Origin of the sequence: Flavobacterium muglaense (assembly GCF_014305155.1) — a bacterium.
GTDB lineage: Bacteria > Bacteroidota > Bacteroidia > Flavobacteriales > Flavobacteriaceae > Flavobacterium > Flavobacterium muglaense.
Map to the genome: position 1 here is coordinate 149,015 of NZ_JACRUK010000002.1, position 57,671 is coordinate 206,685.

Annotated in this window: 49 protein-coding genes and 1 CRISPR repeat array (1 of these 50 cut by a window edge); of the genes, 21 read left to right on the forward strand and 28 right to left on the reverse strand. The window is 34.9% G+C overall.

Going from position 1 to position 57,671, the window contains the following annotated elements; all coding sequences use genetic code 11:
* Nucleotides 1–327: 327 nt before the first annotated feature.
* On the forward strand, nucleotides 328–1,773 hold the full coding sequence (locus tag H8R24_RS01785; protein ID WP_187016795.1) for an APC family permease: 1,446 nt from the start codon (nucleotides 328–330) through the stop codon (nucleotides 1,771–1,773).
* 5 nt (nucleotides 1,774–1,778) lie between these two features.
* Here the strand turns inward: H8R24_RS01785 and H8R24_RS01790 are convergent, their stop codons facing one another.
* Entirely contained in the window at nucleotides 1,779–2,459 is a 681-nt protein-coding gene (locus H8R24_RS01790; RefSeq protein ID WP_187016794.1) for a Crp/Fnr family transcriptional regulator, read from the reverse strand.
* 112 nt (nucleotides 2,460–2,571) lie between these two features.
* Here H8R24_RS01790 and H8R24_RS01795 point away from each other — a divergent pair, with 112 nt between their 5' ends.
* From H8R24_RS01795 to H8R24_RS01835, 9 genes are all read left to right on the forward strand, one after another.
* On the forward strand, nucleotides 2,572–4,956 hold the full coding sequence (locus tag H8R24_RS01795) for a heavy metal translocating P-type ATPase metal-binding domain-containing protein (protein ID WP_187016793.1): 2,385 nt from the start codon (nucleotides 2,572–2,574) through the stop codon (nucleotides 4,954–4,956).
* 216 nt (nucleotides 4,957–5,172) lie between these two features.
* Nucleotides 5,173–5,364, forward strand: a complete 192-nt coding sequence (gene ccoS, locus H8R24_RS01800; protein WP_187016792.1) for a cbb3-type cytochrome oxidase assembly protein CcoS — start codon at nucleotides 5,173–5,175, stop codon at nucleotides 5,362–5,364.
* Nucleotides 5,365–5,366: 2 nt separating this feature from the next.
* Nucleotides 5,367–7,556 (forward strand): cytochrome-c oxidase, cbb3-type subunit I, encoded by a 2,190-nt coding sequence (gene ccoN, locus H8R24_RS01805; protein ID WP_187016791.1) that lies wholly within the window; start codon nucleotides 5,367–5,369, stop codon nucleotides 7,554–7,556.
* A gap of 102 nt (nucleotides 7,557–7,658) precedes the next feature.
* Nucleotides 7,659–7,829, forward strand: coding sequence for a cbb3-type cytochrome c oxidase subunit 3 (locus H8R24_RS01810; protein ID WP_187016790.1), 171 nt, complete (start codon nucleotides 7,659–7,661; stop codon nucleotides 7,827–7,829).
* A 143-nt stretch (nucleotides 7,830–7,972) separates the two neighbouring features.
* The gene (locus tag H8R24_RS01815; RefSeq protein WP_187016789.1) at nucleotides 7,973–8,872 is read left to right on the forward strand and encodes a cbb3-type cytochrome c oxidase N-terminal domain-containing protein; all 900 of its coding nucleotides are present in this window, start codon (nucleotides 7,973–7,975) and stop codon (nucleotides 8,870–8,872) included.
* Nucleotides 8,873–8,942: 70 nt separating this feature from the next.
* Nucleotides 8,943–10,361 (forward strand): cytochrome c oxidase accessory protein CcoG, encoded by a 1,419-nt coding sequence (ccoG, locus tag H8R24_RS01820; protein ID WP_187016788.1) that lies wholly within the window; start codon nucleotides 8,943–8,945, stop codon nucleotides 10,359–10,361.
* A gap of 129 nt (nucleotides 10,362–10,490) precedes the next feature.
* Nucleotides 10,491–10,940 (forward strand): FixH family protein, encoded by a 450-nt coding sequence (locus H8R24_RS01825; protein WP_187016911.1) that lies wholly within the window; start codon nucleotides 10,491–10,493, stop codon nucleotides 10,938–10,940.
* 89 nt (nucleotides 10,941–11,029) lie between these two features.
* Entirely contained in the window at nucleotides 11,030–11,731 is a 702-nt protein-coding gene (locus tag H8R24_RS01830; protein ID WP_187016787.1) for a sulfite exporter TauE/SafE family protein, read from the forward strand.
* A 33-nt stretch (nucleotides 11,732–11,764) separates the two neighbouring features.
* Nucleotides 11,765–11,998: a YdcH family protein gene (locus H8R24_RS01835; RefSeq protein ID WP_187016786.1), complete on the forward strand. Its 234-nt coding sequence runs from the start codon at nucleotides 11,765–11,767 to the stop codon at nucleotides 11,996–11,998.
* 510 nt (nucleotides 11,999–12,508) lie between these two features.
* Here the strand turns inward: H8R24_RS01835 and hemN are convergent.
* Both hemN and H8R24_RS01845 read right to left on the reverse strand, forming a co-directional pair.
* Nucleotides 12,509–13,873, reverse strand: coding sequence for an oxygen-independent coproporphyrinogen III oxidase (gene hemN, locus H8R24_RS01840; RefSeq protein ID WP_187016785.1), 1,365 nt, complete (start codon nucleotides 13,871–13,873; stop codon nucleotides 12,509–12,511).
* 141 nt (nucleotides 13,874–14,014) lie between these two features.
* Nucleotides 14,015–15,976: a DUF349 domain-containing protein gene (locus H8R24_RS01845; RefSeq protein ID WP_187016784.1), complete on the reverse strand. Its 1,962-nt coding sequence runs from the start codon at nucleotides 15,974–15,976 to the stop codon at nucleotides 14,015–14,017.
* A 458-nt stretch (nucleotides 15,977–16,434) separates the two neighbouring features.
* Between H8R24_RS01845 and cas9 the strand changes: the two genes are divergently transcribed.
* The 3 genes from cas9 (at nucleotide 16,435) to H8R24_RS01860 (ending at nucleotide 22,293) form a co-directional block, all read left to right on the forward strand.
* Entirely contained in the window at nucleotides 16,435–20,763 is a 4,329-nt protein-coding gene (cas9, locus tag H8R24_RS01850) for a type II CRISPR RNA-guided endonuclease Cas9 (RefSeq protein ID WP_187016783.1), read from the forward strand.
* Nucleotides 20,764–20,863: 100 nt separating this feature from the next.
* A CRISPR array of direct repeats spans nucleotides 20,864–21,624; the repeat unit is 36 nt; unit sequence GTTGTGGTTTGATTAAAGATTAGAAAACACGATATT.
* Nucleotides 21,625–21,781: 157 nt separating this feature from the next.
* Nucleotides 21,782–22,006, forward strand: a complete 225-nt coding sequence (locus H8R24_RS01855; RefSeq protein ID WP_187016782.1) for a hypothetical protein — start codon at nucleotides 21,782–21,784, stop codon at nucleotides 22,004–22,006.
* A 2-nt stretch (nucleotides 22,007–22,008) separates the two neighbouring features.
* Nucleotides 22,009–22,293 (forward strand): type II toxin-antitoxin system RelE/ParE family toxin, encoded by a 285-nt coding sequence (locus H8R24_RS01860; protein ID WP_187016781.1) that lies wholly within the window; start codon nucleotides 22,009–22,011, stop codon nucleotides 22,291–22,293.
* Here H8R24_RS01860 and cas2 read toward each other — a convergent pair.
* The 6 genes from cas2 to H8R24_RS01890 form a co-directional block, all read right to left on the reverse strand.
* Complete coding sequence (gene cas2, locus H8R24_RS01865) at nucleotides 22,290–22,619, reverse strand: CRISPR-associated endonuclease Cas2 (RefSeq protein ID WP_187016780.1); 330 nt, start codon at nucleotides 22,617–22,619, stop codon at nucleotides 22,290–22,292. The genes H8R24_RS01860 and cas2 overlap by 4 nt on opposite strands.
* The gene (gene cas1 / locus H8R24_RS01870) at nucleotides 22,595–23,509 is read right to left on the reverse strand and encodes a type II CRISPR-associated endonuclease Cas1 (protein WP_187016779.1); all 915 of its coding nucleotides are present in this window, start codon (nucleotides 23,507–23,509) and stop codon (nucleotides 22,595–22,597) included. The genes cas2 and cas1 overlap by 25 nt, the downstream gene beginning before the upstream one ends.
* Nucleotides 23,510–23,662: 153 nt before the next feature.
* A complete protein-coding gene (locus H8R24_RS01875) occupies nucleotides 23,663–24,415 on the reverse strand; it encodes a shikimate dehydrogenase family protein (protein WP_187016778.1) in 753 nt (250 codons plus the stop codon).
* Nucleotides 24,408–25,811, reverse strand: a complete 1,404-nt coding sequence (locus H8R24_RS01880) for a tetratricopeptide repeat protein (protein ID WP_187016777.1) — start codon at nucleotides 25,809–25,811, stop codon at nucleotides 24,408–24,410. The genes H8R24_RS01875 and H8R24_RS01880 overlap by 8 nt, the downstream gene beginning before the upstream one ends.
* Nucleotides 25,812–25,936: 125 nt before the next feature.
* Nucleotides 25,937–27,118, reverse strand: coding sequence for an aspartate aminotransferase family protein (locus tag H8R24_RS01885; RefSeq protein WP_187016776.1), 1,182 nt, complete (start codon nucleotides 27,116–27,118; stop codon nucleotides 25,937–25,939).
* Between the two features lie 103 nt (nucleotides 27,119–27,221).
* Nucleotides 27,222–28,856: an OstA-like protein gene (locus H8R24_RS01890; protein WP_187016775.1), complete on the reverse strand. Its 1,635-nt coding sequence runs from the start codon at nucleotides 28,854–28,856 to the stop codon at nucleotides 27,222–27,224.
* Between the two features lie 257 nt (nucleotides 28,857–29,113).
* Between H8R24_RS01890 and H8R24_RS01895 the strand changes: the two genes are divergently transcribed.
* Entirely contained in the window at nucleotides 29,114–30,979 is a 1,866-nt protein-coding gene (locus H8R24_RS01895) for an alpha-amylase family protein (RefSeq protein WP_394354169.1), read from the forward strand.
* Nucleotides 30,980–31,040: 61 nt separating this feature from the next.
* On the opposite strand, the gene H8R24_RS01900 is transcribed toward H8R24_RS01895, so the two are convergent.
* The 7 genes from H8R24_RS01900 to rsfS form a co-directional block, all read right to left on the reverse strand.
* Entirely contained in the window at nucleotides 31,041–31,817 is a 777-nt protein-coding gene (locus tag H8R24_RS01900) for a superoxide dismutase (protein ID WP_187016773.1), read from the reverse strand.
* Nucleotides 31,818–31,824: 7 nt separating this feature from the next.
* The gene (locus tag H8R24_RS01905) at nucleotides 31,825–32,094 is read right to left on the reverse strand and encodes an acyl-CoA-binding protein (RefSeq protein WP_187016772.1); all 270 of its coding nucleotides are present in this window, start codon (nucleotides 32,092–32,094) and stop codon (nucleotides 31,825–31,827) included.
* Entirely contained in the window at nucleotides 32,094–32,747 is a 654-nt protein-coding gene (locus tag H8R24_RS01910; RefSeq protein ID WP_187016771.1) for a phosphatidylserine decarboxylase family protein, read from the reverse strand. Before H8R24_RS01910 ends, H8R24_RS01905 begins: the two co-directional genes overlap by 1 nt.
* On the reverse strand, nucleotides 32,737–33,582 hold the full coding sequence (locus tag H8R24_RS01915; RefSeq protein ID WP_187016770.1) for a phosphatidate cytidylyltransferase: 846 nt from the start codon (nucleotides 33,580–33,582) through the stop codon (nucleotides 32,737–32,739). Before H8R24_RS01915 ends, H8R24_RS01910 begins: the two co-directional genes overlap by 11 nt.
* A 1-nt stretch (nucleotide 33,583) precedes the next feature.
* Nucleotides 33,584–34,186: a lactate utilization protein B/C gene (locus tag H8R24_RS01920; RefSeq protein ID WP_187016769.1), complete on the reverse strand. Its 603-nt coding sequence runs from the start codon at nucleotides 34,184–34,186 to the stop codon at nucleotides 33,584–33,586.
* 116 nt (nucleotides 34,187–34,302) lie between these two features.
* A complete protein-coding gene (ftsH, locus tag H8R24_RS01925; protein ID WP_187016768.1) occupies nucleotides 34,303–36,228 on the reverse strand; it encodes an ATP-dependent zinc metalloprotease FtsH in 1,926 nt (641 codons plus the stop codon).
* Nucleotides 36,229–36,244: 16 nt separating this feature from the next.
* Nucleotides 36,245–36,616 carry a ribosome silencing factor gene (gene rsfS / locus H8R24_RS01930; RefSeq protein ID WP_187016767.1) on the reverse strand — a complete coding sequence of 124 codons (372 nt, stop codon included), beginning with the start codon at nucleotides 36,614–36,616 and terminating at the stop codon, nucleotides 36,245–36,247.
* Nucleotides 36,617–36,711: 95 nt separating this feature from the next.
* Between rsfS and H8R24_RS01935 the strand changes: the two genes are divergently transcribed.
* A complete protein-coding gene (locus tag H8R24_RS01935; RefSeq protein ID WP_187016766.1) occupies nucleotides 36,712–37,440 on the forward strand; it encodes a biotin--[acetyl-CoA-carboxylase] ligase in 729 nt (242 codons plus the stop codon).
* Between the two features lie 103 nt (nucleotides 37,441–37,543).
* On the opposite strand, the gene H8R24_RS01940 is transcribed toward H8R24_RS01935, so the two are convergent.
* Both H8R24_RS01940 and pyrE read right to left on the reverse strand, forming a co-directional pair.
* Nucleotides 37,544–37,936, reverse strand: coding sequence for an SRPBCC family protein (locus H8R24_RS01940; RefSeq protein ID WP_187016765.1), 393 nt, complete (start codon nucleotides 37,934–37,936; stop codon nucleotides 37,544–37,546).
* Between the two features lie 10 nt (nucleotides 37,937–37,946).
* Nucleotides 37,947–38,597 (reverse strand): orotate phosphoribosyltransferase, encoded by a 651-nt coding sequence (pyrE, locus tag H8R24_RS01945; protein ID WP_187016764.1) that lies wholly within the window; start codon nucleotides 38,595–38,597, stop codon nucleotides 37,947–37,949.
* 7 nt (nucleotides 38,598–38,604) lie between these two features.
* Here pyrE and H8R24_RS01950 point away from each other — a divergent pair, with 7 nt between their 5' ends.
* Entirely contained in the window at nucleotides 38,605–39,219 is a 615-nt protein-coding gene (locus tag H8R24_RS01950) for an NUDIX hydrolase (protein ID WP_187016763.1), read from the forward strand.
* A 139-nt stretch (nucleotides 39,220–39,358) separates the two neighbouring features.
* Here the strand turns inward: H8R24_RS01950 and H8R24_RS01955 are convergent, their stop codons facing one another.
* A complete protein-coding gene (locus H8R24_RS01955) occupies nucleotides 39,359–41,092 on the reverse strand; it encodes a M14 family metallopeptidase (protein ID WP_187016762.1) in 1,734 nt (577 codons plus the stop codon).
* Nucleotides 41,093–41,238: 146 nt separating this feature from the next.
* Here H8R24_RS01955 and H8R24_RS01960 point away from each other — a divergent pair, with 146 nt between their 5' ends.
* The gene (locus tag H8R24_RS01960; protein WP_187016761.1) at nucleotides 41,239–42,585 is read left to right on the forward strand and encodes a DEAD/DEAH box helicase; all 1,347 of its coding nucleotides are present in this window, start codon (nucleotides 41,239–41,241) and stop codon (nucleotides 42,583–42,585) included.
* Nucleotides 42,586–42,818: 233 nt separating this feature from the next.
* Here H8R24_RS01960 and H8R24_RS01965 read toward each other — a convergent pair whose 3' ends face one another.
* The 3 genes from H8R24_RS01965 to H8R24_RS01975 all read right to left on the reverse strand — a co-directional run bounded on the left by H8R24_RS01965 (nucleotide 42,819) and on the right by H8R24_RS01975 (nucleotide 44,980).
* Entirely contained in the window at nucleotides 42,819–43,397 is a 579-nt protein-coding gene (locus tag H8R24_RS01965) for a PhnA domain-containing protein (protein ID WP_187016760.1), read from the reverse strand.
* 87 nt (nucleotides 43,398–43,484) lie between these two features.
* Nucleotides 43,485–43,943 carry a pantetheine-phosphate adenylyltransferase gene (gene coaD / locus H8R24_RS01970; protein WP_187016759.1) on the reverse strand — a complete coding sequence of 153 codons (459 nt, stop codon included), beginning with the start codon at nucleotides 43,941–43,943 and terminating at the stop codon, nucleotides 43,485–43,487.
* Nucleotides 43,944–44,011: 68 nt separating this feature from the next.
* Nucleotides 44,012–44,980 carry a D-alanine--D-alanine ligase gene (locus H8R24_RS01975; RefSeq protein ID WP_187016758.1) on the reverse strand — a complete coding sequence of 323 codons (969 nt, stop codon included), beginning with the start codon at nucleotides 44,978–44,980 and terminating at the stop codon, nucleotides 44,012–44,014.
* Nucleotides 44,981–45,206: 226 nt separating this feature from the next.
* Between H8R24_RS01975 and H8R24_RS01980 the strand changes: the two genes are divergently transcribed.
* Together H8R24_RS01980 and H8R24_RS01985 are read left to right on the forward strand one after the other, a co-directional pair.
* Complete coding sequence (locus tag H8R24_RS01980) at nucleotides 45,207–45,824, forward strand: PASTA domain-containing protein (RefSeq protein WP_187016757.1); 618 nt, start codon at nucleotides 45,207–45,209, stop codon at nucleotides 45,822–45,824.
* A complete protein-coding gene (locus H8R24_RS01985; protein ID WP_187016756.1) occupies nucleotides 45,814–46,851 on the forward strand; it encodes an RluA family pseudouridine synthase in 1,038 nt (345 codons plus the stop codon). The genes H8R24_RS01980 and H8R24_RS01985 overlap by 11 nt, the downstream gene beginning before the upstream one ends.
* A 111-nt stretch (nucleotides 46,852–46,962) precedes the next feature.
* On the opposite strand, the gene H8R24_RS01990 is transcribed toward H8R24_RS01985, so the two are convergent.
* Complete coding sequence (locus tag H8R24_RS01990) at nucleotides 46,963–48,864, reverse strand: SPFH domain-containing protein (protein WP_187016755.1); 1,902 nt, start codon at nucleotides 48,862–48,864, stop codon at nucleotides 46,963–46,965.
* Between the two features lie 403 nt (nucleotides 48,865–49,267).
* Here H8R24_RS01990 and H8R24_RS01995 point away from each other — a divergent pair, with 403 nt between their 5' ends.
* A complete protein-coding gene (locus H8R24_RS01995; RefSeq protein ID WP_187016754.1) occupies nucleotides 49,268–50,110 on the forward strand; it encodes an alpha/beta hydrolase family protein in 843 nt (280 codons plus the stop codon).
* 91 nt (nucleotides 50,111–50,201) lie between these two features.
* Here the strand turns inward: H8R24_RS01995 and H8R24_RS02000 are convergent, their stop codons facing one another.
* The 4 genes from H8R24_RS02000 to truA all read right to left on the reverse strand — a co-directional run bounded on the left by H8R24_RS02000 (nucleotide 50,202) and on the right by truA (nucleotide 56,336).
* The gene (locus H8R24_RS02000) at nucleotides 50,202–51,830 is read right to left on the reverse strand and encodes a long-chain fatty acid--CoA ligase (RefSeq protein WP_187016753.1); all 1,629 of its coding nucleotides are present in this window, start codon (nucleotides 51,828–51,830) and stop codon (nucleotides 50,202–50,204) included.
* Nucleotides 51,831–52,193: 363 nt separating this feature from the next.
* Nucleotides 52,194–53,582 carry a dihydrolipoyl dehydrogenase gene (gene lpdA / locus H8R24_RS02005; RefSeq protein WP_187016752.1) on the reverse strand — a complete coding sequence of 463 codons (1,389 nt, stop codon included), beginning with the start codon at nucleotides 53,580–53,582 and terminating at the stop codon, nucleotides 52,194–52,196.
* 143 nt (nucleotides 53,583–53,725) lie between these two features.
* On the reverse strand, nucleotides 53,726–55,486 hold the full coding sequence (locus H8R24_RS02010; RefSeq protein ID WP_187016751.1) for an ABC transporter ATP-binding protein: 1,761 nt from the start codon (nucleotides 55,484–55,486) through the stop codon (nucleotides 53,726–53,728).
* A 109-nt stretch (nucleotides 55,487–55,595) separates the two neighbouring features.
* The gene (gene truA / locus H8R24_RS02015; protein WP_187016750.1) at nucleotides 55,596–56,336 is read right to left on the reverse strand and encodes a tRNA pseudouridine(38-40) synthase TruA; all 741 of its coding nucleotides are present in this window, start codon (nucleotides 56,334–56,336) and stop codon (nucleotides 55,596–55,598) included.
* A gap of 153 nt (nucleotides 56,337–56,489) precedes the next feature.
* Between truA and H8R24_RS02020 the strand changes: the two genes are divergently transcribed.
* Complete coding sequence (locus H8R24_RS02020; protein WP_187016749.1) at nucleotides 56,490–56,987, forward strand: metallophosphoesterase family protein; 498 nt, start codon at nucleotides 56,490–56,492, stop codon at nucleotides 56,985–56,987.
* Here H8R24_RS02020 and H8R24_RS02025 read toward each other — a convergent pair whose 3' ends face one another.
* Nucleotides 56,988–57,671, reverse strand: the final stretch of a protein-coding gene (locus H8R24_RS02025) for a tetratricopeptide repeat-containing sensor histidine kinase (protein ID WP_225876750.1). It continues 966 nt past the right edge of the window; 684 of the gene's 1,650 nt are visible here — the last part of the coding sequence; its start codon lies beyond the right edge, outside the window — the gene reads right to left on this strand; the stop codon is at nucleotides 56,988–56,990.

Below are 57,671 nucleotides of genomic sequence, written 5' to 3' on the forward strand. Positions count from 1 at the left end.
AAATAGGAATTGGAAAATCGGTGATTTTCACATATTTCAAATTGGGAAGAAGCGAAGCGGCTTCCTAAAAAATAGGAATTAGAAAATCGATGATTTTCAAATATTTCAAATTGGGAAGAAGCGAAGCGGCTTCCTAAAAAATAGGAATTAGAAAATCGGTGATTTTCAAATATTTCAAATTGGGAAGAAGCGAAGCGGCTTCCTAAAAAATAGGAATTGGAAAATCGGTGATTTTCAAATATTTCAAATTGAGAAGAAGCGAAAAAAATATACATCTATTTTTTGCGAAAGCATAAAAACAAAAATACAAGTCAATAGCACACAACTATGTCGGAAAATAAAACGGAGTTAAAACGCTCTTTAGGATTGATAGATGCTACTAGCTTAGTAGCGGGTTCTATGATAGGTTCGGGGATTTTTATTGTAACATCAGCAATGGCTCGTGATATAGGTTCGGCAGCTTGGTTGTTAGTAATCTGGTTGGTTACTGGTTTAATTACAGTTGCTGCGGCCTTAAGTTATGGCGAGCTTGCAGGAATGATGCCCAATGCCGGTGGACAATTTGTATACATTCAGCGTGCTTATGGTAGGTTGATTTCTTTTCTTTACGGATGGACGGTTTTTACAGTGATTCAAACGGGGGTAATTGCTGCAATTGCGGTAACATTTGCCAGTTATGCTGCAATTTTCTTTCCGGCCTTAGATGATACTCTTTTTCAAGTAGGTGATGGATTTGTTTTTACAAATAGCAAACTATTGGCTATTTTAAGTATTATTCTACTCACATATATCAATACGCAAGGGGTGAAAAGCGGTAAAATAGTACAGCTGATATTGACATCGGCTAAATTGATTGCTCTGTTTGCCTTAATTGTTTTAGGGATATATGTGGGATTGAAAACAGACGTTTTGGCTAATAACTTTACTAATATGTGGGACGCTAGTAAAACAGTTTTAAATCCTGATGGTACCGTTACAGTTACTAAGCTTGGCGGAATGGCATTATTAGGTGCTGCAGCTGCAACTATGATAAACTCTTTGTTTTCAAGTGATGCATGGAATAATGTTACTTTTATAGCAGGCGAAATTAAAGAACCCAAAAAAAATATCCCTAGGAGTTTGTTTTTAGGAACTTTGATTGTTACAATTATTTATGTCTTGGCTAATGTGGCTTATTTAGCGTTGTTGCCTATGCAGGGAACAGCAGGAGCTACAGCAGTTTTTGATAGCGGCATCATGTTTGCCAAGAATGATCGAGTAGGAGCAGCAGCTGCCGGAATGATTATGGGAAATGTTAGCATTTTTGTAATGGCGGCCTTAATTATGGTATCTACTTTTGGTGCTAATAGCGGACTGATTCTATCGGGTGGTAGGTTGTTTTATGCTATGGCAAAAGACAATTTGTTTTTTAAGCAAGCAACAGAGCTAAACAAAAATCAAGTTCCGGCCAAAGCTTTATGGGTACAATGCATTTGGGCTAGTGTGTTAGCAATTTCCGGAAAATTTGGGGATTTATTGACTTATGCCACTTTTGCCTCTTTGTTGTTTTATATCTTAACTATCATAGGTGTTTTTATCCTTCGAAAAAAAGAACCTACTACAGAGCGACCTTACAAAGCTTTTGGTTATCCATTTGTGCCAGCAATTTACGTTCTGGTTACTACTGGAATATGTTTGACGTTATTAGTGTATGATACTGTAAATACGGGTTTAGGTCTAGGAATTGTTTTGTTAGGGATTCCGGTATATTATTTTTTGATGAATAAAAAATAAGAATTTTATTCGGCTAGTTTTTTAAGTTTACTTAGGTTTAAAATGGTGATTTTCTTTCCAGATAAATCGATTAGTCCTAATTTCTTAAAGTCGGATAACAAACGGATACAGCTTTCTGTCGCAGTTCCTATCATTCCAGCCAGTTCTTCACGAGAAAGCTGAATGTGTAGTGAGCCGTCTTCGTTTTTCCCGAAAGAAGTTTCGAGATAAATTAATGTTTCGGCTAGTCTTTCTTTGACTGTTTTTTGCGCCATAGAAACAGTGTGTGTATCAGCATCTTTCAAATCACCACAAATGCTTTTCATAACATTCATAGAAAATTGATTGTTATTGTCAAAGAAACCCATGATTTCTGCTTTTGGGATAAAGCAAACTTCCATGTCTTCTAATGCTATTGCACTCAAGTTGGTGGGTTCATCGCTAATCATAGAGCGTTGTCCTAGTAACTCACCTTTACTTACTAATTTAATGATTTGATCTTTACCGTTTTGGCTTAATTTACTCATTTTACAAACGCCATCTTTGATACAAAAGATTCCGTTTACATTTTCACCTTCTACAAAAATGGTTTCTCCTTTTTTTATAGTGTAAGAAGTCTTACAGTCCGCAATTTTAAGTAATTCGTCTTTGTTTAGCGCCTTTAATGAACTAAATTCTCTAACAATACATTGCTCGCATTTACTCATTTAGAATTTTTTTTTGGTGGATTGCTACAAATTTAATCATTAAGTATGACATATATCATATTTTCATTAACATTCGTTTAAGAACTTTGCAACAGGTAAAATGAGCAAAATTATGGACACACAAAACTGTTTCCATTGTGGATTAGATATTATAAAAGAAGAAGAGATTATTTTTGACAATAAAAATTTCTGTTGCAACGGTTGCAAGACTGTGTATGAAATTTTTAGTGTGAATGATATGACGTGCTATTATGATTTTGAAAAATCCCCTGGAGCAACCCCATTAGATATTAAAGGTAAATATGAATTTTTAGACAATGAAAACATTATTGCAAAGTTGTTGGATTTTCAAGAAACTACAACCGCTATTGTTTCACTTAGCATTCCTCATATACATTGTAGCTCGTGTATTTGGATTCTGGAAAATTTACAACGTCTTCAACAAGGAATAAGTAGTTCTCAGGTTAATTTTCCAGAGAAGAAAGTCCGAATTACTTATAATCCCGAGCAAGTTTCCCTGAGCGAAATTGTCTATTTATTGAGCTCAATAGGGTATGAGCCGTATATAAGTCTAGAGAATTACGAGACAGGTAAGAAAAGCGTAGACCGCAGTTTGACTTATAAATTAGGGGTAGCTTTTTTCTGTTTTGGAAATATTATGTTATTATCATTTCCAGAATATTTTGAAGTAACCGAATATTGGCTCGATACCTACCGTCCTTTTTTTAGATGGTTGATTTTTGCACTTTCCTTGCCATCATTCTTTTATTCAGCAAGTAGTTACTATGTTTCAGCTTATAAAGGCATTCGATCAAAAATTTTAAATATCGATATTCCTATTGCATTGGGAATCGTCGTGATGTTTGTTCGTAGCACCGTTGATATCGTTTTTGACTATGGATCTGGATTTTTTGACAGCTTAACAGGTTTGATATTCTTCATGCTCTTAGGTAAAATGTTTCAAATCAAAACCTATAGTTTTTTGAGTTTTGAACGCGATTTTAAATCCTATTTCCCCATTGCTATCACACGCATCAATCCAGACAATTCTGAAGAAAGTGTTCCGGTTTATGACATTGTAAAAGGCAATCGATTATTGATTAGAAATCAAGAATTAATTCCCGTTGACGGTATTTTAATAAGTAACAGCGCTTCTGTTGATTATAGTTTTGTGACGGGAGAGGCTGTTCCCATTACTAAAAATTCAGGTGATAAGATATTTGCGGGAGGGAAACAAATAGGTAAAGTAATAGAGATGGAGGTGCTGCAATCTACTTCTCAAAGTTATTTAACGCAGTTGTGGAGTAATGATATTTTTCAAAAAAATGTCACCCAGCGCCATAAAAACATTACGGATACCATTAGTCATTATTTTACGCCTATTTTGTTGCTTATTGCGTTTTTATCCTTTGGATATTGGATTTTTATAGACACCATTACAGCTTTCAATGTGTTTACTTCTATTTTAATTGTGGCTTGTCCGTGCGCCTTGGCATTGACTGCGCCGTTTACTATGGGAAATATTTTACGCATTTTAGGTAAGAAAAAATTCTATCTTAAAAATGCCTTGGTGATCGAACAATTAGCCAAAGTAGATACCATTGTTTTTGATAAAACAGGAACGATTACTACCAATAAAAAATCGAGTATTTCTTATAAGGGCGCTCCGCTATGGGGTGATGAATTGGTTGCTATTAAGAACATTGTTCGCGCCTCAAACCATCCTTTGAGCCGCATGTTATATGACTTTTTGCCAGATATGAGTAAGGTTGTCATTGCAGATTTCGAGGAAATAAACGGCCAAGGAATTCAAGGAAGTTACAAGGATAGAAAGTTCCAAATTGGGTCTGCGGTATTTGTTGGTAAAAACGAAGAACAAGGTGTATTGCAAACTGCCGTTCATATTGCAATTGACGGCAAGTATTACGGAAAATATATTTTTAACAATCAATACCGTGATGGATTAGAGTCTCTTTTTAAAGGATTGAAACAATCGTATCAAATCAAAGTTTTATCGGGAGATAATGATGGTGAACGGAAAGCGCTGGAGACTTTTTTGCCGCAAGGAACCGAATTGATTTTTAACCAAAACCCAGAGCAAAAACTTGAATTTATTAAAAACCTACAAGATCAAGGTAAGAATGTCATGATGGTGGGTGATGGACTAAATGACGCTGGTGCATTGGCGCAAAGCAATATCGGAATCTCGATTTCAGAGAATGTTAACGTTTTTTCTCCCGCTTGTGATGCGATTCTAGAAGCCAACGAATTTGACCAATTGCACTATTTTCTGCGCCTTTCAAAAAAAGCCATGACCACCATAAAAATGAGTTTCGTTCTCTCCTTGCTCTACAACGTGGTTGGGCTTTCATTTGCTATCACCGGAAATTTAAAACCCTTGGTAGCGGCTATAATTATGCCTTTGAGCACCATCACCATCGTTAGTTTTGTGACTATAATGAGTAATTATTATTCAAGAAAGCTAAAAAAAGAGTAAAATAAGGAGCAGTAATAAAGTAGTTCAATTCAAGAGTTGTCCCGCTCTTCGCATTATCTTTTTAAAGGCTCCGTGCCTCCACCTTTAAAAAGGATAATTTGCTGCGATCGGGGCTATTTAAAACCTACTTTTTTCATAACAAAAAATCAAAGTATGATAAATATCATATTTATATAAGGAGTAGCGCAGTAATTTTGTTTAACACAAATTTAAGGTATGAGTGTCATCTATTTATTAATCACCATTAGCATATTCGTTGCAATTGGCTTTTTTGTTGCTTTTATAGTAGCAGTAAAAAGTGGCCAGTATGACGACGACTATACGCCCTCAGTCAGGATGCTTTTTGACGATGAGATCAAGAAAACACCCCAAAAACAAATACAAACAACAGAAAAAAAACAAATTTGATTATGGAAATGCAGCAGTTTTATTATGACAACAAAATTGTAAAGAAGTTCATTTACGCTACCATTCTTTTTGGTGTAGTGGGAATGCTTGTTGGGCTTACGTTAGCTACAATGTTTCTTTTTCCTAACTTAACTGACGGAATTCCGTGGTTAAGTTATGGTAGATTAAGACCTTTACACACTAATGCAGTAATTTTTGCTTTTGTAGGAAATGCTTTTTTTGCAGGAATGTATTATTCGATGCAACGATTGCTTAAAGCAAGGATGTACAGCGATTTTTTAAGTAATCTTCACTTTTGGGGATGGCAATTAATTATTGTTGCCGCAGCAATTACACTGCCTTTGGGTTACAGTACATCTAAAGAATATGCCGAACTAGAATGGCCTATAGATATTGCAATTACCTTAATTTGGGTAGTAATGGGTATCAACATGATAGGTACAATGATAAAAAGAAGAGAGCGTCATCTATATGTAGCAATCTGGTTTTATCTAGCCACTTTTGTAACAGTTGCGGTATTGCATATTTTCAATAGTTTAGAAATTCCTGTTTCGTTATTCTCAATGAAAAGTTACTCAGTATACGCAGGGGTACAAGATGCGTTAGTTCAATGGTGGTATGGTCATAATGCCGTTGCCTTTTTCTTAACGACACCTTTCTTAGGGTTGATGTATTACTTTGTGCCTAAAGCAGCAAATCGTCCAGTGTACTCTTATAGATTGTCTATTGTGCATTTTTGGTCTTTGATATTTATTTATATCTGGGCAGGACCACACCATTTATTATATTCGGCTTTACCTAACTGGGCTCAAAACTTAGGAGTTGTTTTCTCTATTATGTTAATTGCACCATCTTGGGGAGGTATGATCAACGGACTGTTGACCTTACGAGGCGCTTGGGATAAAGTAAGAGTTGATCCTGTATTGAAATTTTTCGTAGTTGCCATTACGGGTTATGGTATGGCTACTTTTGAAGGACCTATGTTGTCTCTTAAAAATGTAAATGCTATTGCGCATTTTACGGATTGGATTATTGCTCACGTTCACGTAGGTGCTTTGGCTTGGAATGGTTTTATGGCTTTTGGTATGATTTATTGGTTGGTTCCAAGAATGACAAAAGGGCCTTTGTTCTCAACTAAATTAGCTAATTTCCATTTCTGGATTGGAACACTTGGAATTATCTTATATACTTTACCAATGTATGTTGCTGGTTTTTTACAAGCCTCAATGTGGAAACAATTCAATCCTGATGGAACGTTAACTTATGGTAACTTTCTAGAAACAGTTACGCAAATCATGCCAATGTATTGGATGCGTGCAATTGGAGGTACTTTATACCTTACAGGAATGCTTGTTTTAGTTTATAATATCGCCAAAACATTAATGGCTAACGAAACTATTGAAGATGAATTAGCAGAAGCACCAGAATTACAAAAAATCAGTAGTAGTAGAATAAAAGGTGAAAAATTCCACCCTTGGTTGGAAAGAAAACCAATTCAATTAACAATTCTTGCTACAATAGCAATCTTGATCGGAGGAGTTATTCAAATTGTGCCTACTATCATGGTGAAATCTAATATACCTACGATAGCAAGTGTTAAGCCTTATACACCACTAGAATTAGAAGGACGTGATTTATACATACGTGAAGGTTGTGTAGGTTGTCACTCTCAAATGGTACGTCCTTTCCGTTCAGAAGTAGAGCGTTATGGACCACAATCTAAAGCGGGAGAGTTTGTTTACGATCATCCATTTTTATGGGGTTCTAAACGTACAGGTCCAGATTTATTAAGAGTAGGTGGTAAGTACAATGACAATTGGCATTTCAATCACATGTGGAGTCCTCAAAGTACATCGGCAGGTTCAATTATGCCAGGTTACAAATGGTTGTTTGACAATAAAGCGTTGGATATTTCAGATATCGAAGGAAAAATGAAAGTGATGCAAACACTTGGAGTTCCTTATACTGATGCCGAAGTAGCAAATGCTAAAAATGCAATCAAAGAACAATCACAAAAAATTGAAAATAACCTAAAAGCCGACCCTGACTTTGTGAAAAGTTATGAGGACAGTAAGAAGAAAGCTGCTGCTAAAGGAGAAGAATTTGTCCCTATGCATCAAAGAGAAATTGTAGCATTGATCTCGTACATTCAGCGATTAGGAACTGATATTAAAGTGAAAGATAAAAAGTAATTTACTAAGGGGCCTAAGATTCTAAGCTTGTGAGGAACGCTGTATCTACAAAAGCTTAGGAGCTTAGAGTCTAAGGACCTAAGTAATTTAAAACTAAAAAATATGTTCGAACAAATAAAACACAATATGGAGACCATCGCGGGAGTTGCGATCTATCCGATACTATCACTATTAATTTTCTTTATATTCTTTGTAGGACTTGGTATCTGGGTTCTATCTTATAAAAAAGAGAAACTAAATGAATTAAGCCAAATCCCTTTACAGGATAATTAAATATTCATAAAATAAAATTGGTCTGGATGCGCTTTTGTTTAATCAAAAGTAAAACCATAACCTAACCTAAATAATTAATCAATTCCAGCTGTACTATACATTTTTTGAGAACGTATAATAAAGCGGATATCAAAACTGATAAAATGAAAAAATTAATCCCAGCATACGTAAGAGTACCCGTAATTTTCTTTTTCGTGTTTGGCGCTATGGAATACTTTATAGATTCTGGCGATCGCGCGGCATTTATAAAATACCCAATGGTATCTTTATTTCTATTTGTTTTCTTATTTCTATTAATTGCTATAGAAATTACTGTTAAAGCTATTGATAACATTACGTATCAAATGCTAACGGAGGAGCAAAAAGAAAAATTAGCAGTTGCAAGCACTGTGAGCTATAAAGAAAGTGCATGGTTCAAGAACTTAATGCAAAAGTTGACAAAAACGGAGCCTATTGAAAATGAAGCAAATTTGTTATTAGATCATGATTATGACGGTATCAAGGAATTAGATAATAATTTACCGCCATGGTGGGTGTATTTGTTTTACGGTTGTATCGCGTTTGCACTAATCTATTTTGTTAGATTTGAAATGATGGGTGGTGACAACCAAGAAATGGAATTGAAAAAAGAATTGGCTCAAGCCAAAATTGATGTGGCCGAATATATGAAAACGGCACCCGATTTAATGGATGAGAAAACAGTAACCTTATTGACCGATCCTGCTGATTTAGCTATTGGAAAAACAATTTTCACAACAAATTGTGCTGCTTGTCATAGAGCAGATGCTGGTGGACAAATTGGACCAAACTTAACAGATGATCATTGGATTCTAGGTGGTGGTATAAAAAATATATTTCACACCCTTGTTAATGGTGGTCGTGATGGAAAAGGAATGATTTCTTGGAAAGGGACTTTAAAACCTAAAGAAATGCAAAAGGTAGCAAGTTATGTTATCTCTCTTAAGGGAAGCAACCCTGTTGATCCAAAAGCACCAGATGGTGAAATTTGGGTAGACGAGGCCGCAGCTCTGGAAGCAAAATAACAACACTGATTCACTACCTTTTGATGTTAAATAAATGGTGTCAAAAGGTAGAATTAAAATACCAATTAAAATGTCAAAATTACCAAACGAAGCTTTTAGAGATACCATTGGAACCATTGATGACCAAGGGAAAAGAAAATTTATTTTCCCCAAGAAGCCATCAGGGAAATTCTATGATTATCGCAAGTGGGTGAGTTATTTTTTATTGATCATTTTAGTAGCAAATCCGTTTATAAAGATAAATGGAAACCAGTTTATGATGTTCAACGTTTTAGAACGTCGCTTTAATATTTTTGGCTTTCCTTTTTGGCCACAAGATTTTTACATTTTCGTATTGTTTATGATTGTGGGAGTGGTCTTTGTAATTTTATTTACGGTCATTTTTGGTCGAATATTTTGTGGGTGGATTTGCCCGCAAACTATTTTCTTAGAAATGGTTTTTAGAAGAATTGAATACTGGATTGAAGGTGATCGTGGTGCTCAAATCAGACTGAATAAGCAAGAATGGAATGCTGAAAAAATTAAAAAGAAATCCATAAAATGGACACTTTTTTTAATCATTTCTTTCGCTATTGCAAATGTTTTTCTGGCATATATCATTGGTAGTGACGAACTAATTCAAATGATTGAAGACGGCCCCGCAACGCATCTAAGCACGCTGATTGCTTTGTCTATTTTTACGGCAGTGTTCTACTTTATTTTTGTTTGGTTTAGAGAGCAAGTATGTATTATAGCCTGTCCGTATGGTAGATTACAAGGTGTTTTATTGGATAACAAATCCATCAATGTTGCCTATGACTTTGTTCGAGGTGAGAAAGAAGTAGGAAGAGCCAAGTTCAATAAACAAGAGGATCGCGCAACAACTGGAAAAGGAGATTGTATAGACTGTAAGCAATGTGTTAATGTGTGCCCTACAGGAATTGATATCCGTAACGGAACGCAATTAGAATGTGTCAATTGTACTGCTTGTATTGATGAATGCGATGTTATAATGGAAAGTGTAGGCTTGCCCAAAGGATTGATTCGCTACGCCTCTGAAGATGAAATTGAGAAAAAAGAACCTTTCAAATTCACTGCAAGAATGAAAGGTTATACCGCTATCCTGGCCATATTAGTGGGGATTTTAACAGGATTGTTGTTTTTAAGAACCGAAGTTGAAACGGTTATTTTAAGATTACCTGGTCAGTTGTTTGAGCACAAAGGGGATAACATCAGTAATGTGTTTACGTATAAGATTATCAATAAAACCAACGACGACTTTAATGATATTCACTTTAAATTAGTGGGTATTAAGGGAACGTTGAAACTTGTGGGTAACCAACATTTAAAAGTTGGTAAGCAAGAAATGGTCGCAGGAACTATGTTTGTTGAGATCAATCAGTTTATATTAGAAAGTGATAAGACCAAATTAAAAATCGAAGTCTTTGACGGCGATAAAAAAATAGAAACGAGCACGACTAGTTTTTTAAGTCCGCGTAGTTTCGATTAAATACAAATCCCGAAAGAAATTTAAAGTAGGGAAATTATAAATAGATTACATACTATCGAAATTATGGAAAATACTAATCCAAAAGACCTGAATAATACTGCATCTATCACTCCCTCAAGTGGTACCGGTATTAGAATTAATTGGGGGACAGGAATCGTAATTGCAATTGCATTGTTTATGAGCTTCATTTTGTATTTTGTAATCAAAGTGCAATCGAATTCAAAGTACGATAATGAATTGGTCGTTGAGGAATATTACAAACACGATGCTCGCTTTAGCGAAGAAATGACCCGAATTCAAAACGCACATGATTTGGCTCAAAAGCCTGTTATTAGTAAAGCAGCTGAAGGGTTTACTGTTGTGTTTCCAGCCACTTTTACACCAGAAAAAATCAAAGGAAAAGTATCCCTATATAGACCGTCTATGAAAAACTTAGATTTTGAAATTCCTATTTCGCTATCTAATCCAACTTTGCTCATACCTAAATCAAGATTGGTAGGCGGTCGATGGGATATTAATATGGAATGGCAGTACGATGGAAAATCGTACCTTACCAAAGAAGTAATTTATGTAGATTAAGTTTTATTAGCTGCAAAAATTCAAAGTCTAAAAGATCTAAAGTTTCTCAGTTAAGTAGTTTACTTATCAAGCAATTCACCATTAATACAATGTTATATACTGCCTTCATATTTGGTTTAATTAGTAGTTTGCACTGTATTGGTATGTGTGGACCTATTGCTATGATGTTGCCGGTAGACAGAAACAATCCTGCTAAAAAAACAACGCAAATTTTAACCTATCACATAGGTAGATTAACAGCTTACGGAACAATTGGATTTGTTTTTGGATTGCTAGGTAAAGGATTTTTTATGGCAGGTCTACAACAAAACTTATCCATTATCATAGGGGTTGCTATGATCTTAATTGTTATTATACCGGAGAAAAAATTTGCTAAGTATAACTTCTCCAAGCCAGTTTTTAAAATAATTTCGAGAGTCAAACAACAATTAGGAAGTCAGTTTAAAAATAAAAGTTATAAATCATTGTTTACAATAGGTTTGTTAAATGGCTTTTTACCCTGCGGAATGGTCTACGTGGCTCTTTTTGGCGCAATAGCCATGCAATCGGCTAGTTTGGGAGTGTTGTATATGGTTTTGTTTGGTTTAGGAACAGTGCCTATGATGAGCGCAGTGGTTTATGTAAATTCATTTCTAACACTGCCTATTCGCAACAAGATTCAAAAAGCAATTCCCTATGTGGCTGTTTTGATAGGTGTACTTTTTATTCTTAGAGGATTAGGATTAGGGATTCCATACGTTTCGCCTTCTAATATGAGTTTATTTGTTCAAGCGAATCCCAACTGTCATTAAAAACTATTTTAATTTAATATAAAATTATTCAACATGGAAAGACACGATCTAGTACACGAATTCCCAGAATACGCAGAGAAAATTCACGAAATGAAACAAAGTGATGCTCATTTCAGAAAGTTATTTGATGAATATAATGAAATGGAACATGAAGTACACCGCGTAAATACAGATACAGAAGTGGTTACTGATGGGCATGCACATGAATTGAAAGCCAAATTATTGTTTCTGAAAGATGAGTTATACGCTATGTTAACTAAGGAATAGAACAGTAACTGACTATTTATTGAAAACTAAAATTCGCAAATTGAGATTGTATTAAAATCTTAATTTGCGAATTTTTATTTTGCTGGAAAAGGTTACTTTTTTACATTCGATTTTATAGAGGATCCCAATTGTCAGTTCGAGCGGATTCCAATGTTAGATCAAGTGGGTATGAATTTGACAGTTCGAGCTCACTCTAATTGTTAGATCAAGTGGGTAGGAATTGTTAGTTCGAGCGCACTCTAATTGTTAGTTCGAGTGGGGAGGAATTTGTCAGTTCGAGCGCACTCTAATTGTTAGATCGAGTGGGTAGGAATTTGTTAGTTCGAGCGCACTCTAATTGTTAGCTCGAGTGGGTAGGAATTGTTAGTTCGAGCGTACTCTAATTGTTAGTTCGAGTGGGGAGGAATTTGTCAGTTCGAGCGGACTGCAGTTGTCAGTTCGAGCGGAGTCGAGAACCATCATCATGTTTTTACTGCGTTCGAAACAATAAAAAAAAGTACTAATCAGTCATTATATCGTCATCGAAAACAATTTAGTGTCAGGAGCTTTTCGTTTTAATAATAAGTCAAACGCCATACAAATATTACGAACGTAGGGTTTTCCAGCCTCAGTGACTTGTATGCTGTTTTTATTAAGAATCACAAGCCCATCCGTTTCCATCTCTTTAAGTTGGATTAGTATTTCGGGAATTTCGTCAAAGTAATCGCTTTTGTTCTCCCATGAAGTTTCAAACTGACACATTAGATTTAGGATATGTTTGCGTATAATTAAGTCTTCTGCTGTAAGTAAATGGCCTCTGTAAATAGGAAGTTTGTCCCATTCTAGGATTTGATAATAGTCTTCTAGGTTTTTTTCGTTTTGAGCAAAGCTATACCAGCTATCACTGATAGACGAAACACCTAGCCCAATCATCAACTTTGTTTTTGATGAGCTGTAACCCATAAAATTTCGATGTAGTTTACCTGTTTCAAAAGCATCGTAAAGACTGTCTGTTTTTAAAGCAAAATGATCCATTCCTACTTCATGGTAGCCATTTTCAAGAAGTAATTCTTTACCCACTTGGTACAACATCCTTTTTTCTTGATCTTTTGGGATATCTTCATCTTTAAAGCCACGTTGACCATTTCCTTTTATCCATGGCACATGGGCGTAGCTGTAAAACGCCAAACGATCTGGTTGCAATGATTTGGTTTTTTCGATAGTATCAATTACATCGGCTATTTCTTGAAATGGTAAACCAAAAATAATATCGTGTCCTATAGAAGTGTATCCAATTTCTCTGGCCCAAAAGGTAACCTTGGCTACATTATGAAACGGTTGTTCTCTGTGAATGGCTTTTTGTACTTTTGGAGAATAATCTTGCACCCCAAAACTAACTCTTCTAAAACCTAAATCATACAGTTTTTGCAAATGGGCGTGTGTAGTGTTATTAGGATGACCTTCAAAACTAAACTCGTAATCAACCGCTTTTTTTGCATGACAAAAGATACCGTTGATTAAGTCTTCAAGATTTTTGGGCGAAAAAAAGGTAGGTGTTCCTCCACCTAAATGAATTTCCTTTACAATAGGTTGCTCGCCTAGTATACCGCAATATAATTTCCATTCTTTTAAAACAGCTTGTATATAGGGATTCTCAACCTCGTGATTTTTTGTAATGCGTTTGTTGCAACCACAAAAAGTACACATGCTTTCGCAAAAGGGTAGGTGTATGTATAAACTAATTCCTTCTCTGGTATTACTTTCTATAAATGATTGTTTTAAAGTAGCAATCCAGTTCTCGTACATAAAGTCAGTTTCATTCCAGTACGGAACAGTAGGATAACTGGTATATCTAGGTCCAGGAACATTGTATTTTTGAATCAGTGTATTTTTCATTGCTAGCATTTTTATCTTGTATTCAAAAGTACAAGGAAGCCTCAATATTTAAAATGATAAATGTCATGCTATAGTTTTAACCATAAAAAAAAACCTCAAACTGTTACTAGTTTGAGGCTTCTTATAGTGTTGTTGTACACTTTATTCTTGATTCAAATTTCTTAATTGTGCTAGCTTTTCTTTCCACACATCTAAGCTTTCTTTATGAATAGCAATATTTTTGCGGACTTCTAAAACAATTGAATTTTCTTTTTTAGCATTTTTGGTATTCGTAAAAAACTGGATGTTATTTTCAAGTTGAAAAATTTCGTTTTGTACTTCGTCAATTTTTCTAATCAAGAAAATCTTTTCGTTTTCCAGCTTGCGAGTGTCATTGTCTTCAGATAATTGATCAATACGATTAGCAAATCGCATCATATCGGTTTCTTTTTTACTCAAACTTAATTTGTCAAACAACGCATCAAGGATTTTATTGAATTTCCCTTCAATATGTCTTCTTGCGTGCGGTACTCTGCCTAGGCTTTTCCAAGCTTCAATATGTGCTTTGATCGCATCAAGATCAATTTTATGATCACCTGTTAATTGAAACTCTCTTAAAGTTTCTAGATATGTTTTTTTGTTTTCAAACGAAGTGATTTCTTCAGCGTTTTCTTCGTTTTTTTGCTCTTTCAACTTGTCAAAGTAGTGGTTACAAGCTTCTTTGAACTCTTTCCAAACCTTATCAGAATATTTGCGGGGTACATGTCCTATTTGTTTCCACTCATCTTGAATGCGTTTCATGATAGGAGTTGTCACGGCAAAGTCAGTACTGTCTTGCAGTTCTTTTGCTTTTGCAACAAGCGCATTCTTTTTATTTAAGTTTTCAGTTTGATCCCTTTTGATGTCTTTGTAAAAAGAATTTTTAAAAGAGTTGAAGTTTCGAACGGCTGTTTTAAAAGCCGACCAAGTTTCTTCATTCACATCAGAAGGTACTTTTCCAGCATTAAAGAACGCAGTTCTCAAAGCTTCTACTTTTTCAATTTGACCCAGCCATTGCGAGTGCGCATTTACTTTTACAGTTGCCAATTCTTCAATTGCGGCTATAATCTCTTTTTTCTTTTCTAAATTTTCAACTTCAGCTCCTCTTAGTTTTTCGAATAAAAGTTCGCGTTTGTCATGCATTTTTTTAGTCAAATCACTAAAAAGATTCCAAATCTCATCACGATTTTCTTTAGAAACAGGACCTATGTCTTCTTTCCACATTCTATGTAAATCCTGCAATTCTCGGAAGGCTTTATTAATGTCCTCTTCGTGCAATAATTCTTCAACGCGCAAAATAATTTTTTGTTTTTGCTCTAGATTATGCTTAAAGTCCAAGTCGCGGGCTTCTCTGTCAAGATGTAAATAATCATAAAAATTCTCCACATGAAAGTGGTAATTATTCCAAACGTGATTGTATTTATCCTTAGGTATTGATCCTGCATTTTTCCATCGGTCTCTTAATTCATTAAAATGTTTTAAGGTGTCTTTGATGTTTTCCTGCGGATTAATTAGCTCTTTTAATTCTTCAACAATGGCTAATCTATTTTCTAAATTCGTTTTCAAGTTGGTTTGTAAACTCTTGAAATGAACATTTTTATTGGTTTTATATTGGTTGTAAACTTGGTCAAATTTTATTTTCAAAGGAGAATGATAGTGAAAATCTTCGGTTGTATCTGGATTTTCAGCGTGGAATTCCTCTTTTTTTTCTTCGATAAAATGATTGAATTTAGCCAAGAAAGCTTTCTTGATTTCATCAACATGTTCTTTGATAGACATGACTTTATCAGTAGCTACAAGGCTTGAAAGTTCTTCAACAAGCGCTTCCATTGATAAGGTGTCGTAATCCTGCATCGGTATTTCGTGACGATCCTTCAAGGTTTCATCTTCACTTTCTTCTGCATTCGAGTCGTCAATTGAATTGAGTGCTTTTTGATTGGCATTTTCAGCAACGGCTTCGTTATCCAAAACAGGTTCAGTTACCGATTCCTTTTCTAGCGTTGCATTTTCTAGATTTGATTCATTCGAATCAGTGCTTAACTTTCCATCTGCATCTTGCAGGTTATCATTCTTTTCTTCTAACATTGGTTCAATGTGTAAGGTTCCTAATAAATTGAAGTCGAAAGATAGTGAAGCGGCACCGAATAACAAAGCAAATCCTTAATTTAGAGTCGTTTTATCCTCAATTCCTGTTTTATTTGAAGCACTTTCACGCTCTCGAAAGCTTATGGACACTATATTCCCGATAAACAAAACGGTGCTTAAAAAACCTTGTTTTGTATTTCTGGAGATACCGCTTTTGTTGGGGCTTTGCTTTTGTAATTGAATCAAGGCTCAATTATCATAAATTAAAAAGTCCCACCGAAGCAGGACTAAAGATTTTCATCTACGGCATATAGCCTTATTGTGATAAGATTAAAGATTAGAAATTTTAATCAGTTACAAATGTAAATAAAAAATAAGTAGGTTGCAATGTGGAAAAACGTAAAGCTGTTTATTATTTTTGATGTAGCTTTAAAAATTCTTACAAAACAAAGATTAGTATGGCAAAAATATTAGGTTTAGACTTAGGGACAAACTCGATTGGATGGGCGGTTGTAGACAAAGAGGGGAATGATTTTACTCTTGTAGATAAAGGAGTGCGGATATTTTCTGAGGGAGTGAAGTCTGAAAAAGGTATTGAAAGTTCACGTGCAGCAGAACGAACTGGTTACAGAAGTGCACGAAAAATTAAATATCGCAGAAAGTTAAGAAAATACGAAACTTTAAAAGTTCTATCTATAAATGGAATGTGTCCGTTGTCAATTGAGGAAGTTGAAGAGTGGAAAAAATCTGGATTTAAAGAATACCCACTTAATCCTGAATTTTTGAAATGGTTACGCACTGATGACAACGAAAATGTAAACCCTTACTCTTGTAGGGATAGAGCAAGTAAACAAAAAGTTACTTTGTTCGAATTAGGTCGTGCTCTTTATCATATTACGCAAAGAAGAGGTTTTTTGAGCAATCGTTTAGATCAATCAGCTGAAGGAGTTTTTGAAGAACATTGTCCACAAATTCAATCTGCCATTGAAGATGTAAATACTTCTGATGAAATATTAATTGAATTGAAAGACTATTTCCTTAATAGAGGAATACTTGATGAATCTATAACAGGAGGTTTTAAAAAAGATTTGGATGAAGGAGAGAAAAAGTTAAAGACACTTTATAACTCTTTGGTGGCTATAACTAAGAAAAATGAAAATGATATTGTAAAATGTAAAGACGAACTATTTACTCGATTAAATAAAAAAGAAGATTTAGGTAAAGTTAAAGGCAAAATCAGTGAGATTTCGCAAGCAATGAAAGACGGAGGTTTTGTAACCTTAGGACAATATTTCAATAGTTTGTATAATAAAGGAAAAATTAGAAACCAATATACAGCTAGAGAAGAACATTATTTAGCAGAATTTGAGATTATTTGCAAAACACAAGCTATTGAAGGTATTACTGATAGTGAGCAGTTACCAGAAAAAAGATATAGAGGTTTAACAAAGGAATTATATAGAGCGATCTTTTTTCAACGTCCGCTAAAATCTCAAAAAGGATTAATAGGTAAGTGTTCTTTCGAAAAAAGTAAATCGCGATCCGCTATTTCTCATCCTGATTTTGAAGAGTACAGAATGTGGACTTATTTGAATACTATAAAAATCGGAACACAATCTGAGAAAATATTACGTTTTTTATCACAAGAAGAAAAGCTTAGTTTAATTCCTAAGTTTTTAAGAAAAAAGGATAATTTTAATTTTGAAGATTTGGCCAAAGAATTAATTGAAAAAGGGGCAAGTTTTGGATTTTATAAATCTTCAAAAAGAGATAGTTTTCATTATTGGTTTAATTACAAACCTACAGATACTGTGGCAGGCTCTCCAGTTTGTGCTTCTTTGAAAAATGTAATTGGAGAAGATTGGAGAATAAAAACATTTACTTATCCAACTTTAAATTCAAAAGGTATTGAAGTTAATAGAACAGTAGATTATAAAGATTTGTGGCATTTACTATCCGTTTCTACTTCTGATATTTACTTATATGAATTTGCAAAAGATAAATTAAAATTAGAAGAAAAAAACGCTAAGACTTTTAGTAAGATTAGATTGAAAAAGGATTTTGCAAGTTTGAGTGTGAACGCAATCAACAAAATTTTACCGTACGTAAAGGAAGGATTACTGTATTCGCACGCCGTTTTTATGGCAAATATTGGAGGTATAGTTGATGAGGCTATTTGGAACGACTTGGCGCAAAGAAAATATATACAAGATAAGATTGCGGAAATAATAGCCAATAATACATTTGACAATGGACTTTTAGAAGTTGTAAACGGATTAATAAAGGAATGTAAGGTTGACGGTGCTTACTATTCTAAGGAAGCAGAAGCTACTTATAGAAATGATTTAAGTAAAAGACTAGTTTCGTTTTTTAAGTATCATAATATTACTGATGGCTTGAAGCAAGAAGTAATCTTAAAGGAATTGTTTCCTGTTTTTATAGAGCAATTAGAAGCTTATGAGTTCATAAAAGTAAAACGTTTGGACGAAAAAGTTTTAGAATTCCTAAAGGGAGAAAATGAAGATGGAGAAGTTTTTTGTAATAATCCGAAGCAGTTAAATAAATTGTACCATCCTTCAGATATTGATGTTTTCAAAAAGCAAAAAGCGAGAGATAAAGACGGAAAGGAAACTGGTCAGTTAATATTAGGAAGTCCATTAACTTCTTCGATTAAAAATCCAATGGCAATGCGCGCTTTACATCAACTCCGAAAAGTATTAAATGCCTTAATAGTAGAAGGACAAGTTGATGAACGAACAAGTGTTCATATCGAAATGGCTCGGGAATTAAATGATGCTAATAAACGAAAAGGAATTCAGGATTACCAAAATGAAAATAAAAAAGAACGTGAAAAATATAAAGAAGAAATTAAGAAGCTCTATTTAGCTGAATGTGGTAAAGAAATTGAGCCAACGGTTGATGATTTATTACGTTATCAATTGTGGATTGAGCAAGATAGAAAAGAGATTTATGAGAACGGTAATAGTATTAGTATTTGCGATATTATAGGAGAAAATCCAAAATATGATATAGAACATACTATTCCGAGAAGTATTTCGCAGGATAACTCTCAAATGAATAAAACGCTTTGTAGTCAAAAGTTTAATAGAGATATTAAAAAGCAAAAAATGCCTATTGAATTAGTTAATCATTTGGAAATTTTGCCAAGAATTGCGCATTGGAAAAAGGAAGCAGAAAATTATACGAGAGAAATTGAAATGATTATTCGTTCCACAAAAACAGCAGCAACCAAAGAAGCTAAAGACAAAAAAATTAGAAGAAGACATTATTTGACTTTAAAAAGAGATTATTTACAAGGTAAATATGACCGTTTTATTTGGACAGAGCCTAAAGTAGGATTTAAAAACAGCCAAATTCCAGATACAGGAATTATAACCAGATATGCGCAAGCCTATTTGAAGTCCTATTTCAAAAGGGTAGAAAGTGTAAAAGGAGGAATGGTTGCCGAGTTTAGAAAGATTTGGGGAATTCAAGAAAGTTATCAAAAAGATGGCAAAAAGTACTTTGTAGAAAAAGATAGAAGTAAACATACACATCATACCATTGACGCCATTACAATTGCTTGCATGACCAAAGATAAATATGATGTTTTGGCTCATGCCTGGACTTTGGAAGATAAAGAACAATTATCCGATGCTAGAAAATTATTAGCAGATTCAAAACCATGGAAAACATTCAAAGAGGATTTGATAAAGATTGAAGAAGAAATCTTGGTATCGCATTACACACCAGATAATCTAAAGAAACAATCCAAAAAGATAGTGAGAATTAGAGGTAAGAAGCAATACGTAGCAGAAATAGAAAGAGTTGCAAATGGCAAAGCTGTTCCTAAAATAGATTCAAGCCGTAAAATTATTTACAAATTTGGTAAAGACGGTAAAAAACTACCAAGGTTACAACAAGGTGATACTGTGAGAGGATCATTACATCAAGATAGTATTTATGGTGCAATTAAAAACCCATTAAATATAGAAGAAATTAAATATGTAATTCGTAAAGATTTAGAAAGTTTAAAAGCCTCAGATATTGAAAATATTGTTGATGAAATAGTAAAAGAGAAAGTTAAAGAAGCGGTAACTAATGGGATTTTAATACTATCTTCAAATGCACAACAAAAAAATAAAATTACTGAAGGTAAAAAAGTGTGGATGAATGAAGAAAAAGGAATTGCAATTAATAAAGTTCGATTGTATGCTAATTCAGTTAAAAATCCTTTAGAAATAAAAGAACATAGTTTATTGTCAAAATCTCGTCACGAACATAAGCAAAATGTATACGCACAGAATGATGAGAATTTTGCAATGGCTATTTATGAAGATTTTGATAAAAAAGGAAAAATAAAAAGGTCGTTCGAAATGATTAATAATATTGATGCAGGGTCATATTACAGATTAGGTAATGAAGAAAATAAACTGAAATATGATATAGTAACCAATCCTCACGATAAAACTGGATTACCATTGAAGTATATTTTAAAAAAAGGATTGATGGTTTTGTTTTTCAAAGAAAATTTTCAAGAAATATTAGAATTACCCACTAGTGATTTGCATAATAGATTATATAAATTAGCTAAGTTTGACGCCCAAGGAAGATTAACTTTTAGGACTCATTTTGAAGCCCGACAAGCTAGTGAATTGAAAGAAATTTATAATGTAGATTTTGAGTCCCCATTTGAACAAATTAGATTGCAAGTAAGTAAACTAAATATGTTAGTTGAAGGATATGAGTTTGTATTGACAGCTTCTGGCAAGATTACTTTCATTTAAACAAGCTAATAGTTCTTTGACATTTTGTTCAACATCTTAAACATCTCAAACCACAACTGAAAGGGATAGCATCCGCCCAGCAGGGATGCAGTCGCTTTCAGTTGTGGTTTGATTAAAGATTAGAAAACACGATATTTATATCGGCACCTGCAAGTGTTCAATCATTGTTGTGGTTTGATTAAAGATTAGAAAACACGATATTAACGTATGATAGCAAAGGACTTGTAACAGCGTTGTGGTTTGATTAAAGATTAGAAAACACGATATTAAAAGCCCGAGAAATATGCAAGGATAGAGGGTTGTGGTTTGATTAAAGATTAGAAAACACGATATTTAGGAGAATGGAGGACAGGAGCAATTCAAGTTGTGGTTTGATTAAAGATTAGAAAACACGATATTATACGCTTTAATAGGTTGCGTGTCTTGTTGGTTGTGGTTTGATTAAAGATTAGAAAACACGATATTAGGTACACGTTTTGAGAAATCAATGCAATCGTTGTGGTTTGATTAAAGATTAGAAAACACGATATTCACTTGCCACATTGCACGTAATGAATACCCGTTGTGGTTTGATTAAAGATTAGAAAACACGATATTTCACGCTCGAGCTAGTCGAAGCACATTACCGTTGTGGTTTGATTAAAGATTAGAAAACACGATATTCAAATCCATTAAGTAAAAAATAAGCTGTTAGTTGTGGTTTGATTAAAGATTAGAAAACACGATATTTTACTTTTATGTCATACAAACCAGCCAAACGTTGTGGTTTGATTAAAGATTAGAAAACACGATATTATATTTTATTATTTCAACCGGAATACAACCGTTGTGGTTTGATTAAAGATTAGAAAACACGATATTAGTTGGCTTGTTACCTTCTGATAATCATGGGATTAAAGTAGGTATCGTATAAAAAAAATGCCTCTTTATTGGTTTGATAACCCAATATTGAGGCATTTTTTTATTTGTAAAGTGTTGTCTTCTAAATTATTGGTACATTTGTATAAATATTTATTCTATGAGAGTTGTAATTGAAGCTAGCGAGCAATATAAATCCTTTTTAATAGAGGTGGCAGAGGCAATTAAAGCAAAAATTTCATTTGATGATAAAGATGCTTATGAGGATATTCCTGAACATGTTAAATTAGCCGTAGAAGAAAGTCAAGTACAATATGAAGACGGGAAGTACACTGATTTTTCAGTTGTAAAAGCTTCTCTTTTGAGTAGGCTACACAAAATGTAAGGATGCGAATTGTATTAACTGATAATGCAAAGTTTACTTTGCAAACTATTTTTGATAGTATCGAAAGTAGGTTTAGTCCCAAAAGAGCAGACACGTTTTTACTTGAAGTAGAAAAGACATTACTTAAGGTTTCTAAAAATCCTGAAATATTTAAAGCAACTCCATTGTCTAAAAATGTTAGAATTGGAAAAATAAGCAAACAAACTTCATTTTATTATCAGATAAATTATAATACTGTAGTAGTTTTATATTTTTGGGATAACAGGCAAGATCCTATTTCTTTCTAAAACAATTCTAACTGTGTGGGTTGTGGTGCTTTGGGGACTTCGGCTTTGCCCCAAAAATTAAGAATATTTCCAAATTGTTTATCGGTTATTCGTAGTACACTGACTTTGCCAAAAGGAGGCAATAAATTGTGTATTCGTTTTTCGTGTACATCGGCGCTTTCGCTACTGGCGCAATGGCGTACATATACAGAATATTGCATCATAGAAAACCCATCCTTCAAAAGATTGTTTCGAAATTGGGAGGCGTTTCGTCGATCTTTTTTAGTTTCTGTGGGCAAATCGAAAAATACAAACAACCACATTATTCGGTATCCATTGAGTTCCATAGCTTCGGATATTTAATTTTTTTCCTATTTCCTGTATAGCATTGTTGAAGCGAACTAGCTGTTTTTTGTAACGCGACCATCAATGGGCTTTTTTCATCTTTAAAAAATACAGTTTGAGTTAGTACTTGAAGTAGTTCTGCTTTAATATTAGTATTGAGTTCTTGTTCATTATGATTTTTCATAATAGTGTAAACTTTTTCATCTACGATGGGTCTAAACGGTTCCATTATGTCATCAGCTAATGCAAAAGCGTTGTACTTGTTTTTATGGTGTATACCAAGGGTGTTCAATAAACCGCTTCCTGATAATGCTCTCGCAGTTGCAGCTCTTAATATAGCATAACCATAGTTTAAAAAATTATTAGGGTAATCTCCATAACGTTCTCGTTTTAATCCATCGTATTGTAAATTTGGTTGAGGGAAATGTTTCCAATATTGCTGTGCAGCTACACCTTCCATGTTTGTTGAATCGCCGCTTAAAACTTTACTTGCAAGAAAATTAAATGTATTTTTTTCGCTCGTGATTTTTTCTAGTAATATTCCTTGATTTTGTATTTTTTCAACAATTGTTTGTTGCCACAGTTGTTTTTTTAATGGGACAGTTGCTTCTATTTGATTTCTAAATATTTCTTGTTGTATATGATGACTATTTAGATTGAGAAACATTCCATTTGGTAAGTGATTTTTGGAACAAATAATAATTGCCGTGTTATTTTCGATAAGAAAATTCATTGCAGGAAGACTCAAATATATTTCGGGATTGTCTAGTACTACAAAACCAATATCTTCAATAGGTATGCTACTTTCTCTTGTTTCAGTTTTAATAACCAGCTGCAAGTTTTTAATTGTAATTGATGATTTGTTTTCTAGTAAAAGTGTTTTTTTTATCATAATTAATCTTTTAACTTATTTACAGTATTAAGTTTTAAGTTAAATTAATTAATTGTTGCCTTTTATTTTTACGTAAAACCGTAATTGGTTGATTTGCAAATAAAAAAGCTTCCAATCCTGAGACTGAAAGCTTATTTTATAATTGGATTTTTTTTATCTATTCCAGATTTCCCAAGATTTTTCGGCTTGGTAGACTAGCATTTCTAGGCCATTTTTAATTTGGGCTCCTTGGTTTTTTGCTTTTCTAAGAAAAGTAGTTTCGTCAGGATTGTAAATTAAATCAAAGGCAATATGTTGTGGGCTAAAGTAGTTATAAGGCAATGGCGGTGAAGCCTCGATATCAGGACTTGTTCCTACAGGTGTGCAATTAATAAAAATTTGATACTCATTAAAGGTTTCAGCATTTATTTGATCATATCCTATAGCATGATCTGTAGTTGTTCTCGATACAAAACGATAGGTGATACCTAGCTCATCAAGTGCAAAAGCAACCCCTTTTGATGCCCCTCCAGTTCCTAGAATCATTGCTTTTTTATGGTGGGCTTGCAATAAAGGTTTTAAAGCCTTTTTAAACCCATAATAATCGGTGTTGTATCCTTTTAACTGTCCCTTTCTTGTGAATTTTATCGTGTTTACAGCTCCTATTAATGTTGCTTTTTTAGATAATTTATCTAAATATGGCATCACGGCTTCTTTGTACGGAATCGTAACATTGATCCCATTTAGCTCGTGATGGTTTTCCTTTATAATAGTAACAAACCCTTCAATTGCAGGGATGTCAAAGTTTTCATAAGTACATCCTTCAAACTCATCTGATTTGAATTTATCTGTAAAATAACCTTTCGAAAAAGAATAACTAATATTTTTACCTAGTAAGCCAAAACGTTTTTTAACGGAATTAGTCATTGTTGTTTTTATATTTGTCAATGTAATTACGAACTGTTTTTTTAGTCCAAACTACGGGGAATAAGTCTTCAATTATAGTGTAATTCTCAAATTTTAAGCGCAAGCCATTACTCAAATGGAATTTAGCTTTGGTAGTTTCTTGTGTCATATAATACAGTCCAGCTAATCGATATTCTACTTCGTTTTCTTCTGGATAATATTCTGTTGCTTGCAATAAGGTTTGAATAGCGCTATCAAATTCACCTAAAAATTGTAAAATGTCAACCCAAAACAACCAAGTATCTAGCTCAGTATCTCCAAATTCAACTGCTTTTCTAAAACCAAATTCGGCCTCTTCAAAGAAATTCATTTGTTTGTTGATGGTAGCGTATCGTTTCCAGTACAAGCGGTTGTGATTGTCAATGGCTAATGCTTTATTGACAAAAAACAGTGCTTTTTGAAAGTTTTTTTGACGCACATAGAAATCAGTTATGGCAATCCATCCTTTGTCCAAAAGTGGATCTTCATGTACGGTTTCATTGTAAAATTTTAAAGCTAGAACGGTGTTGCCTAGTTTTTCATGACATTTTCCGATGCGCAATAAAGCATACGAGGTCGCGTCATCGAGTTCTATAGTTCTACTATAACTTTCAATTGCTTCTTCGTACTTCTTCAATCGTTCAAAAGCTTTGGCTCTTTCCATAAAAGCGCCAAGAAATTCATCGTCGATCAGGGTCGCATAATCAAATGCGCGTATGGCATTTTCATAGTCTTTTACTCCATAGTACAAGCGGCCTACTTGATGCCAAGCAATTTCGCTGTACGGATTTTTGTCTATGTAATTGTTCAAATAAGTAATTGCTTCTAGATTTTGATCCAAAAACTCAAAGCAATAAACTACGTTGTACAAAGCTGATTGATCTTCAAGATCTTCCTCTAAGCATTTGATGAAACTTTGTTTTGCTTCTTCAAGTTTATCCATAAATAGGTATTCCATCCCTATTAAATTATGAACATCGGCATAATCATCAGTGAATTGTAACGCGATCTTTAGCAACTCAACTGCTTTTTCATGTTGATCTCTTTTCGAACAGATGTTAGCTTTTTGAATGTAAATTTCTTCGTTGTTTGGCTCAATAGCATAGAGCTCGTTGAGCAGTTTTTCGGCTATTTCTAGCTTGTCATCATAGACCAGCATCTCTACTTGAACCAACTTCAATCCTGTCGATCTAGGATGTTGATCCAATGCAAGTTTGAGCGCTTTTTTGGCCAAAGCTGTCTTACCCATATCCAAGTAATGAAGGATGATTTCTTCAAACTCTTCGGAGTCAAAAAAGAGCACTTTGTTGGTTTTCAACATCGACTCAAATTTGGATAATGATAAGTTATAGTCTTCTTCTTCGTTGCTTAATTGCATACTGTTTTTTTTGAATTTGCCCTAAATTAAAATTAGGCATCAATATTGTTATTATGAAGAAAAAATTGAATTGTTGTGAACAATTTAATTAACAATATGAAATTGTTAAGTTTAGGTAGTGTTTTTTATACTTGAACTTCGTTCAAAGCAGCTATTATCATCGCACAACCTTCGCGTATTTCTTCTTCAGAAATGGTTAATGGCGGTGTAATTCTGATAGCACATTCTTCGAATAATAACCAAAACAAGATGAGTCCTTTGTCTTGGCATTTTAAGATCACTTCATTCGTTATTGCTGCGCTGTTTGTCATTGCGGCTAGCATTAACCCTTTTCCTCGAATCTCTTGTATCAAAGGATGTACCAAAAGTGATCTGAATAATTTTTCTTTTTCTAATGTACTAGGCATTAGGTTTGTTTCGGTAATTTCTTTCAAAGTGGCCAAGCATGCTGCCGCTATGACAGGATGTCCGCCAAATGTTGTGATGTGTCCTAGTTTTGGATTTGTACTTAATAAATCCATGCGTTCTGCAGATGCCGTAAATGCACCCACGGGCATACCGCCGCCCATTCCTTTTCCCATAACCAGAATATCCGGCACCACATTGTAGTTTTGAAATCCAAATAAGGTTCCTGTTCTACCAAATCCGGGCTGTATTTCATCTAGAATTAGTAATGCGCCCACTTCTTCGCATCGTGTTTTTACCTTTTTTAAGAAATCATTTTCGGGCTGAATAAACCCAGCGCCTCCTTGTATGGTTTCTAATAAGATTCCAGCAGTTTTAGTAGTTATTTTTTGTAAATCGGCTTCGTTATTGAACGTGATGAAATCAACGTCCGGTATCAACGGACGAAAAACTTGTTTGCGTTCTTCAAATCCCATCACACTCATCGATCCCATTGTGTTTCCGTGATAAGCATTATGGCACGAGATCAATTGACTTCTTCCTGTTGTACGGCGCGCTAGTTTTAAAGCGCCTTCAATGGCTTCAGTACCTGAGTTAACTAGGTATGTTTTATTTAAAGTTTCGGGTAGGAGCGAGGCTAATAGTTTGCAATATTCCACTGCGGGACTTTGCGAGTATTCACCGTATACCATCACATGTGAATACTTGTCGAGTTGGTCTTTGATTGCTTGATTGACTCTAGGAGGTTGATGCCCCAAAGTGCAGGCAGATACCCCTGCTACAAAGTCTAAATATTTTTTATTGTTGGTGTCGTATATATAAGAACCTACTGCATGCGAAACTTCCATTCCTAGTGGATATGGTGATGTTTGTGCTTGGTATTTTATGAAATCGTTATTCACTTTTGGTTGTATTTAACTGCTAATTTTTTTGTTTTCGAAACTAATAGGAAATTTAGAATCACAAGCTCAAGAATTTAAATGGTCAGATTTGTATAATCTTTCACTACTTTTTCTTTGTTTTCTTTTTGTCGTAGTTCAATGTTTCTTTTCGAATTTTCATTGGTATGTTTTTCTTAGCTTCGTCTACTTTTGTTGCCTTCGCAATTTTTTCATTGTCTTCGTTCTCTTCTGGCGGAAAAATATCATCCTTAGACTTTATGCGCTCATCACCTCGCCAAACTAGGCCTCGCAACTTTCTGGCATTTTCGGGCAAGTCTTTGTCGGGATAGATATCACCGTCTACTTGTTGGAAAAATGTTATTGTTTCAATGTCGTTTTTATCAAAAATAATATTGATTTTACTACTTACATTTTTATTGATCCCGATAAGGTCTTTGTCATCATTACGCATGTAATAAACTACCTCTGTGTTTTTAATTACGTCTACATCATGCAATTTTCCTTCGATAAATTTTCCAAAAAGGTTTTGCCCTTTAACCTGATTAAAGCCGGTGCCTATGGTATCTTTTGAGACGAGAAAGGTATTGTTGAGTACCTTGAGGGAATCTAATTCTTTAGATTGGTTGTTGCCTATCAGGTGCATGAGATCTCCTGTGATTTGGTTTTCTCCATTCCATAAAATAGGGTTTCCTATTAGTTTAGTCAAGGCTTCTTTGGAACTAGAGTGAATAGAGTCGCATTTACCGCTCATGTCTGTTTTATAAAAACGAACATTGTTAAAAGCTCTTATGATGCGGTTTCCTTCTTTACCAGTGACCATTAATTTTTTTCCATGAATGTAAACCGAGTCATTTTCGACAAAATTCACTGCCAAGGCTCTTTTAGTAACAAACATCGAATCCTTTTTTTTGTAAATTTCGGCATAATGACCTTTTACAATTCCGCGATTTATAGAGTCTGTGATTTTAACATTGCGGGATGCTGATGCAAATTCTTTATTTCGATCATAGTACAAACTATCTCCTTTCATCACCCTATCATCGTACTTGATATAGGATTTATTGAGAAAATGTGCCAGATTCTTTTTCGTGTCATAGAAGCCTTTCTCGGTATAAATATAGTTGGCTTTACTTGTAATTGTTGAAGGACCTAATAAATAGGAATGACCCGAATTAGTGTAGTAATCCAAATGGTTTGTTTTAATCACATAAGTTGGATTAGTGATGGTTACTGCAGTTAAGAATTGAAACTTTTTTTCGGCTAGGTAATATTTACCGGATTTACTTTTTAGTGTATTGTCTCTATTTACAATTGTTCCCTGTGTGTTATAAAAAGCTTGCTGGGTATTGCGATCAAAATTAATAGTATCTGTTGCTAGTGTAGCATCTGGAGAACTCATTACGGCTTCGCCTGTAGCAAAAGCTTTTTTAAAATTTCCGTTATACTCGGCATATTTACTATTGAGAAATAAGGTGTCTCCTTGAATTAATTGTACGTTTCCAAAAGCTTTTAAATAGTTTTCCTTTTGAAAAAAATACGCTTTATTGCAAGTTAAAACGGCTCCGTCATGGTTTACTTTTACATTTCCGGTTAGTAAAACAGCATCGGGAATTTCAACTTGATTCACATCAAAATAATCAGAATGTTCTACGACAATTTTTTTTGGGGCTTGCGCCAAAAGGAAATTGCTACAAAGTAGAACGAATAGGTAACAAAGGAAAAATTTTGATTTCTTCAATGGATTTTAATTTTTGTCAAATTTATGAAAAACCAGACAATCCTAATCCATATTAGGATATATTTATAATACAACAAAAGGGTTTTTTGAATTTTGGGCAAAAGTTGTTAACGAACGGCTTGACTCTCTCGTTGTAGTGCCGTTTTCTTGCTCTTTTTTGTTTTAATTTTAGATTCTGACTGTTTCAGTAATAGAAAATAGTTTAAATTTATGAAATTGATAAAAATCGGGCAAATCAGCATAAATAATTTTGTATGATGAAAAAAATAACTATTGTTGCAAGCATGAGCATCGTTTTACTGACAACTGCTTGTAAAACAAAAGATTTAAAAATGAAAGAAGATAGAAAAGAATTTATTTCGAATAAAAAAGAAGTTGTTTATCAGGTTTTTACACGTTTGTTTGGGAATACCAATACTACTAATAAGCCTTGGGGAACCATTGAGGAGAACGGTGTAGGGAAGTTTAATGACTTTACAGATCTGGCTTTAAAAGAAATTAAGGACTTGGGGGTAACTTATATTTGGTACACTGGAGTACCGCACCACGCTTTAATTCGGGATTATTCGGCAATAGGAATTTCTAATGATGATCCAGAAGTGGTCAAGGGGAGAGCAGGTTCCCCTTATGCCGTAAAGGATTATTATAATGTTAATCCAGATTTGGCTGTTGACCCCGCTAATCGCTTGGCCGAATTTGAAGCTTTGATCGCAAGAACACACCAAGCAGGTTTAAAATTGATTATTGATATTGTTCCCAATCATATTGCACGCAAATACGAAGGGATGAATAATCCGAATGGTGTACGTGATTTTGGTGCTGATGATGATGTTACTGTCGAATCCAAAAGAGATAACAATTTCTACTATATCCCCAATACCCAATTTGAAATTCCTGATACAGATGCGCCGTTAAATGGAGAAAAGAATCCGTTGGTTGATGGTAGTTTCAAGGAGTTTCCAGCAAAGTGGACAGGTAATGGTTCTCGAAGAGCTAAACCAGATCGCAATGATTGGTACGAAACGGTTAAGGTTAATTATGGTATTCGTCCAGATGGTTCAAAGGATTTTCCTGAATTACCGGCTCATTTTGATAAAAAATCGGCTCAAGAACATTTTGATTTTTGGAAAGATAAAGACGTACCAGATTCTTGGAAAAAGTTCAGAGATATCGCTTTGTATTGGACAGATAAAGGTGTAGATGGTTTTCGATATGATATGGCCGAAATGGTGCCCTACGAGTTTTGGAGTTATATGAACGCTGCTATTAAAGTCAAAAATCCATCCGCTTTTTTGTTGGCCGAAGTTTATAATCCAGACGAGTATAGAAATTACATCCGTTTAGGGAAAATGGATTATTTGTATGACAAAGTAGAAACGTATGATAAGTTAAAGGACGTGATTCGCGGTCATTCCTTGCCGGATGGATTGTCAGATATTCAGCATCGAATGGTAGATATTGAGCATCATATGTTGCATTTTCTAGACAATCATGATGAGCAACGCTTAGCAAGTCCGGAGTTTGCAGGTACTCCTGAGAAAGGAAAACCATTGATGGTGGTCTCTACAACGATCAGTACTTCGCCGACTATGATTTATTTTGGTCAAGAAGTAGGAGAGTCCGCTGCTGAAAACGCGGGTTTTGGGACGCATTCTAGAACTTCAATTTTTGATTATGTAGGCGTTCCAGCACACCAACGATGGATGAACAACGGGAAATTTGACGGCGGTCAGCTGAGTGAAAGTGAAAAATCGCTTCGAGAATTTTACAAACGATTGCTTAATTTTTCTTTGAATAGTACTGCTCTAATGGGAGCATTTCAGGAATTGCAATCGGTTAATCGTGATTCTAGCTGGGGGTATGATCCGGGTATTTATGCTTTTTGTCGTTGGTCTACAACGGAGAAATTAATTGTTGTGACTAATTTTTCATGGTTGACAACAAGTACATTTGAACTTAAAATACCTTCGAGTATTATTCGAAAATGGAATTTGGTTGATGGAACTTATGAGCTAACGGATCAATTGTATCAGGAGAGTAAGCTGACGTTGAATGTAACACATGGAGAAGGGAGAATTCATGTCGTGATAGCACCTTCGGAATCTTTTATATATAAATTATAATTTTCGCTCAAGGCAAATAAAAAAGCTGATGTTACATTTTGTAAACATCAGCTTTTTTTATTTAATATCTTTTTCTCTGGGAGGCTTCGTAATTTTCATTGATTTTCTTCCAGTTGATTACATTAAAAAAAGAATCAATATAATTCCTTCTTCTGTATTGGTAGCCAAGGTAATAAGCGTGTTCCCATAAGTCTAATGCCAGTATAGGAGTTCCGGGAACAGCCGCATTTCTCATCAAGGGATTGTCTTGGTTTTGTGTACTGGTCACCTTTAATTTTCCGTACTTGTCGACAATTAAAAAAGTCCAAGCTGATCCAAATTGATTGGTCGCTTCGGCTTTAAACGCCACTACAAAATTATCATAAGACCCAAAATCTCTATTGATCAATGAGGCAATTGTGTCAGTGGGTTTTCCGCCTGTTTCTGGTGCCATGGACTTCCAGTATAAGCTGTGATTGTAGTAACCACCTGCATTGTTGCGTAAATCGGCATTGTTAACGTCTAACTTTGATAGAATATTTTCGATCGATTGATTTTGGTATTCAGTACCCGCAATCAATTTGTTCAAATTATTGGTGTATGTTAGGTAGTGTTTAGAATAATGTGTTTCTAAGGTTAATGGTGATACCGTAGGAGACAATGCATCATATTGATAGGGTAGTTTTTCTAGTTGAAAAGAGCCAGGTGCTGCTTTTGCATCCTCAGGAAAACCAATAGAAACCTTCTCTTGGGCAGTGGGTAAGGGTACTTCGACTACTTCTGTTAGCTTTTTATCTTTACATGAAAATAAAACAGTCGTTGCTAGTATAGCTGTAAGTAAATAGTAATATTTGTTCATTATTGTACTATTTTTTCAATAGTGAATTGATAATTTCTATATAATATTCTTTGGCTTCATCCGTAGAAAAATGACTTATTTGCATCCATGCATTTGTTTTAAATGCGTCTCTTAAATGATAAGTAGTGGTTTGTCTCGGTTCTACTGTACCCAAAGTTGCTTGTTTGTAAAAAGCATAAAGACGCAATTGCACATCTTGCGGAAGTGATGCTTGAGTCATTTCGGAAGCAGCTTGAACTGCTTCCTGAAATTGAGTGTCTAAATCTTTATCGATCATTATCCTTTTGTTGCAATAACTGTTTTACCACCAATAGCTTTTTGATCAAGAACTACATTGATTGGTGTACCCAATGGTAAGAAAATATCAACTCTTGAACCAAATTTGATGAATCCTGCATCAGTTCCTTGAACTACTTGCATTCCTTCTTCGGCATAGTTTACAATTCTTCGCGCTAGGGCTCCTGCGATTTGACGGTATAAGATAGCGCCAAATGTTTCGTTTTCTATAACAATTGTCGTTCTTTCGTTTTCTTCACTTGCTTTTGGATGCCAAGCCACTAAAAACTTACCGGGGTGGTATTTGCTAAATTTCACAAGACCACTCAATCCATAACGAGTAACGTGCACATTGATAGGTGACATGAAAATCGAAATTTGCAAACGTTTGTCTTTAAAATATTCTGCTTCAAATACTTCTTCAATTACAACTACTTTTCCATCTACCGGAGCTAGTATTTGATTTTCATTGATGATTACCGTTCTTTTAGGATTTCTAAAAAATTGTAAAATAATAATTAAAATTACAAAAGCACTTAGTTGTAGTAACATTTGTAACCAACCAGCGTCGATGAATCGATCCGTTAATAATAACACAGTAGCTGTGAATATAATTCCTAAGATAATTGTTTTGGTACCTTCTTTATGAAACATAATTTAAAATTTGATAAAATAAAAATATAATTGGTGCTACAAATATAACACTATCTAGACGATCTAGAACACCTCCGTGGCCAGGCATTATTTTTCCGCTGTCTTTTACTCCAGCGATACGTTTAAATTTTGATTCGATTAAATCACCAATTGTACCAAAAGTACCTACGATTACGGCAATAATTAACCAAATGTAAATCTTGTCTTCAACTATTTGAATATAGTATTTTGCAATTAAATAACTTGCTATTACTGCAAAAACAACACCTCCAAAAAATCCTTCGATGGTTTTTTTAGGGGAAATTCTTTCAAACAACTTTGTCCTACCAATTGATTTTCCTACGATGTAGGCAAAAGTATCATTGGTCCAGATTAATATAAAGATGCTAATTAGTATTTTGGGATTGTAACCGTCCTTTCCAAAAGGGATTTTTGTCATGATGACAAATGGCAATATGATATAACCAGTTAAATAGACATATTTAGAAAACGCATCGATTTTGAGTGTTTTATTGTCGAATAAGAAATGAATGCTTTTTAAAAAAACAAAAAGTGTTGCACCTAGAACAGCCCAGTCAAAAGGTTTACTAAACCGCAGTTCGTAGAATAATCCGCTTGTCGCAAATGTGATTTTGTAAAACAATAAATAAAATGCCGAAGCAAATAGGATAGGGATTACTTTGTGAATTTGTACTAGATTGCAAAATTCAAATGTCGCTATAAGCAGAAACGCACCAAATAGTATAAAAAAACTTTCGGTTGAATAGAGGATGCAAAATATTAATAATATAATATAAACAGCACCCGATATTGCTCTCTTTAAGGTTTCATTCATCTTAAAGGTTTTCTAAAAGCAACAAATAAAGGTTTTTTGGCGAACTGCCATATTGAGTAAAGTCTTCTTCTTGTACTTTCTCAAAATATTTGATTGCCGTGATATTTGTTGGATAATCTCTTTCGTATTTTTTCTTTATAGCGCTCAAACCATCGCTTTTTACTTCTAGTATTTGGCTTGTTGTTGCCAATACTATAATGTTTGCAGGAAGTTCGTTTGGTTTATGCTGCTTAATTTGTTTCGAAGAAAATAAAATTGAACCTTCTTCGGCTATTAGGTTTTCACAAGTGGAGAATAAAAATGTAGGTCGGGTTACTTGTTCGTATGGAAGTTTGTTTTCCTTTAATAGGCTAAAAAGACTTGGGTCAAAACACAGTACTTCTTTCTCATACCAATCGTTCTCTTCTAAAATGTTTTCTAGTTGCTCTTTTACTTCTTCAAAGTTTTCACAGTATAAAAACTTACCTCCGTTTTTTTTGAAATTAAAAATAAACTGTTCGTCAGTAGACAAATCAGCTTTTTCAAAAGAGCCATTATTTTCTTGCTCTTTCTCCTCGTCTGAAGATGAAATACTAGAACCAAAAATTTTTCTAAAAAGACTCATATTTTGTTAAGGTACTTTATGTGTTATGGGAAAACGTCCAAAGATAAAAAAATCTTAATTCAAAAGGGACTTTTGAATTAAGATTTTATAAATAATTAAATTTTCGGGTAAATATGTTACGATACTACTTCACCAAGATTTTTGTCAAAAGTTCGTTTCCCAAAGATTGCTTCTAAGTCATCTTTGAAGATTACTTCTTTTTCGATCAGTATATCTGCAAGTTGATTGAGCTTGTCTTTGTTCTCTTCTAAAATTTGTATTGCTCTTTGGTACTGGCTTTCAATTAGTAATGAAATTTCGGCATCAATGATTCTAGCAGTGTCTTCAGAGTACGGCTTAGAGAAGTTGTATTCACTTTGACCTGTTGAGTCATAATAAGTAACGTTTCCTATTTTATCATTCAGTCCGTAAACGGTTACCATAGCTCTCGCTTGTTTGGTCACTTTTTCTAAATCACTCAAAGCACCTGTCGAAATACGGTCAAAAGTTACCTTTTCGGCAGCTCTTCCTCCCATAGTAGCACACATTTCATCTAGCATTTGGTCTGGACGAACAATCTGACGCTCTTCTGGTAAGTACCAAGCAGCACCTAAGCTTTGTCCTCTAGGCACAATTGTTACCTTAATTAAGGGAGCAGCGTGCTCTAGCATCCAACTTACTGTTGCATGACCCGCTTCGTGAATAGCGATTGCTTTTTTCTCCTCGGGTGTGATTATTTTATTTTTCTTTTCTAGTCCACCTACAATTCTATCTACAGCGTCTAAGAAATCTTGTTTGTCTACAGCAGTCTTGTTGTAACGCGCTGCAATAAGTGCTGCTTCATTACATAGATTTGCAATATCAGCTCCAGAGAAACCAGGTGTTTGTTTGGCTAAAAATTCTAAATCTAATCCTTCAACTTTTTTCAAAGGAGCAAGGTGTACTTCAAAGATTTCAGCACGTTCGCGAATATCTGGTAAGTCAACAAAAATTTGTCTGTCAAAACGTCCGGCGCGCATTAAGGCTTTATCCAAAACATCTGCTCTGTTAGTTGCTGCTAAAACGATTACTTTTGAATTTGTTCCAAAACCATCCATTTCTGTTAGCAATTGGTTCAATGTGTTTTCTCTTTCATCATTTCCACCAGACATATTGCTTTTTCCTCTTGCTCTACCTACTGCATCAATTTCATCAATGAAAATAATGGCAGGCGATTTTTCTTTGGCTTGCTTAAATAAGTCACGTACTCTAGATGCACCAACTCCTACAAACATTTCAACAAAATCAGATCCTGATAAAGAGAAAAATGGAACTTGAGCTTCACCAGCTACGGCTTTCGCCAATAATGTTTTACCTGTACCAGGAGGTCCAACTAATAATGCACCTTTTGGTATTTTACCTCCTAGATTGGTGTATTTTTCAGGGTTTTTCAAGAATTCAACAATTTCTTGAATCTCTTCTTTTGCACCTTCTAGTCCGGCAACATCTTTAAATGTTGTTTTTACATCCGTTTTTTCGTCAAAAAGTTTTGCTTTTGATTTACCGATGTTGAAAATTTGACCGCCACCGCCGCCACCGCCGCCAGACATTTTACGCATGATGAAAATCCAAACTCCAATGATAATTATGATAGGCAGTAAACTGATTAGGATATCAGTCCAGTTGCTTCTTTGTGAAAATTTAAAATCTTTTAATTTCCCTTCGGCTACTGCTTTTTCTAATTTATTTTGAAATATTTGGTCATTACCAATCTCAAATGAATATTGCGGACCTTTACTAGGATTTCCTAGCATGTCTTTGGCTACTTTTACGTGTTCTTTTAATTTTAAAGCTTCGGGATTTAAATAAACTTCTGCTTCTGTTTTGTTAGATACAACTACTTTCTGAATTTGACCTTTTTCTAATAATATCTCAAAATTAGGTGGGGTCAAAGAAGCTGGTTCTTGAAAATTTGAACTACCAGTCATGAAACTGATAAATAAGAAAATAAGTAAGATGGCAGTATAAACTAACCATGGACTTACTTTAAATTTATTTGGGTTTGGATTATTGTCTTTTGCCATTTTTGCTCTTCTTTCTTTAGTATTTGTTAGCTATTGTAGTAATTTTTGCATCTCCCCACAAGCTTTCAATATTGTAATATTCTCTAATTTGTTTTTGAAAAACGTGTACTACAATGTTTACATAATCCATAAGAACCCATTCTGCATTATCTGATCCCTCAACATGCCAAGGCTTGTCTTTTAATTCCTTTGAAACTGTTTTTTGAATAGAGTTAACGATAGCATTTACTTGTGTATTTGAGTTACCATTACAAACAACAAAATAATCACAAACTGCGGTGTCAATTTCTCTTAGGTCGAGAATATCTATATCATTTCCTTTTACTTCTTCGATTCCTTTAATGATGTTTGCTAGTAAATCATCATTGTTTATTGTCTTTTTTGCCATGAAAAATTTTTATATAAGTTTGTAAAGTTACCATTTTTTGTGTTTATTTTTGAACCTTAACATAATATTAAATTTTCTTACACAAATAATAACTCATGAAGTTAATCAAACTCGATGCCATAGATTCTACTAATGAGTTTCTAAAGGGATTGTCCAGCAAGCAAGATCTCGAAAATTTTACTGTAGTTACAGCCGAAAATCAAACCAAAGGAAAGGGTCAAATGGGGTCAGTTTGGATCTCTGAAGCGGGTAAGAATCTAATAATGAGTGTTTTTGTAAAAGATTCATTGTCAGATGTGAGTCAGATATACAGTCTTAATATTGCAGTAGCTTTGGCAGTGATTGAAAGTTTAGAAAGCTATAATATTCCGGAATTGAGTATAAAATGGCCAAACGACATTATGTCATATAATTTTAAAATTGGCGGTCTTTTGTTAGAAAATAGTATCAAAAGTGACGGAACGCTAAGTTCAATCATCGGGTTGGGACTTAATATCAATCAAACTAATTTTGAAAACCTTCCCAAAGCGTCTTCGCTTGCGCAAATAAGTAAGACAACTTTCGATAAAGAAAAGATACTTTTGACCATCATGGAAAAGTTAGAAAGTACTATCAGGAATTTAGAGTATGATGTTCGTTCGTTATGGGAATCATATAATGGTTTGTTGTTTAAAAAAGGGGTTCCAATGCCTTTTAAAGATCAATCAGATAAAAATTTTATGGGAATCATTCAAGGTGTATCTACTGCTGGTCAATTGCAATTGTTGCTAGAAGATGACACAATTGCCGAATATAGCTTAAAGGAAATTCAGATGTTGTATTAGTAAAAAGTGTTTTTGTTGCAGAACGATTCATTTAGAATAAAAAAAAATACTCTTTTAGTTTGTACACCAAAAGAGTATTTTTAAATATATTAGATTATTCAAACTATAGTTTGCCCATATTGCTTGCTAGCGTTTCAATAAACTTACCTATAGGTCCTTTAATCATCATGGCCATCATGGGGTTGAAGTCTCCTTCAAAGTCCAATTTTACCGCACTTGAAACATCAGATACTGCATCGATGTTAGCAATTAAAGTAAACGGAAGTTTATCACTTGCAGCACCCAAAACTACTTTGCTTGGAGCTACTTTTTCTTTCATTTTAAGTTTGATTTCAGGCATGCCTTTCAATCCAAAGATAAAAGCATCCTCGCCTATAACCTCAAATTTAGCGATGTTATCCGGCATTAACTTCTCGAAATTCTTCACATCAGTCAATAAATCGAATAATTCTTGTGCTGATTTCTCAACGTTTACTTTCGGACTTTCTAAGTTCATCTTTCTTAATTTATTTAGTTTCTACATTCCAAGTCGATGGAGTAGCATTCCATTCTCTCAATGTAATTTCTTCTTTTTCTGTAATGTAGCTTTTTGCAACAGCTAGATTCAACAAGTTTTGATAGTTACTCAAAGTGTACAAATCAAGTTTAGCCTCTTTAAAGTTTTGTTCGGCCACGTCAAACCCGTAGGTAAAAATGGCTGCCATCCCTTTGATATTAGCTCCTGCAGCGCGCAAAGCCTCAACTGCATTCAAACTGCTGTTTCCGGTGCTAATCAAATCTTCGACTACAACAACGTTTTGTCCTTTTTGTAAAAAACCTTCCACTTGGTTTTGTCGACCATGTTTTTTGGCTTCTGGACGCACATAAACAAAGGGAAGCCCCATGCTCTCTGCAACCAGCATACCAATTCCTATTGCTCCGGTGGCTACACCTGCAATAACATCTGGCTTACCAAATTGTTTTTCAATGTTTTTAGAAAATTCATCACGAACATAATTTCTTATGCTTGGAAATGAGAGTATTAGCCTGTTATCACAATAAATAGGTGATTTCCATCCCGAAGCCCATGTAAAAGGATTTCCTGGATTCAATTTAATTGCATTTATTTGTAAAAGCAATTCGGCTGTTTTTTCGGCAGTATCTTTATTAAAAATCATACCACAAATGTATAAAGTTTTTGTTAACGACAAACCACTTTTTTTGACAAATAACATCTCAAAAGAGACAGATTTTCAATTATTTCTACTTGAAAGCATTGATATAAAGCAACTTATAGTCAAAATTTTTCAAAATAAAATTCAAAAAGCATATCTCTATCATCCTGATGAAAAGGAGATTATGAAGACTTTGAAAACAAAAATCCCCGTAAATAAAGCGGGCGGAGGATTAGTTTACAATAAAAAAGGGGAGGTGCTCTTCATTTTTAGGAACGGAAAATGGGATTTGCCCAAAGGCGGAACCGAAAAAGGGGAGGACATGGAGCAAACTGCCATGCGCGAAGTCGAGGAGGAGACTGGCGTCAACTTATTACGAGTGACGCACAAACTTCAAAAAACCTATCACGTCTTTAAGCGCAACGGGGTTTACAAGCTAAAAATCACTCATTGGTTCGAAATGCAAACTGATTTTGAAGGCACTCCTCAAGGACAACTAGACGAAGGAATCGAAAAAGTAGCTTGGTTTAGCCCTGAGGAAATTCCCGAGGCATTAAATAATTCTTATGAGAACATTAAATTATTGTTTGAGCAAGAAAAAAGCATTCATCCTACAAAAGTCTAATTAGGGCATGCCTCCATAAAATAAAATGGGCTACTCATCTATGTGGTGAGTGGCCCATTTTTTTTATGCTGTCAGGCTATATACGCACCGCGTTGGCGGTTTGCTGCTATCCTTCATGCGGTCCCGTTTCTAGAGACTACTATGGTGCTAGAACACGGTAAATCGGGTATTGCAAATGCGCTTTCTCATAGTAAACAGAGTTTTTATAAATCCAGTCTAGTTGTGCTTCTGGGTTTTTGGCAAATGTGGTATCCTGAATCATTTTTTGTCGCATTGCTTCGTTTAGTTTGGGGTTTTCCTTTAAAAGTAAGGCAGCAGTATCTTCAAATACGTAGTCCGAAAAACCTTCTTTTTGTTGTAACATGGTGTCAAAGAAATTCCAATTAAAAAAGGAATCAATTCCTTCTGGCTCTAGTGTTTCAATAATATATTTTACTCCTTCTTGTTGGGTAGGAACAACGTAGTCTCCTTTACTAAATTTTACCTCTCTTTTTTGTGTTGTTAATTGGGTGTCACGATGCAGGTAATGGCCTTCGTATGCTGAAGTAGCGGTTTTATAATCGGCTATGCGATAGCTTTCAACGGTTATTGTACTATCTTTTTTTAATTCTTGGTATTCGATGCCATTGTTTTTTAACAGAGCCGTGATGTTCCAGAACCCTTGCGGAATAATATAAGCTTTAGGGATCTTGATTTGTTTGGTAGGTTGGTACTCTTTTAAATAAGGTATTTCTTTTTTAAAAGGTTTTGTACGGTCATAATACAATCGATCTGCCGTTGTGGCTTCACTTTTTTTATGCCCTGCTTCAAAGCCTAAGAAGGTAAAAGGAGTAATTTTTGTAGTGTCTAGCGCCCATTTTATGGTGTAGTTTGCTCCTGGTAAGTACAACGACTGGTTTGCTACTCTTTTTTGTTTTATTTGTTTAAAGTTTGCATCTGTATAATCGATGGTGCTTCGCATAAATTCATAGGTCGCTTTTACGCGCTCGCTATATTTTTTAAGCATATGTGTTTCAACTACAAACCCAATGGTATTAAATAGTGATGTATAGCCGGTAGAATATCTTGGACTATCAAAGAATTGGGCAAAACCTTGGTCTGGTGTTTCGCTAAATGCATTGACATAAGGTGTAGTTTCTAGAGATTTCTTTTGTAAACTAGCAACTAAGGCAGGCATCATTTCTTGGTCTAAATAGTTTCCTATAATGGAACCTATTTTGTTTTGTTGCGTCATGATGTAGGTAAGTTTGTATTGATAATCCGCTCCATTGCTAACATGATTGTCTATAAAAACATCCGGATTCGTAAGCTGAAAAATGCCGGCAAAACTAGCAGTGTTTCTGGTGTCTGCTTTTATGAAATCTCTATTTAGATCGTAGTTTCTGGCATTTCCTCTAAAACCGTACAGTTCTGGGCCGTCTTGATTGGCTCTGGAGGTAGCATTGCGATTGAGTGCACCACCAATATTATAAACGGGAATGGTAACAACAACAGTGTTTTTCGGGCTGCTTATTTTTCCTAAAGCTAAATCTCGGTACAATTGTATGGTCGCGTCAATGCCGTCTGGTTCTCCAGCATGAATACCGTTGTTGATCAATAAAACCGCTTTGTTTTGTTGAATAGTCTCAAAGCTGAATTTCTTTTCAGCATTAAAAATTACAATGTGGAGTGGTTGTCCGCTATCTGTGAGTCCCATTTTTTTTATTTGAATTGTTGGAAAATTTTGTGCCAAGAGTTCATAATAAGCAATGGTTTCTTGATAAGTAGCAGATTGGTTGCCGTTTCCTTGTTCAAAAACTGTAGGGTAGCTAAGGTCTTTTTGTGCAAAAACCGTTGTGGTCAAGAGAAGTAAAAGTAGGTTTGAAAATCTCATGGTTGATCTATTTTATGGATATCAAATATAATTATTTTGTAATTGTTTTAGTTTTTGCATGGTGATAAATGCGAAGTTTGTGATAAAATTGCTATTTCGTCATTTTAAATGCAGAATTCATTTTACCTTTGCACAAATAAAAAAAAATGAATAAGAAGCACCATTCTAACAATATACTATTGAATTTAGGCATTGAAAGTCTAAACGAAATGCAAGAAGTTGCACAAGATGCGATATTAAATGACAATAATGTACTGTTGTTGTCACCTACAGGTTCTGGTAAAACATTAGCCTTTTTATTGCCTATTTTTGAAATGCTACAACCCGAAATTCTATCAGTTCAATGTTTAATTCTAGTTCCATCTCGTGAATTAGGATTGCAAATTGAACAAGTTTGGAAAAAAATGGGTACTGATTATAAAGTGAATGTATGTTACGGCGGTCACTCAATAGATACTGAAATCAAGAATTTAAGCAATCCACCGGCAGTTTTAATTGGAACTCCAGGACGTATTGCCGATCATATCGATAGAGGAACTTTTCGTGTAGATAAAATTCAAACATTGATTCTAGATGAATTTGATAAATCATTGCAACTGGGATTCCATGAGCAAATGTCATTTATCATTGGGAAATTAACAAAGTTGAACAAACGTGTACTAGTATCTGCAACTTCAGATATTGAGATTCCTAAATATACAAGAGTGGTTAACCCAACGATTCTTGACTTTATTCCGGAACACGAAGTAGAAACAAATCTTTCGATGAAATTAGTAGTTTCAAAAGAAAAAGACAAAATAGGTAGTTTATTCAGCTTGATTTGCTCTTTAAAGTCGGAATCGGCTATTGTTTTTTGTAACCACCGTGACGCCGCAGAGCGCATAAGTGACACTTTGAATGAAAAAGGAATTTACGCGACGTATTACCATGGAGGAATGGATCAAGATGAGCGTGAGCGCGCCTTAATCCAGTTTAGAAACGGAAGTGTGAGTTATTTAATTACTACTGATCTTGCTGCTCGTGGATTAGATATTCCTGAAATGAACCACGTGATTCACTATCATTTGCCTTCTAAGGAAGACGAATTTACGCATAGAAACGGTCGTACTGCTCGTATGACAGCTTCGGGAACTGCTTATGTAGTGGCACACGAAAGCGAGAAAAAAATGGATTATATCGATTATGGTATGAACGTTTTTTCGATCGAAAATGGCACAACTTTACCTAAACCGCCACAATTTCAAACTATTTACATCAGTGGTGGAAAGAAAAACAAATTGAACAAAATTGATATTGTAGGTTTCTTTTCTCAAAAAGGAAAATTAGAAAAAGGAGACTTGGGATTAATTGAAGTGAAAGATTTTATCTCTTTTGCGGCCGTAAAATTCAATAAAGTAAAAGATTTATTGCACAATATCAAGGATGAAAAGATGAAAGGCAAGAAATTCAAAATTGAAGTAGCTAGAAAAGTAATTAAGAAAGAGGAGGAGTAGTTTTTTTAGTAAAAAGTGAATCGTGAAAAGTAATCAGTTTTCAGTATTTAGTGTTCATTTAAAAAAAAGCAATTTTCGACTTGTCTATAAATATAAAAAAAAACGTTAGCAGTAAATTTACTGATAACGTTTTTTTTTATTTAAAGAGTTGTGTTTTTAGTGAAAGCGATAATCTTGATAATCGAATCCTAATCCGATTCACTTTTTACTTCTCACGATTCACTAAAAAAAAACTATAGTTTCTTCACGTATTGTGTAATGATCACAATGGTTTGTCCGTCTACTTTTCCTTCGATGTATTCGGCATTTTCATGATCTAAACGGATGTTACGAACTGATGTTCCTTGTTTTGCCACCATGCTTGAACCTTTTACTTTCAAGTCTTTTATTAGAACAACTGAGTCACCTACTTCTAGAATTACTCCGTTAACGTCTCTGTGGATTATTTTGTTTTCGTCATCTTCTCCTTCACCTGTAGCTTGCGCCCAGGCAAGAGTGTCTTCGTCAAAATACATTTGGTCAATTAATTCTTGTGGCCATCCTGCCGAACGCAAACGGCTTAACATTCTCCAAGAAACCACTTGTACTGCAGTATGCTCGCTCCACATGCTGTCATTTAAACATCTCCAATGGTTTAGATCTTCATGCCCTGGATTCTCAATTTGGTCAATACAAGTTGCACAAGCCATAATAGCCTCGTCAAGTCCTCCTTTTTTAGTTGGTAAAACTTCATATACTTTTAGGTTTTCTGTAGCTGTACATAATTCACATTGTGATCCACTGCGCTTGCTTAATTCTCTTTCTATACTCATTGTTGGTTTTTAATTTGATGCTGTAAAATTACAGTTATTCTGTAATTGTTGTAAGTTATGATTTTTTCTTACTTATGGGTAATGATTTTATTTTTTGACACGTACTGCTTTTGGAACTAATTTTTGATATTCTCCTCCGTTGCGAAGCACATCTCTCACGATACTGGAACTGATGTACGACGTTCGAGCAGCTGTTAATAGAAATACGGTTTCAATTTTGGACAAATGTCTGTTGGTGTGGGCGATGGCTTTTTCAAACTCAAAATCGGCTGGATTGCGCAAACCACGTAAAATGAAGTCGGCTTTTATACGGTGACACAAATCGATGGTCAAACCTTCATAGGTAATGACGGTAACCTTTGGTTCGTTTTTAAAAGTTTCCTCAATAAAACGTTGTCGTTCTTCTAGTGAAAACATGTATTTTTTTTCGGCATTAACACCTATAGCAATCACGATTTCATCAAATAGAGGAAGTGCTCTATTGATAATGTCTTCGTGTCCTAGCGTAATGGGGTCAAATGACCCAGGGAAGATGGCTTTTTTCATTTTTGAAAAGTTTCAAGTTTATAGGTTTCAAGTTTCAAGTTGAAACCAGCACCAGTTTTATAGAATAGTTATAAGGACAATTCAATTGCGTTTGTAAACAAGTCTGTTAATGAAATTCCGGCAGCTTCGGCCTGTTGTGGAATTAAACTTTCGGTGGTTAAACCTGGAATTGTATTCATTTCTAACATGAATGGCTCACCGTCTACGATTATGAACTCCGAACGAGAAAATCCTTTCATACGCAGAATTTCGTAAGCACGTTTAGCAATATCTCCTACTTTTTGAGTCATTTCGTCAGAGATTCTAGCAGGTGTGATTTCTTGTGATTGTCCTAGATATTTGGCTTCATAATCGAAGAAGTCATTTTCGGATACGATTTCAGTGATGGGTAAAACGGTTGTTTTTCCTTGGTAATTGATTACACCTACCGAAACTTCGGTACCGTCAAGGAAGCTCTCAATGATGATTTCGTTATCTTCTTTGTAAGCGATTTCGATGGCTATAGGTAATTCGGCTTCGGTTTTTACTTTTGAAATTCCGAAACTTGAACCTGCTTTATTGGGTTTTACAAAACAAGGCAAACCTAGTTTACTTACAATGGCTGCTGTGTCAATATGTTCTCCTTTGTTTAAATAATAAGAAGTTGCGCTTTTGATTCCGTATGGTTTTAAAACCGATAAAAGATCTCTTTTGTTGAAGGTTAAAGCGGCTTGATAATAATCACATGAAGTGTGTGGCAGGTCGATTAACTCGAAATAAGCTTGCATGAGTCCGTCTTCTCCTGGTGTTCCATGAATGGCGTTGAATACGCAGTCGAATTTTATTTTGGTTCCGTTTACCGTTACCGAGAAATCATTTTTATCGATAGGGAATTCGGTTTCATTATCATCTACATAGACCCATTTTTCTTTAAAAATGTGAATGCGATATCCGTTGTATTTTGTTTTGTCAAGAAATTGGTAGACTACGTTTCCACTGATTAATGAGATTTTGTATTCGCTGGAATAACCACCCATGATAATGGCAATATTTTTCATTTTATCTTGTTTAATGTTGAAACACTAATTGTGTTTTGTAGTTAGGATCGATTTTTTTTAGCCCCGATAGTAGCGGTATCCTTTTCTTTTTTTCTTTAAAAAAGAAAAGATACAAGCGAATAGCGGGAAATAGCTCCAAATATACGAGTGTATTTTTTGCTTAAACAAAATTATCATTTTTTTTGAAACGAAATAGCTATATCTTTGCCCATATAAAAAATAATTTATGAGTTTACGTAAATACCTTACTAGCCGTGTGTTTCTTTTGCAAGTATTCATCGCGGTTTCGATTATTGCCGTGTTGGGCTATCTGTTTATACACTGGTTGACTTTTACTACTAATCACGGAAATGAGATTTCGGTGCCTAATTTAAGCAAGCTTACAGAGGAACAAGTGGAAGAAAAACTGGATGATTTAGACTTGGATTATGTATTGCTTGATAGTGTAGATTACAGAAGTGATTATCCTAAATACAGTGTGGTTCAACAAGATCCATTGCCTGGAGCGAAAGTGAAAGAAGGTAGAAAAGTGTATATTAAAATTAATTCATCGGGATTTTCATCAGTGAAAGTGCCTGATTTAATTGAGAAAACATACCGTGAGGCAGTGCCTACATTGAAGGCTTTAGGTCTGGAAGAAGGTACGATTACTTATATCCCTAATTTAGGTAAAGATATGGTGCTGGAAATGCGTTACAAAGGAAGAAACATCAAGCCGGGTGATAAAGTCTTGAAATCGTCTAAAATTGATCTAGTTTTAGGAGACGGGAAAGCAAGTTATGAAGAAGATATAAGAACGGATAGTATTGCTACTCCAATAGAAGAAGAGTCTAATGAACAATAATGTAGAGTCGGTTGACTTAGAAGAAGAATTGTACGAACATTTTAAATTTGAAGTTCCTAAAGGGATAACTTCTGTGCGTATTGATAAATATTTAATGGGTTTGATTCAAAATTCGACCCGAAATAAAATACAAGTTGCTGCAACAGAGGGTAATATTTTTGTGAATGATGCGACTGTTAAGTCTAATTATAAAGTAAAACCACTGGATGTGGTGCGTGTGATGTTGACGCATCCACCGTATGAAAATCATATCATTGCGGAGAATATTCCGTTGGATATTGTTTATGAAGATGATGCTTTGTTGTTGATCAATAAAGAACCAGGAATGGTCGTGCATCCTGGACATGGTAATTATACTGGAACTTTAGTGCATGCATTGGCGTACCATTTTGATAATTTGCCAATGAATAGTAGTGAACGTCCTGGACTTGTTCACCGTATTGATAAAGATACATCTGGATTGTTGGTAATTGCCAAAACAGAAGCTGCAATGACTCATTTAGCCAAACAGTTTGAGGCTAAAACATCAGAGAGAGAATATATTGCCTTAGTTTGGGGTAATGTAGCGGAAGAAAGTGGTACGATCGAAGGAAACTTGGCTCGTCACTTGAAAGACCGCATGCAAATGGCCGTTTTTGCCGATCCAGAGATTGGAAAACCTGCAATTACGCATTACAAAGTATTGGAACGTTTTGGGTATGTGACTTTGATTTCATGCCAACTTGAAACGGGACGTACACACCAAATTCGTGCGCACTTGAAACATATTGGACATCCATTATTTAATGATGAGCGCTATGGCGGACATTTGATATTAAAAGGAACTACGTTTACTAAGTACAAGCAGTTTATTGATAATTGCTTTAAAGTACTTCCAAGACAAGCTTTACATGCTAAAACACTTGGTTTTGTGCATCCAGTAACTAAGGAACTAATGCGTTTTGATACAGAACTTCCACAAGATTTTCAAGATTGTGTTGAAAAATGGAGAGGCTATTCTAAATCTCATTTATCGGAGGAAGAATAAAAGAATTAGAATTTTTTAGAAATACTCGGCTCTTAGTTTAGTGTTCCTATAAATAGAAAATCCCTTTTGCGTGAGCAAAAGGGATTTTTCGGTTTAAGTAGAAGCAATAGTTTATTTTTTCTTGTTAGAATCACTGTCCATCATTTCCATCATTTTCATGCCTAACAGTCCGCTGATGCCACCATCAGAGCCATTACCACCTGTGATTAACACATCTGGAATAACCTTGATATTTCCTTTTCCTATTTCTTCAGTAATTTTGTACTTAGTAAAATTATCGCCGCCCATTGCTGAGACTTGAAGTTGGTAGGCTTCGGCAGTCGATTTACCGATAGCCATGATTTTTTCGGCTTCGGCTAATCCTGTTTTCGAAATCTTTTCGGCTTCGGCGCTCGCGTTCAATTTGGTAGCTTCGGCTTGTGCTCCCGCTCTGGCTTTCGTCGCTTCGGCTTCGGCATTGGCACGCATTTTTGTAGCTTCCGCTTCGGCATTTACGTTTAGTTTTAAACTCGTTGCGTCACCTTCGGCTTTCTTAACCGTTGCATCGGCAGTACGCTGTGCGATTTCGACACTTTGTGATGCTTTTACAATTTCTTTTTGCATATCTGCAATAGCGGTTTCTTTCTCGACACCTTGTCTTTGCTCTTGCGCCATACGCTGTGTTTGATAGGTTTTTTGCTCTTCTTCGGCAATTTTCCTGTCGGTTAAGGTTTTCATCAATGAATCAGGAGGTACAATATCACCAATCAACGTATCTACTGCATTTACATTGTATTCGTCAAGAACAGCTTTGATATGATTCTTAGCCGATTCCTGGCGCTCTTTACGTGTGCTTAAAAACGAAATTACATCACTATCTTGGGCCGAGTTTCTAAAATAGTTTCCAATTGTAGGTTCTAGTACTTGAGAAACAAGGTTTGTCATACTACCAAAACGCGCAATTACTTTTGGCGCTTCATTAGCGGGTACATGAATGATTTGTGACACATCCAGATTGAAAGGGAAACCATCTTTTGAACGTACCGTTATGGTAGATAGGTTTTTGTCTAAATCGTGTGATTCGCTTCTAGCATTGGCCCAGTTTAGTACAAGGTTTGTTGTAGGAACTGATTCTAATTTAGTGGTGTATTTGTTTAAAGCGTATTTACCTGGTCCAAAAGGTTCCATCCATACACCGCGTTGCCCTTTTGAAACTATGTTTCCGTGTTTAAAGGTGTCTCCGGTTACATCTTTTCCATCTTCACCAATATACGAGATCACGACACCTACATATCCGATAGGTACATCGGTCATTGGGTTTTGTTCGATTTGGATTCCCCAACTGTTAATGTAATAAGATCCAGCAAGCATCACTTGAGGTTGTAATCCACGATTTCCTCCTTTGTCTAGAAACGCATCCAGATCTTGGTAATTATTATGTCCGTCGATGTTCTTACCAGCGATTTGTCCTTGAGGGATCGGTTCACCATCTAAAGCAGTTACAATTCCAATCATGTTTTCAAAGATCTTGATTTGTTCTACAATAACAATTTCGAATAAAAAAGTATTGATACGGTATGAACCCGTAGTAATGAAGGCTGTTTGACGCCCTTTTTGACCGCCATTGTTTAAGAATGAGGTAGCGTCTTGAAAGTTGTCACTATCTACTCGACGAGCCAGAATACGACCTGTAGGGATTTCTTTTCCATCTCTACTGAGAACCAAACCAATTTGGCCTTCAGGGATAATAGTAAATGAAGTCATGTCAACAGAGTATTGCCAAATCCACATCATCCAGTATAGTCCTGGAGCAAGGGTGCGCGCTTGGTAACCAGCTTCTCCTTTGGTCGCAATAATTCTGCCATCTGGCAAAGATTTATCGGCACCGAAAAGCACGAATTTTTTGGTTACTAAACCAATTTTGTTTTCGGGTACAATAACCATCCCAAAGAAAACACGCAAAACGAATTTGTAAAAAATGATGGAAAAAACTACAGGTAGTATCCACCAAAGAGAGTCAATAATTGTTGTCATAATTTATAATTTAGACTACAAAATTACCGTTAATTTTTCCTGTTAAAATAAAAATCGTAAAATTTTAACATTTGGCTGTTTTGGCTTTTTTATTTTCGAAAATCATCATTTTTAACGATTGAAATTGTCATTCTGCGACACGATTTTTAGGTTTGTCAACTATGATTTCTTTTTTGGATTTTAACAATTTTAAAGTCAGTTTTTATAAATAGCCGTTTAGGAATGTTTATCACTGAAAAATCCGATTAGTAGGAATGGATTGGTATGTTGGAATTTTTATTCAAGATGGTGTCAGGAGCTATTTAAGATAACTTTTTTGATTATTAGTTTTTTACAGTTGAATTAGTTTAATCTGCTTCTTACCTTTGCTTGACAAGGATATTAAACTATAATAACGAAAATCATGATATTAAATAAAACATTTATACTCGAAGGCGCGTCAAAGCAAAAATTTGTTGCAGATTTAAGCTATTCTGAAACTCAGGAGCAAAAAGGGGTAATTGTTTTTTGTCACGGATTCAAGGGATTTAAAGATTGGGGATGTTGGCAGCTAGTGGCTGATTACTTTGTGGATAATGGTTTTGCTTTTTTAAAATTTAATTTTTCGCATAATGGAATGGGGCTTGAAGATTCGGTCGAATTTACCGCTCTTGATCAGTTTTCGATCAATACTTTGGGAAAAGAAATGCAAGATATTGAAAGTGTGGAGCAATTTATAGTTGGTGTATTACCAACAAAATTACCTGCAATACATACCGAGTCTATTTATATTATAGGTCATAGTAAGGGTGGGGTTTCGGCTTTACTGTATTGCACACAATACGATACTAAAATCAAGAAAGTTTGTACCTGGGCAAGTCCGTTTGATTTTCATCGTTCGTGGAATTCAAATTTCAAGAACAAGTGGATAGCTGAGAATGTTCAGTATATTAAAAATGCGAGAACCAACCAAATGATGCCTTTGGACATAGTCGTTTTGGATGATTTGGAAAATAATAAAGAAAAATACAGTTTGGTTAATGCGAGTCAAAAACTCCAAATCCCATATTTGATTGTTCAGGGAACGAATGATCAGGCTGTAAAAATGGACGAATTCAATTTGCTAAAGAAATATTTTTTTAAAGCAAAAAATCATGTTATAGTCGATGCCAATCATGTTTTTGGTGGTTCGCATCCTTATGCGGCAACAGAATTACCAGAGCACACTCAAGAATTGGTTCGTGTAACCAAGGATTTTTTGATCTAGTTGGAGGCTAGCTTACATATTATTATTTATAAATAGAACTTTTGGGTTGCTACGGCATAACAGTTTCTCAGGAATTTATCAAGTATAGTTACTATTTAAGTTTGCCTTCTGAAAAAAGTATTCGAATCTCTTTTTTGTCAAATTTACCCACACTTGTTTTTGGGATTTCATCGAGATAGACATAGTCTTTTGGGATTTGGTATTTTACAAACTCTCGGTCTAGAAATGCTATTAATTCGGCAGCTGTAGTATTTTTTTCTTTATTGACTAATACAATAGAAGCAAGTGGTTTTTCGACCCATTTTTGGTCTGGAACAGCGATTACAGCTGCTTCGCGGATGTTGGGGTGTGCCATTAATGCCGACTCCAATGCTACGCTAGAAATCCATTCACCGCCACTTTTTATGAGGTCTTTGGTGCGGTCTTTAATTTCCATGTAGCCATCAGGATCGATAGTGCTTACGTCACCGGTTTTAAACCAACCATCAGCAGTAAAACTGTCCAGATTATTAGTTTTAAAATACGAATTGATGACCCAAGCACCTTTAATTTGTAATTCTCCCATGGTGTTACCATCTGATGGAGCTAGAGTTCCTTCATCCGTCATGATTCTAATTTCCACTCCAGGAAAAGCAAATCCTTGCTTGGCGCGAATGTCTAGCTTTTCATTATTGGATAAGTGATTGTGTTGAAGCTGTAATCTAGAAACGGTGCCTAAAGGGGATGTTTCAGTCATGCCCCAAGCTTGTACCCCTTTTATTCCAAAGTCTTTTTCAAATCCTTCAATAAGGCTCTTGGGTAGGGCAGAACCGCCAACTAGATATTCTTTAAGTGCTAGTTTTTCTTTTGGTGGGTTTTCCTTCATGGTATGATAGATACCCAGCCATATTGTAGGTACTCCATTTGCTTTTGTAACTTTCTCTGCTTGTAGCATATTTATGAGCGCCTCAGGTTGTAAATTAGAGGAAGGTAGCACCATATTTGATCCAGACAACAAGCATAAGTAGGGAAATCCCCAAGCCATGACATGAAATTGTGGAACAATTAATAATAATGTATCCTCATTACTGAAATTACCGGCATTAGGCGTTATAATATTAGTAGCATGTAAATAAGTCGACCTGTGTGAGTATAAAACACCTTTTGGTAAACCCGTTGTTCCGCTTGTGTAACACATGCCACAGGCGTCATTTTCGTTTAGTATTGGCCATTGGTATTCTTCTGACTGCTCTGCCAGTAAATCTTCGTACTGTATTGTATTTTGTAAGGTTGTTTTAAAATCTTTGGGAGCATTTAATAGTACGTAGTACTCTACTGTTTCAAGTAAAGGTGCAATTTTTTCGAGTAATGGGACTAAGGTTGCATCCACAAAAATAACGCGGTCCTCAGAATTATTGACGATGTATTCTGTTTGACTACTTGAAAGCCTAATATTGATGGGGTGACAAACAGCTCCAATGCCGGAAATGCCATAATATAATTCGACATGGGCGTAATGATTCCAAGCAAATGTCCCAACAATATCTCCGCTTTTAATTCCCAGTTTTTGGGTCAAGGCATTAGCTAGTTTTTTACAGCGTTTGTACATATCGCTAAAAAAGTATTCGTGCCTTTCTCCATCTGGTAAATAAGTTATAATTTTTTTATAATGGTAAACGCTGTTGCCATATTCAAGAATAGTAGTTGTTGTAAGCGGATAATTCATCATTAAGCTTTCCATTCTAAAAAATTTTAATTTTTTTTAAGTCTAATTGTGGGAGGGCATATAATTGATTGTGTTGCTTGACTTACACTAGGGTAGCTTTGTACAGTTTGTGAATCAACTTGAGTATGCCTCTTGCTAATTTAGTCTTTTTTTACTCAGATTAGATTTTAAGAATCATAAAATGATATTATTTTTTTTTGCGATTAATGCCAAATGGAATTGAAGTTAATAAACAAAACTGTTTTTTTTCAAAAGAAGTATAAAAGTGCGGCGCAAAGGTACAACGCCAATAATAGCTATAAAAAAAATCCGATTCGCTTTCGCAAATCGGATTTTGATATTTAAATGGAATAAATTTATTGTTCCGCGATAGGACTCTTACAAGTGAATTACTTCACCATAAGCATCAGCAACAGCTTCCATTACCGCTTCACTCATTGTTGGGTGAGGGTGGATTGATTTTAAGATTTCGTGTCCTGTAGTTTCTAGTTTACGAGCAACAACTGCCTCAGCAATCATATCAGTAACACCAGCGCCAATCATGTGGCATCCTAACCATTCTCCGTATTTGGCATCGAAAATTACTTTTACAAAACCATCTGAATTTCCAGAAGCTTGCGCTTTTCCAGAAGCTGAGAACGGGAATTTACCAATTTTTAATTCGTATCCTTTTTCTTTAGCTTGTTTTTCAGTCAAACCTACAGATGCGATTTCTGGAGTTGCGTAAGTACAACCCGGTACGTTTCCGTAATCAATAGGATCTACGTGCATTCCTGCAATTTTTTCTACACAGTTAATTCCTTCTGCCGAAGCCACGTGAGCTAAAGCTTGTCCTGGAGTTACATCACCAATAGCGTAGTAACCTGGAATATTTGTTTGGTTGTAAGCATTTACTAAGATTTTATCTCTATCAACAGCAATACCCACCTCTTCTAGTCCTATGTTTTCAATGTTAGTTTTGATCCCAACAGCCGAAAGTAAAATATCAGCTTCAAGAACTACTTCACCTTTTGCTGTTTTTACAAATGCTTTTACTCCGTTTCCAGTTGTATCAATTGTTTCAACAGAGGCGTTAGTCATTACCGTAATCCCCGATTTTTTTAACGATTTTTCCATTTGTTTAGAAATGTCTTCGTCTTCAACAGGTACTACATTTGGCATAAATTCAACAATAGTAACCTCAGTTCCCATTGAGTTGTAAAAATGTGCAAATTCTACTCCAATTGCACCCGAACCTACGATGATCATTTTCTTAGGTTGAGTAGGTAACGACATTGCTTGACGGTAACCTATCACTTTTTCTCCATCTTGTGGCAAGTTTGGTAACTCGCGTGAACGCGCACCAGTAGCGATGATAATATGGTCAGCGCTATATTCGGTAACTTTATTGTCTTTGTCAGTAACGTCAATTTTTTTACCTGGTTTTACTTTTCCAAAACCATTAATCACGTCAATTTTATTTTTTTTCATCAAGAAAGTAACTCCTTTGCTCATTCCAGCGGCAACACCACGGCTGCGTTGAATTACAGCAGGGAAATCTTTGTCAAATGATGAAACAGTCAATCCGTAATCTGAAGCGTGTTTTAAATAATCAAAAACTTGCGCAGATTTAAGTAATGCTTTGGTAGGAATACATCCCCAGTTCAAACATACACCACCTAAGTTTTCTTTTTCAATTACGGCAACTTTAAACCCTAATTGTGATGCTCTAATGGCAGTAACATATCCACCTGGACCACTTCCTAAAACAATGATATCGTATTTCATTTTTATAAGTTTTCTAAATTAATTGATTTGGCGAATTTAAGGAATTATTCTGTTTTCTAAAACATAAATAAAGTTAATGCGAAAGTTTTTTGTTAAATCATTTCGTCGAATTTTAATCCAGTATAGTGTTGTAGGTATTTCAATTAACTTTCCTTTGAAACACTAAATTGAGAATCATATAAGTTTTTATAATACCCACTTTCTTGATTGACTAGTTCTTGATGTGTTCCTTGTTCTACAATTAAACCTTTGTCCATTACTACAATTTTATCGGCGTTTACAATTGTGGCAAGCCTGTGAGCAATTACAATTGACGTTCGGCCCTGCGTTATAGTTTCAGTAGCGCCTTGAATCAATTCTTCTGAATAGGTGTCGATCGATGATGTAGCTTCATCCAGAATCAAAATGCTTGGATTACTTACATAAGCTCTCAAAAACGCAATCAATTGACGCTGACCAGATGATAGCATTACACCACGCTCTTTTACGTCAAAATCATAATTATCAGGCAAACTCATAATAAAATCGTGAACACCTATTTCTTTGGCTGCAGCCAAAACATCTGCTCTAGTAATCGATGGATTATGCAAAGTGATGTTGTTGTAAATCGTATCAGCAAACAGAAAAACATCTTGTAAAACTACTGCAATTTGCTTGCGTAAAGAACCTAATGTATACTTTTCAATATTGGTATCATCAATAAAAATAGTACCGCTATTGATTTCGTAAAAACGGTTCAATAAATTAATAATAGTCGATTTACCAGCACCTGTCGAACCTACAATAGCTACAGTTTGTCCCGCTTTTACCTCTAGATTGATCCCTTTTATTACCTCCTCATCAGGAATATAACTAAAACGAACGTCTTTAAAAGTGATGTTTCCTTCAAAAACTGGAGCTTCAATAATTCCAGTATCTTGAATTTGATCTTGCGTATCTATAATCTCAAAAACACGATTGGCAGCAATCATTCCCAGCTGCATCTCGTTAAATTTATCGGCAATTTGGCGCAAAGGATTAAACAACATTCCAATAAACATGGTGTAGGAGAATAAATCTCCAAAAGTGGTAAAATTATCTCCATTCAAAATTTTAATTCCTCCGTAAAGCACTATAAAACCAAGTGTTAGTGACGAAATAATATCAGCAATGGGAAAGAAAATCGAGTTGTATAAAATGGTTTTGATCCATGCTTTTTTGTGTTTATCATTGATTTCTTTGAATTTTTCAGCCTCAATATCTTCGCGATTAAACAATTGCACAATCTTCATTCCCGTCACTCGCTCTTGAACAAAAGAGTTCATATTGGCAATTTGTGTACGTACTTCCTCAAAGGCAACTTGCATTTTGCGCTGAAAAATCCGAGTAATAAATACTAAAATCGGCATGGCCACAATAACAATCCATGTTAGTTTCCAGTTCATGTAAAACATAAATAGCAGTACCACAAACATCTTCATCAAGTCACTAATAATCATAAACAAACCTTGACTAAAAATACGAGCAATGGACTCAATGTCTGATACGGATCGCGTCACTAATTGTCCCACTGGAACCAAGTCAAAATACTTCATTCTAAAGCTTAAAATGTGCTTAAAAAGTTTGGTTCGAATGTCCTTTACAATATCTTGCCCCAGCCAGTTAGCCCAATATACAAAGTAAAACTGCGAAAAAACTTCGCATAATAATACAATACCCATCAAGGTAATGTAAAATAAAAGTCCCTTCGCATCTTCGGTCTGGATGTAGCCATCAACCGTTTGCTTCAACAAATACGGACGTAAAGCCGCAAAAATAGATAAGGAAACCGCAAATGCGATCACGCCATTAAAACGCCATTGATACGGTTTAGTATATTGTAATATTCTTTTGAATAATCGAGTGTCGAATGCTTTTGCTTTCATTTTTTTTACCTGAATTTAGTTCAGTTTTGGAGCTATTTCCTGCTTTCCGCTTCAATATTTTTATTTTTGTAAAGAAAAAAAATAAAAATGATTTCCACTTCAATCAGGGCTATTTAGTTATATAATCGTAATCAATTTCGGTTAAATACAAACCATGAGCCGGTACCGAAAACCCAGCTTTGTCTCTATTTTTATTTTCAATAATCGTATTAAAATCATCGAGACTTATTTTATGCAATCCTATATTTACAAGAGTTCCTACTATGGAACGCACCATATTTCGTAAAAACCGATTGGCTGATATCGTAAAAATAAGCTTGTTTTTTTCTTGCTTCCATGTCGCTTCATAAATGGTACAATCAAATGTGTTTACATCCGTATTTACTTTTGAAAAACATTGAAAATCAGTATGATTAAATAATAACTGTGCCGCTTTATTCATTAATTCTACATCTAGTTTCTGAAAAAAGTACCAACTCTGCTCTTGTAAAAAAGCATCCTTAAACGGGTTGATATGGTATTCGTATGTTCTTTTTGTGGCGTCAAATCTCGTATGCGCGTCATCATGAACAGGAATAATATCATAAACAACAATATCTTTGGGCAAGTAAGAGTTGAGTTTGTGCACTAACTTGGCGCTATCAAATGAGGTCTCAAAATCAAAATGAGCATACATCAACTTTGCATGTACACCCGTATCCGTACGTCCTGCCCCCATAATGTTTATAGGTGCATTCATCAGTACAGACAAGGCTTTGTTTAAAGTTTCTTGAACCGAAGCCGAGTTTGGCTGCATTTGCCAGCCATGGTATTGGGTTCCGTTGTATGCTAATTTTATAAAATATCTCAAGGTAATAAGTTGGCAAAGTTTTAAAGATGCAAAGGTACAAAGTTTTTATGTTGAGAAAAGGTTAAATGTGTAAGTTGTCTTGCTAAGTATTTATTTTTTTGCCGAAAGGGACTACCTTTGTTTCTTTTAATTTATTGAAACCATACTTTTCTGATGAAAAAAATCCTGCTACTTTCAGACACGCACAGCCACATTGATGATATTATTTTGAAATATGTTGCTCAGGCTGATGAAGTTTGGCATGCCGGAGATATTGGAGATTTAGTAGTGACTGACACTTTAAAAAAACTAAAGCCGTTACGCGCCGTTTATGGTAATATTGACGATGATAAGGCACGATTAGAGTTTCCGTTACACAATCGTTTTATGTGTGAAGGGGTTGATGTATGGATGACGCATATTGGCGGCTATCCTGGCAAATACAATCCAAGTTTAAAAGCTGAAATGGCTGCAAACCCGCCTAAACTATTTATTTGTGGACATTCTCATATCTTAAAAGTGATGTTTGACAAAAAAAATAATCTTTTACACATGAATCCAGGCGCATGCGGAAAAAGTGGTTTTCACCAAGTGCGTACTATGCTGCGTTTTGTGATCGAAGGCGATAAAATAAAAGATCTCGAAATTGTAGAAATAGAAAAACGAGTGTAATTAATCGATGTAAGTGATAGGGACATGGATTTGTATCGAAGTACCAAGTTTGATTTTAGACTTGATTATAATGTCTCCATTAATATTACGAACTCTTGCTTTGATTTGATTAAGACCAAATCCTTCGATAGATTTGTATTGTTCGATATTAAATCCTTTTCCGTTGTCTCGCACATGGATGTAGAGTGTTTTGTTTTTTTCTTCGATGTTAAGAGAAGCATTTTGTGCGTTACTGTGTTTGATGATGTTGTTCAAGAGTTCGGTTACAATAAAATACATTTTCATTTCAAAATCTTCGTTATAACGCGTACTACATTCTGTAGGACTAGAGTACTCAAAAGTTATACTAGAGTTCGAATTTTTTTCGCACAAATCATTTAACGCATAGTATAATCCAAAACGGGCTAGCAAAGAGGGAAGTAGTTCGTGAGAAAGATCTCTTACTTTGTCATGTGCCTCATTCAAAATTTGCTTCATCTTAGTGATTTCTTCTGAATCAATTTTATGTTTGGCGTTAAATACACTTAAATGTAAACCTGCCGATGATAATAAAGCACTAATATTGTCATGTAAAAAGGCGGCAATTTTTTTGCGCTCAATTTCTTGACCACTTACAGATGCGTTAATGATATTTTGTTGAATCTTGCTTTGTATGTTTTTGTATTTATTTTTTTCTTTAAGTTG

What these genes read in the sequence shown, in the direction of transcription:
- H8R24_RS01785 (WP_187016795.1), top strand. Translation starts at nt 328, where the DNA reads ATGTCGGAAAATAAAACGGAGTTAAAACGCTCTTTAGGATTGATAGAT.
- H8R24_RS01790 (WP_187016794.1), bottom strand. Translation starts at nt 2,459, where the DNA reads ATGAGTAAATGCGAGCAATGTATTGTTAGAGAATTTAGTTCATTAAAG.
- H8R24_RS01795 (WP_187016793.1), top strand. Translation starts at nt 2,572, where the DNA reads ATGGACACACAAAACTGTTTCCATTGTGGATTAGATATTATAAAAGAA.
- ccoS (WP_187016792.1), top strand. Translation starts at nt 5,173, where the DNA reads ATGAGTGTCATCTATTTATTAATCACCATTAGCATATTCGTTGCAATT.
- ccoN (WP_187016791.1), top strand. Translation starts at nt 5,367, where the DNA reads ATGGAAATGCAGCAGTTTTATTATGACAACAAAATTGTAAAGAAGTTC.
- H8R24_RS01810 (WP_187016790.1), top strand. Translation starts at nt 7,659, where the DNA reads ATGTTCGAACAAATAAAACACAATATGGAGACCATCGCGGGAGTTGCG.
- H8R24_RS01815 (WP_187016789.1), top strand. Translation starts at nt 7,973, where the DNA reads ATGAAAAAATTAATCCCAGCATACGTAAGAGTACCCGTAATTTTCTTT.
- ccoG (WP_187016788.1), top strand. Translation starts at nt 8,943, where the DNA reads ATGTCAAAATTACCAAACGAAGCTTTTAGAGATACCATTGGAACCATT.
- H8R24_RS01830 (WP_187016787.1), top strand. Translation starts at nt 11,030, where the DNA reads ATGTTATATACTGCCTTCATATTTGGTTTAATTAGTAGTTTGCACTGT.
- H8R24_RS01835 (WP_187016786.1), top strand. Translation starts at nt 11,765, where the DNA reads ATGGAAAGACACGATCTAGTACACGAATTCCCAGAATACGCAGAGAAA.
- hemN (WP_187016785.1), bottom strand. Translation starts at nt 13,873, where the DNA reads ATGAAAAATACACTGATTCAAAAATACAATGTTCCTGGACCTAGATAT.
- H8R24_RS01845 (WP_187016784.1), bottom strand. Translation starts at nt 15,976, where the DNA reads ATGTTAGAAGAAAAGAATGATAACCTGCAAGATGCAGATGGAAAGTTA.
- cas9 (WP_187016783.1), top strand. Translation starts at nt 16,435, where the DNA reads ATGGCAAAAATATTAGGTTTAGACTTAGGGACAAACTCGATTGGATGG.
- H8R24_RS01855 (WP_187016782.1), top strand. Translation starts at nt 21,782, where the DNA reads ATGAGAGTTGTAATTGAAGCTAGCGAGCAATATAAATCCTTTTTAATA.
- H8R24_RS01860 (WP_187016781.1), top strand. Translation starts at nt 22,009, where the DNA reads ATGCGAATTGTATTAACTGATAATGCAAAGTTTACTTTGCAAACTATT.
- cas2 (WP_187016780.1), bottom strand. Translation starts at nt 22,619, where the DNA reads ATGGAACTCAATGGATACCGAATAATGTGGTTGTTTGTATTTTTCGAT.
- cas1 (WP_187016779.1), bottom strand. Translation starts at nt 23,509, where the DNA reads ATGATAAAAAAAACACTTTTACTAGAAAACAAATCATCAATTACAATT.
- H8R24_RS01875 (WP_187016778.1), bottom strand. Translation starts at nt 24,415, where the DNA reads ATGACTAATTCCGTTAAAAAACGTTTTGGCTTACTAGGTAAAAATATT.
- H8R24_RS01880 (WP_187016777.1), bottom strand. Translation starts at nt 25,811, where the DNA reads ATGCAATTAAGCAACGAAGAAGAAGACTATAACTTATCATTATCCAAA.
- H8R24_RS01895 (WP_394354169.1), top strand. Translation starts at nt 29,114, where the DNA reads ATGAAAAAAATAACTATTGTTGCAAGCATGAGCATCGTTTTACTGACA.
- H8R24_RS01900 (WP_187016773.1), bottom strand. Translation starts at nt 31,817, where the DNA reads ATGAACAAATATTACTATTTACTTACAGCTATACTAGCAACGACTGTT.
- H8R24_RS01905 (WP_187016772.1), bottom strand. Translation starts at nt 32,094, where the DNA reads ATGATCGATAAAGATTTAGACACTCAATTTCAGGAAGCAGTTCAAGCT.
- H8R24_RS01910 (WP_187016771.1), bottom strand. Translation starts at nt 32,747, where the DNA reads ATGTTTCATAAAGAAGGTACCAAAACAATTATCTTAGGAATTATATTC.
- H8R24_RS01915 (WP_187016770.1), bottom strand. Translation starts at nt 33,582, where the DNA reads ATGAATGAAACCTTAAAGAGAGCAATATCGGGTGCTGTTTATATTATA.
- H8R24_RS01920 (WP_187016769.1), bottom strand. Translation starts at nt 34,186, where the DNA reads ATGAGTCTTTTTAGAAAAATTTTTGGTTCTAGTATTTCATCTTCAGAC.
- ftsH (WP_187016768.1), bottom strand. Translation starts at nt 36,228, where the DNA reads ATGGCAAAAGACAATAATCCAAACCCAAATAAATTTAAAGTAAGTCCA.
- rsfS (WP_187016767.1), bottom strand. Translation starts at nt 36,616, where the DNA reads ATGGCAAAAAAGACAATAAACAATGATGATTTACTAGCAAACATCATT.
- H8R24_RS01935 (WP_187016766.1), top strand. Translation starts at nt 36,712, where the DNA reads ATGAAGTTAATCAAACTCGATGCCATAGATTCTACTAATGAGTTTCTA.
- H8R24_RS01940 (WP_187016765.1), bottom strand. Translation starts at nt 37,936, where the DNA reads ATGAACTTAGAAAGTCCGAAAGTAAACGTTGAGAAATCAGCACAAGAA.
- pyrE (WP_187016764.1), bottom strand. Translation starts at nt 38,597, where the DNA reads ATGATTTTTAATAAAGATACTGCCGAAAAAACAGCCGAATTGCTTTTA.
- H8R24_RS01950 (WP_187016763.1), top strand. Translation starts at nt 38,605, where the DNA reads ATGTATAAAGTTTTTGTTAACGACAAACCACTTTTTTTGACAAATAAC.
- H8R24_RS01955 (WP_187016762.1), bottom strand. Translation starts at nt 41,092, where the DNA reads ATGAGATTTTCAAACCTACTTTTACTTCTCTTGACCACAACGGTTTTT.
- H8R24_RS01960 (WP_187016761.1), top strand. Translation starts at nt 41,239, where the DNA reads ATGAATAAGAAGCACCATTCTAACAATATACTATTGAATTTAGGCATT.
- H8R24_RS01965 (WP_187016760.1), bottom strand. Translation starts at nt 43,397, where the DNA reads ATGAGTATAGAAAGAGAATTAAGCAAGCGCAGTGGATCACAATGTGAA.
- coaD (WP_187016759.1), bottom strand. Translation starts at nt 43,943, where the DNA reads ATGAAAAAAGCCATCTTCCCTGGGTCATTTGACCCCATTACGCTAGGA.
- H8R24_RS01975 (WP_187016758.1), bottom strand. Translation starts at nt 44,980, where the DNA reads ATGAAAAATATTGCCATTATCATGGGTGGTTATTCCAGCGAATACAAA.
- H8R24_RS01980 (WP_187016757.1), top strand. Translation starts at nt 45,207, where the DNA reads ATGAGTTTACGTAAATACCTTACTAGCCGTGTGTTTCTTTTGCAAGTA.
- H8R24_RS01985 (WP_187016756.1), top strand. Translation starts at nt 45,814, where the DNA reads ATGAACAATAATGTAGAGTCGGTTGACTTAGAAGAAGAATTGTACGAA.
- H8R24_RS01990 (WP_187016755.1), bottom strand. Translation starts at nt 48,864, where the DNA reads ATGACAACAATTATTGACTCTCTTTGGTGGATACTACCTGTAGTTTTT.
- H8R24_RS01995 (WP_187016754.1), top strand. Translation starts at nt 49,268, where the DNA reads ATGATATTAAATAAAACATTTATACTCGAAGGCGCGTCAAAGCAAAAA.
- H8R24_RS02000 (WP_187016753.1), bottom strand. Translation starts at nt 51,830, where the DNA reads ATGGAAAGCTTAATGATGAATTATCCGCTTACAACAACTACTATTCTT.
- lpdA (WP_187016752.1), bottom strand. Translation starts at nt 53,582, where the DNA reads ATGAAATACGATATCATTGTTTTAGGAAGTGGTCCAGGTGGATATGTT.
- H8R24_RS02010 (WP_187016751.1), bottom strand. Translation starts at nt 55,486, where the DNA reads ATGAAAGCAAAAGCATTCGACACTCGATTATTCAAAAGAATATTACAA.
- H8R24_RS02020 (WP_187016749.1), top strand. Translation starts at nt 56,490, where the DNA reads ATGAAAAAAATCCTGCTACTTTCAGACACGCACAGCCACATTGATGAT.